This window comes from uncultured Bradyrhizobium sp., from assembly GCF_947648125.1.
Taxonomy (GTDB): Bacteria; Pseudomonadota; Alphaproteobacteria; order Rhizobiales; family Xanthobacteraceae; genus Bradyrhizobium.
Genome location: NZ_CANSMR010000024.1, coordinates 56769 through 109134, shown reverse-complemented (window position 1 = coordinate 109134; position 52366 = coordinate 56769). Strand labels below are relative to the sequence as shown.

General features: G+C 64.9%; 50 protein-coding genes (1 of these 50 running past the window's edge). 27 read left to right on the top strand and 23 right to left on the bottom strand.

What is annotated here, in order from left to right; translation table 11 throughout:
- The 7 genes from Q0030_RS31265 to Q0030_RS31235 form a co-directional block, all read left to right on the top strand.
- A partial coding sequence (locus Q0030_RS31265) for a chromate resistance protein ChrB domain-containing protein (RefSeq protein ID WP_298376058.1) occupies positions 1-591 on the top strand: 591 nt, incomplete at its 5' end.
- A 101-nt stretch (positions 592-692) separates the two neighbouring features.
- Positions 693-1037, top strand: coding sequence for a hypothetical protein (locus Q0030_RS31260; RefSeq protein WP_298376057.1), 345 nt, complete (start codon positions 693-695; stop codon positions 1035-1037).
- Positions 1038-1202: 165 nt separating this feature from the next.
- Entirely contained in the window at positions 1203-1799 is a 597-nt protein-coding gene (locus Q0030_RS31255; RefSeq protein WP_298376068.1) for a Fe-Mn family superoxide dismutase, read from the top strand.
- 42 nt (positions 1800-1841) lie between these two features.
- Positions 1842-3020 (top strand): chromate efflux transporter, encoded by a 1179-nt coding sequence (gene chrA / locus Q0030_RS31250; RefSeq protein ID WP_298376054.1) that lies wholly within the window; start codon positions 1842-1844, stop codon positions 3018-3020.
- 113 nt (positions 3021-3133) lie between these two features.
- Complete coding sequence (locus Q0030_RS31245) at positions 3134-4045, top strand: hypothetical protein (protein WP_298376051.1); 912 nt, start codon at positions 3134-3136, stop codon at positions 4043-4045.
- A 23-nt stretch (positions 4046-4068) separates the two neighbouring features.
- Positions 4069-4863: a hypothetical protein gene (locus tag Q0030_RS31240; protein WP_298376048.1), complete on the top strand. Its 795-nt coding sequence runs from the start codon at positions 4069-4071 to the stop codon at positions 4861-4863.
- A gap of 221 nt (positions 4864-5084) precedes the next feature.
- Positions 5085-5801: a dihydrofolate reductase family protein gene (locus Q0030_RS31235; RefSeq protein ID WP_298376045.1), complete on the top strand. Its 717-nt coding sequence runs from the start codon at positions 5085-5087 to the stop codon at positions 5799-5801.
- Positions 5802-5885: 84 nt separating this feature from the next.
- Here Q0030_RS31235 and Q0030_RS31230 read toward each other — a convergent pair whose 3' ends face one another.
- The gene (locus Q0030_RS31230) at positions 5886-6593 is read right to left on the bottom strand and encodes an outer membrane beta-barrel protein (protein ID WP_298376041.1); all 708 of its coding nucleotides are present in this window, start codon (positions 6591-6593) and stop codon (positions 5886-5888) included.
- A 271-nt stretch (positions 6594-6864) separates the two neighbouring features.
- Entirely contained in the window at positions 6865-7590 is a 726-nt protein-coding gene (locus Q0030_RS31225; RefSeq protein ID WP_298376038.1) for a TetR/AcrR family transcriptional regulator, read from the bottom strand.
- A 223-nt stretch (positions 7591-7813) separates the two neighbouring features.
- On the opposite strand from Q0030_RS31225, the gene Q0030_RS31220 reads away from it, so the two are divergent.
- Both Q0030_RS31220 and Q0030_RS31215 read left to right on the top strand, forming a co-directional pair.
- Entirely contained in the window at positions 7814-9058 is a 1245-nt protein-coding gene (locus Q0030_RS31220) for an HlyD family secretion protein (protein ID WP_298376067.1), read from the top strand.
- 15 nt (positions 9059-9073) lie between these two features.
- Positions 9074-10678 (top strand): DHA2 family efflux MFS transporter permease subunit, encoded by a 1605-nt coding sequence (locus Q0030_RS31215; RefSeq protein WP_298376036.1) that lies wholly within the window; start codon positions 9074-9076, stop codon positions 10676-10678.
- 80 nt (positions 10679-10758) lie between these two features.
- On the opposite strand, the gene Q0030_RS31210 is transcribed toward Q0030_RS31215, so the two are convergent.
- Positions 10759-11658, bottom strand: a complete 900-nt coding sequence (locus tag Q0030_RS31210; protein WP_298376034.1) for a LysR family transcriptional regulator — start codon at positions 11656-11658, stop codon at positions 10759-10761.
- Positions 11659-11738: 80 nt separating this feature from the next.
- On the opposite strand from Q0030_RS31210, the gene Q0030_RS31205 reads away from it, so the two are divergent.
- From Q0030_RS31205 to Q0030_RS31190, 4 genes are read left to right on the top strand one after another with little or no spacing between them, the layout of a single operon-like run.
- A complete protein-coding gene (locus Q0030_RS31205) occupies positions 11739-12335 on the top strand; it encodes a hypothetical protein (protein ID WP_298376032.1) in 597 nt (198 codons plus the stop codon).
- On the top strand, positions 12332-13531 hold the full coding sequence (locus Q0030_RS31200) for an efflux RND transporter periplasmic adaptor subunit (protein ID WP_298376029.1): 1200 nt from the start codon (positions 12332-12334) through the stop codon (positions 13529-13531). Before Q0030_RS31205 ends, Q0030_RS31200 begins: the two co-directional genes overlap by 4 nt.
- Positions 13528-16647: an efflux RND transporter permease subunit gene (locus Q0030_RS31195; protein ID WP_298376026.1), complete on the top strand. Its 3120-nt coding sequence runs from the start codon at positions 13528-13530 to the stop codon at positions 16645-16647. Before Q0030_RS31200 ends, Q0030_RS31195 begins: the two co-directional genes overlap by 4 nt.
- A gap of 59 nt (positions 16648-16706) precedes the next feature.
- Positions 16707-17318, top strand: a complete 612-nt coding sequence (locus Q0030_RS31190) for a hypothetical protein (RefSeq protein WP_298376024.1) — start codon at positions 16707-16709, stop codon at positions 17316-17318.
- Between the two features lie 2 nt (positions 17319-17320).
- On the opposite strand, the gene Q0030_RS31185 is transcribed toward Q0030_RS31190, so the two are convergent.
- From Q0030_RS31185 to coxB, 8 genes are all read right to left on the bottom strand, one after another.
- Complete coding sequence (locus Q0030_RS31185) at positions 17321-18142, bottom strand: SURF1 family cytochrome oxidase biogenesis protein (RefSeq protein ID WP_298376021.1); 822 nt, start codon at positions 18140-18142, stop codon at positions 17321-17323.
- The gene (locus tag Q0030_RS31180; protein ID WP_298376018.1) at positions 18139-18525 is read right to left on the bottom strand and encodes a DUF983 domain-containing protein; all 387 of its coding nucleotides are present in this window, start codon (positions 18523-18525) and stop codon (positions 18139-18141) included. Before Q0030_RS31180 ends, Q0030_RS31185 begins: the two co-directional genes overlap by 4 nt.
- A 63-nt stretch (positions 18526-18588) precedes the next feature.
- Positions 18589-19485, bottom strand: a complete 897-nt coding sequence (locus Q0030_RS31175; RefSeq protein WP_092119134.1) for a cytochrome c oxidase subunit 3 — start codon at positions 19483-19485, stop codon at positions 18589-18591.
- Positions 19486-19592: 107 nt separating this feature from the next.
- Positions 19593-20171, bottom strand: coding sequence for a cytochrome c oxidase assembly protein (locus Q0030_RS31170; RefSeq protein WP_298376065.1), 579 nt, complete (start codon positions 20169-20171; stop codon positions 19593-19595).
- 65 nt (positions 20172-20236) lie between these two features.
- The gene (locus Q0030_RS31165; protein WP_176528844.1) at positions 20237-20401 is read right to left on the bottom strand and encodes a CoxF protein; all 165 of its coding nucleotides are present in this window, start codon (positions 20399-20401) and stop codon (positions 20237-20239) included.
- A 38-nt stretch (positions 20402-20439) separates the two neighbouring features.
- Positions 20440-21378: a heme o synthase gene (locus Q0030_RS31160; protein ID WP_298376014.1), complete on the bottom strand. Its 939-nt coding sequence runs from the start codon at positions 21376-21378 to the stop codon at positions 20440-20442.
- Positions 21379-21440: 62 nt separating this feature from the next.
- A complete protein-coding gene (gene ctaD / locus Q0030_RS31155) occupies positions 21441-23057 on the bottom strand; it encodes a cytochrome c oxidase subunit I (RefSeq protein WP_298376012.1) in 1617 nt (538 codons plus the stop codon).
- Positions 23058-23153: 96 nt separating this feature from the next.
- Complete coding sequence (coxB, locus tag Q0030_RS31150) at positions 23154-23993, bottom strand: cytochrome c oxidase subunit II (protein ID WP_298376010.1); 840 nt, start codon at positions 23991-23993, stop codon at positions 23154-23156.
- A 487-nt stretch (positions 23994-24480) separates the two neighbouring features.
- Here coxB and Q0030_RS31145 point away from each other — a divergent pair, with 487 nt between their 5' ends.
- Entirely contained in the window at positions 24481-25008 is a 528-nt protein-coding gene (locus Q0030_RS31145; protein WP_298376009.1) for an invasion associated locus B family protein, read from the top strand.
- 18 nt (positions 25009-25026) lie between these two features.
- Here Q0030_RS31145 and fxsT read toward each other — a convergent pair whose 3' ends face one another.
- The 4 genes from fxsT to Q0030_RS31125 all read right to left on the bottom strand — a co-directional run bounded on the left by fxsT (position 25027) and on the right by Q0030_RS31125 (position 29387).
- Entirely contained in the window at positions 25027-27633 is a 2607-nt protein-coding gene (gene fxsT / locus Q0030_RS31140) for an FxSxx-COOH system tetratricopeptide repeat protein (protein WP_298376007.1), read from the bottom strand.
- A 209-nt stretch (positions 27634-27842) separates the two neighbouring features.
- The gene (locus tag Q0030_RS31135; RefSeq protein ID WP_298376004.1) at positions 27843-28445 is read right to left on the bottom strand and encodes a TlpA disulfide reductase family protein; all 603 of its coding nucleotides are present in this window, start codon (positions 28443-28445) and stop codon (positions 27843-27845) included.
- Positions 28446-28480: 35 nt separating this feature from the next.
- Positions 28481-28984, bottom strand: coding sequence for a DsrE family protein (locus Q0030_RS31130; protein WP_298376003.1), 504 nt, complete (start codon positions 28982-28984; stop codon positions 28481-28483).
- A 10-nt stretch (positions 28985-28994) separates the two neighbouring features.
- A complete protein-coding gene (locus tag Q0030_RS31125; protein ID WP_298376001.1) occupies positions 28995-29387 on the bottom strand; it encodes a DoxX family protein in 393 nt (130 codons plus the stop codon).
- Positions 29388-29537: 150 nt separating this feature from the next.
- On the opposite strand from Q0030_RS31125, the gene Q0030_RS31120 reads away from it, so the two are divergent.
- The 5 genes from Q0030_RS31120 (at position 29538) to Q0030_RS31100 (ending at position 33507) form a co-directional block, all read left to right on the top strand.
- A complete protein-coding gene (locus tag Q0030_RS31120) occupies positions 29538-30011 on the top strand; it encodes a helix-turn-helix domain-containing protein (RefSeq protein ID WP_298375998.1) in 474 nt (157 codons plus the stop codon).
- Between the two features lie 271 nt (positions 30012-30282).
- The gene (tldD, locus tag Q0030_RS31115; protein ID WP_092119161.1) at positions 30283-31707 is read left to right on the top strand and encodes a metalloprotease TldD; all 1425 of its coding nucleotides are present in this window, start codon (positions 30283-30285) and stop codon (positions 31705-31707) included.
- Positions 31707-32477 (top strand): signal peptidase I, encoded by a 771-nt coding sequence (lepB, locus tag Q0030_RS31110; RefSeq protein WP_298375995.1) that lies wholly within the window; start codon positions 31707-31709, stop codon positions 32475-32477. Before tldD ends, lepB begins: the two co-directional genes overlap by 1 nt.
- Before the next feature lie 10 nt (positions 32478-32487).
- Positions 32488-32829 carry an MmcQ/YjbR family DNA-binding protein gene (locus Q0030_RS31105; RefSeq protein WP_298375992.1) on the top strand — a complete coding sequence of 114 codons (342 nt, stop codon included), beginning with the start codon at positions 32488-32490 and terminating at the stop codon, positions 32827-32829.
- Between the two features lie 111 nt (positions 32830-32940).
- Positions 32941-33507, top strand: a complete 567-nt coding sequence (locus tag Q0030_RS31100; RefSeq protein ID WP_298375989.1) for a nucleotidyltransferase family protein — start codon at positions 32941-32943, stop codon at positions 33505-33507.
- 62 nt (positions 33508-33569) lie between these two features.
- Here Q0030_RS31100 and Q0030_RS31095 read toward each other — a convergent pair whose 3' ends face one another.
- The 3 genes from Q0030_RS31095 to Q0030_RS31085 form a co-directional block, all read right to left on the bottom strand.
- Complete coding sequence (locus Q0030_RS31095; RefSeq protein ID WP_298376063.1) at positions 33570-34094, bottom strand: PAN domain-containing protein; 525 nt, start codon at positions 34092-34094, stop codon at positions 33570-33572.
- Positions 34095-34267: 173 nt separating this feature from the next.
- Entirely contained in the window at positions 34268-35638 is a 1371-nt protein-coding gene (locus Q0030_RS31090; protein ID WP_298375986.1) for a glutamate--cysteine ligase, read from the bottom strand.
- A 93-nt stretch (positions 35639-35731) separates the two neighbouring features.
- Positions 35732-36256 (bottom strand): helix-turn-helix domain-containing protein, encoded by a 525-nt coding sequence (locus Q0030_RS31085; protein WP_298375984.1) that lies wholly within the window; start codon positions 36254-36256, stop codon positions 35732-35734.
- 130 nt (positions 36257-36386) lie between these two features.
- Between Q0030_RS31085 and gstA the strand changes: the two genes are divergently transcribed.
- Complete coding sequence (gene gstA / locus Q0030_RS31080) at positions 36387-37004, top strand: glutathione transferase GstA (protein ID WP_298375982.1); 618 nt, start codon at positions 36387-36389, stop codon at positions 37002-37004.
- Positions 37005-37289: 285 nt separating this feature from the next.
- On the top strand, positions 37290-37541 hold the full coding sequence (locus tag Q0030_RS31075; protein ID WP_298375980.1) for a hypothetical protein: 252 nt from the start codon (positions 37290-37292) through the stop codon (positions 37539-37541).
- Positions 37542-37834: 293 nt separating this feature from the next.
- On the opposite strand, the gene Q0030_RS31070 is transcribed toward Q0030_RS31075, so the two are convergent.
- The 4 genes from Q0030_RS31070 to Q0030_RS31055 form a co-directional block, all read right to left on the bottom strand.
- Positions 37835-40048, bottom strand: coding sequence for a 3-hydroxyacyl-CoA dehydrogenase NAD-binding domain-containing protein (locus tag Q0030_RS31070; RefSeq protein WP_298375978.1), 2214 nt, complete (start codon positions 40046-40048; stop codon positions 37835-37837).
- A 154-nt stretch (positions 40049-40202) separates the two neighbouring features.
- Positions 40203-41411, bottom strand: a complete 1209-nt coding sequence (locus tag Q0030_RS31065; RefSeq protein WP_298375975.1) for an acetyl-CoA C-acetyltransferase — start codon at positions 41409-41411, stop codon at positions 40203-40205.
- A gap of 72 nt (positions 41412-41483) precedes the next feature.
- Positions 41484-43271, bottom strand: coding sequence for an acyl-CoA dehydrogenase C-terminal domain-containing protein (locus Q0030_RS31060; protein ID WP_298375973.1), 1788 nt, complete (start codon positions 43269-43271; stop codon positions 41484-41486).
- A gap of 108 nt (positions 43272-43379) precedes the next feature.
- Positions 43380-43796, bottom strand: a complete 417-nt coding sequence (locus tag Q0030_RS31055; protein WP_298375969.1) for a nuclear transport factor 2 family protein — start codon at positions 43794-43796, stop codon at positions 43380-43382.
- 164 nt (positions 43797-43960) lie between these two features.
- On the opposite strand from Q0030_RS31055, the gene Q0030_RS31050 reads away from it, so the two are divergent.
- The 6 genes from Q0030_RS31050 to Q0030_RS31025 all read left to right on the top strand — a co-directional run bounded on the left by Q0030_RS31050 (position 43961) and on the right by Q0030_RS31025 (position 51379).
- Complete coding sequence (locus tag Q0030_RS31050; RefSeq protein ID WP_176528826.1) at positions 43961-44548, top strand: PadR family transcriptional regulator; 588 nt, start codon at positions 43961-43963, stop codon at positions 44546-44548.
- 278 nt (positions 44549-44826) lie between these two features.
- On the top strand, positions 44827-48378 hold the full coding sequence (locus tag Q0030_RS31045; RefSeq protein WP_298375966.1) for a hypothetical protein: 3552 nt from the start codon (positions 44827-44829) through the stop codon (positions 48376-48378).
- Between the two features lie 125 nt (positions 48379-48503).
- Entirely contained in the window at positions 48504-49349 is an 846-nt protein-coding gene (locus Q0030_RS31040) for a hypothetical protein (protein ID WP_298375964.1), read from the top strand.
- A 3-nt stretch (positions 49350-49352) separates the two neighbouring features.
- Positions 49353-49622 (top strand): hypothetical protein, encoded by a 270-nt coding sequence (locus Q0030_RS31035; protein ID WP_298375961.1) that lies wholly within the window; start codon positions 49353-49355, stop codon positions 49620-49622.
- A gap of 48 nt (positions 49623-49670) precedes the next feature.
- Complete coding sequence (locus Q0030_RS31030) at positions 49671-50600, top strand: sulfite exporter TauE/SafE family protein (RefSeq protein WP_298375958.1); 930 nt, start codon at positions 49671-49673, stop codon at positions 50598-50600.
- Between the two features lie 23 nt (positions 50601-50623).
- Complete coding sequence (locus tag Q0030_RS31025; RefSeq protein ID WP_298376061.1) at positions 50624-51379, top strand: TIGR02186 family protein; 756 nt, start codon at positions 50624-50626, stop codon at positions 51377-51379.
- 99 nt (positions 51380-51478) lie between these two features.
- Here Q0030_RS31025 and Q0030_RS31020 read toward each other — a convergent pair whose 3' ends face one another.
- Positions 51479-52366, bottom strand: partial view of an aspartate aminotransferase family protein gene (locus Q0030_RS31020; protein WP_298375955.1) — the 3' portion only. The gene runs 423 nt beyond the window's last position; 888 of the gene's 1311 nt are visible here — the last part of the coding sequence; the start codon falls outside the window, past its right edge — the gene reads right to left on this strand; the stop codon is at positions 51479-51481.

The following is a 52366-nucleotide window of genomic DNA, read 5'->3' as shown; positions in this document are numbered from 1 at the left end:
ACCGCCGCCTGGCTCCGATGCGGCAACATTGCTGCCGAAGTTCTCGAGGGCGGCCACCTCGCCTGGACGGCCGCGGAGCTTCCGACCGTTCCTGTCGACAGGATTCCGAAACGCGACGGGCGCGGCCGCACCGTCTGGGTGACGCGATCGCGGCCGAAGATCGATCGCATCGCCTGCCCGTGGCTGATCCGCCGCTTTGTCGATCCGGCGGCCGTGTTCCTGTTCGTCGCGTCGGCGGAGGTCGGGGCCGTTGCCGAACGCTTCGACGCCACACCGTTCGATATCGAGAACGTGTTCTGGAGCCATCGCGGCGAGCTCTGCACCTTCGACGTGATGGTCAGCGAGTTCGGCCTGTCGACGCCCGCACTGGAGCGACTCGCGACGATGGTGCGGGCCGCGGATACCGCGCGGCTCGATCTGTCGCCGGAGGCGCCGGGGCTGCTCGCCGCCTCGCTCGGCCTGTCGCGCATGTTCGACGACGACCTCGAACAATTGAGCGCCGGCATGCTGCTCTACGACGCCTTCTATCGCTGGTGCCGCGACGCGACCCGGGAGACGCATAACTGGCCGACCAGCAAGGTGAAGCCATGACATTGCGAGCTTCGTCCTCGCGCGGCCGGCGGGCGTGATCTGAGCTGGCAGCCGCGCATCCGAAGAACCTGGGGCAGCACAACACGGCCAGGAGAACGACCATGCAGAAGCGAAATCTCTCCCTGATTCTAGCGTTCACGATCGCGAGCATCGCCGTGCCCGTCCGTGCCCTGACCTATGACGAGCTGGCCGCAAGACTTCCGGCTGCCGGCGACGCGAATGCAGCTGCGGTCCTAATGCCGGCGGCCCAAACCCTGCGCGGTGTCGTCGATTGTGTCGATGAACGCAACGACACGCTGCTGATACGCCTGGCTGCGGGCAGAACGGAGCCGTTCAGGGTTCAGGACGGCTTGATCTTCAATGCCGTCCGCTTCGGCGATCCCGTCGAAATCTCGGTGCAGACCATCTCGGGATTCCCGACCATCGTCGGGCTCACGAAGGAATAGCCGCGATCTGAAGCAAGAACCGTTCAACATTGGGAGAAGCCGATGACCATCGACACCGGACGCCGGGACTTCATCGCAGCGGTTGGCGTAGCCGCAGCATCTGCAACCGTGCTTGGCGCCAATCGCGCCGCGGCCGAAGCCAACCCGCAGACAGGAGCCAAAGCCATGTCCTATCAGGCAAAGCCGATGCCGTTCGATCCAAAATCGATCAGCGGCATCTCGGAGAAAATACTCGTCAGCCACTACGAGAACAACTACGTCGGCGCCGTGAAGCGGCTCAACGCCATCGGCACGCAGCTTGCCGAACTCGACTTCGCCAAGGCACCGAACTTTGTGATCAACGGCCTGAAGCGCGAGGAGCTGATCGCAGCGAACTCGATGATTCTGCATGAGGTCTATTTCGACGGGCTCGGCGGCACGGGCAAACCGGGCGGCGCGCTCGCCGAGGCGATCGCGCGCGACTTCGGCAGTATGGAGCGCTGGCGGACCGAATTCGCGGCCATGGGCAAGGCGGAAGGCGGCGGTTCGGGTTGGGTGATTCTCGCCTACTCGCCCCGCGACAAGCGGCTCGTCAACCAATGGGCTGCGGACCACACGACGACGCTCGCCGGCGGCCGTCCGGTCCTGGTGCTCGATATGTACGAGCATGCCTATCAGATGGACTTCGGGGCCGCGGCCGCCCGCTATGTCGACATCTACATGGAAGCCATCCGCTGGGACAACGCGGCCAGATTGTATGAGCAATATTCGAAAGAAGTTTGAGGAGACACGCGTGAAATTTCTTTCCAGGGAGATCTTTCGGGAATGACACCAACGCCCGCGCCGCGCAGCCAGTTGGCGGAACTGGCGCGGTATTTCCTGCGCCTCGGCTTTCTCGGCTTCGGCGGCCCGGTCGCGCTTGTCGGGCAGATGGAGCGCGAACTGGTCGACGGCAAGAAATGGCTGACCAAGGCCGAGATGAAGGAAGCGATTGCCATCTGCCAATCGCTTCCGGGGCCGCTGGCGATCCAGGTCGGTATCTATGTGTCCTGGCTTCGCGGCGGTTTCTGGGGCGCCTGGGTCGGTGGATGGTGCTTCATCCTTCCCAACTTCGTCATCGTGGCTTCGCTCGGAGCGCTGTACGTCTACCTTGGCGATCTCCAACCGGTCACCGCGATCTTCTACGGTGTCAGTCCAGCCGTGATCGCGCTCATCCTTCACTCCTGTTACCGGCTTGCCAAGCTCGGCATGGAAGACTGGCTGCAATGGGCGATCGCGGCGGTTTGCCTGGCGGTCACGGTCATCCTCCAGGCCGAGGTCGCCCTGCTGTTCATCGGCGCGGGCATCGTGGGCATTGTTTATTACGGCAATCTGTTCAAACGCTCGCCTGCGATCCTGCCGGGAATTGCCATCGTGCCGGCGGCCGCCGGCCCGATCGCGCCGGTCGCAAGCGCGTCCACACTCTCGAAGCTGTTGCTGTTCTTCCTCAAGGCCGGCTCGCTCACCTTCGGCAGCGGCCTCGTCATCGTGCCGTTCCTCGAGCAAGGGCTCGTGCAGCAATATGGTTGGCTCGATGAGCGGCAATTCCTCATCGCGGTTGCGATCGGCATGATTAGTCCGGGACCAGTGGTGATCACCGCGACTTTTGTCGGCTACCTCGTTGCGGGATTCTGGGGCTCGCTGGTCTCCACCATCGGCATTTTCCTGCCGTCGTTCCTGCTGGTGCTGATCGTTGCCCCGCTGCTGGCACGGCATCGCGGCAACGCCAACGTGCAGGGCTTTGTGAAGGGCGCCTATGCAGCCGCGATCGGCACCATCCTCGGCGCCTGCATCCTGCTCGGCAAGATCGCCATCGGCGACTGGCTGACAGCGCTGATCGGCATGGTCTCGCTGGCCATCCTGTTCCGCTGGAAGGTGAGCAATCCGCTGCTGATCGCGGCGACCGCGGTCGTCGGCCTGATCGCGTATCCGTGGCTGCAGCCGAGCTGGGTGATGGTGCACTAACCGGACGCCGGGAGGACGCTATGATTTGTCCGTTCCTGAGGGTATCAGCCGTTTCGGCGTGCCTCGCCATATGGGCCAGCAGTCCCGCGCCTTCCCGAGCGGCGGATGGCAGCGTGTTGCAATTTGAGGCCAAGATTGCCTTGGGCGATGTGCGCGGACGCATCGACCACATGGCGATCGATACGAAGCGGCTGCGACTGTTCGTGGCCGAACTCGGAAACGATACGGTCAGCATTGTCGATCTGGCAAAAAGAAGCGTGATCAAGAGAATCGCGGGGCTTAGAGAGCCGCAAGGCGTTGGCTACGACCCGTCCAGCGACACGCTATTCGTTGCCAATGCGCGGGACGGGTCGCTCAAGTTCTTCCAGGGAGAAAGTTATGAAGCGACAGGCGGCCTCGACCTTGGAAGCGACGCCGACAATATCCGCATCGATCCGTCAACCAAGCACGTCATCGTCGGTTACGGGGACGGAGGCCTCGCGGTGCTCGACAATGCGACGCGCAAAAAGATCGAAAATATCGCGCTCAAGGCACATCCCGAGAGCTTCCAGATCGATCCCGACGGCGGCCGAATCTTTGTCAATTTGCCCGATACCCACGCGGTCGCCGTGATCGACAGCGCATCCGGAAAGCAGGTGACCAGCTGGCCGATGGACAAGGGCGGCAACTTCGCGATGGCCATCGATCGCGATCACCGCCGGCTTCTCGTCGCCTTCCGTAGCCCGGCCGAGCTCGCCATCTTCTCCATGGCCGACGGCAAGCGAATAGCATCCATCGAAACCTGCGGCGACGTTGACGATCTGTTCACCGACCCGAGCCGCGGCCGGGTCTACGTGAGTTGCGGAGCGGGCTTCATTGACGTGATTGAGGTCACCGGCGCCACCTACCACCGGAGCGGTCGCATCTCCACCGCTCCAGGCGCGCGCACTTCATTCTTCGCGCCGGAGCTGGATCGGCTCTTTGTCGCCGCTCGCGTAACGTCGACCGAACCGGCGGCGATCTGGATATTTCGCCCGCTCCCTTAAGCTCGTGGCCACGAGACATGGGTATGTCTACACCGAGCCAGTGCCTGCAAGGACGTCTCCACCGGTTCCTCTTATCGGGTTGGGTGATCGTACTCGGCTTGACGGCGTGGTCTCCATTTGCGTGGGCGTATCGCCCCTTCGACGGAACCGATGCCGCGGTCGCTGCTCCGGGAGAGGTTGAGGTCGAGCTACAGCCCGCTGGGCGATTGCACGATGCGGGAAGCACGACGCTCGTCGCACCGGCCTTTGTCCTGAACTACGGTCTGAGCAGGGACTGGGAGGCCGTTCTCGAGGGCCAGGGGGAAACACCGCTATCGTCCACCGGCCCGACAAGCCTGACGGCGGCCGGCGCCTTCCTCAAGCATGTCGTCGTGCCCGGAAGCCTGCAGGACAAGGCAGGGCCGAGCGTTGCCACCGAGTTCGGCGTCCTGCTTCCGGACAGCACCGGGACATCAGGCGTCGGCGCGAGCCTGGCTGGCATTGTCTCGCAACGATGGGATTGGGGCACGATCCACTTCAACGCCGAAACCGCGCTTACCCGCGATCATCACGGCGATGTCTTTGTCGGCGCCATTCTGGAAGGGCCGTCGAAATGGACGGTCAGACCGGTCGCGGAATTATTCTACGAGAACGAGTTTGGCAAGGAAGAAACCGTATCGGGCCTGATCGGCCTGATCTGGCAAGTTCGCGAAAATCTAAGCCTCGACGTTGCGTTTCGGCATGGCCTCACGAATCGACGCTCCGTCGACGAGATACGCGCAGGCCTGACCTTTGGCTTCCCGCTTCGCTTTCTCGAAGGGCATGCCGCCGCTCATTGATACGCTGATCACTTCCAGCCCCGGCAAGGAGACCGACCTCAGCGAGATACATGGACTCGCAACAAGCGCGACGTGTTTGCGCGGAGATCATGCTCAAACAGACAAGCAAAACTGAAACACCGCTGCGTTATCGGCGTTGAGAACCTGTCCGCGGCTCTCTAGATCAGGACTTGCCCCACCCGCCCCTGCGGCGCCGTCATCCCCACCGAAGAGTTGAGCCAATGCGACCCCACATCATCTGCCACATGGGCACGTCGATCGACGGCCGGCTTCATCCCAGCCGCTTCACCAAGCCCGCCGCCGACATCCCGGCCGACGCGTTGCGCTCACACTATGAGAGGATCCATGACGGCTTCAATGCCGATGGATGGGTCATCGGCCGCGTCACCATGAACGAGATGGCCAAGGGGACGGAGCGGCAATTCGCCAATGCGCCCAAGCTGCCACGCGAGGCGCATCTCGGCAACCGCGACGGCCGCAAGCTCGCTGTCGGCATCGACCCGTCGGGCCGCGTGCATTTCGGCAAGGACAATGTCGGCGGCGATCACGCCGTCGCGGTGCTCGGCGAACAGGTCTCGGACAGCCATCTCGTCGAGCTGCGCGAGGACGGCGCGTCCTACATCTTTGCAGGCCACAAGGGCGATGATCTGGCGAGCGCGGTGGCGCAGCTCGCAACGCTGTTCGGCGCCAAGACGCTGCTGCTCGAAGGCGGCGGCGGGATCAATGGCGCGTTCCTCAAGCAGGGACTGATCGACGAGTTCAGCACGTTGATCCATCCGGCGGTCGACGGCGTTGCGGGATCGCAGAGCATCGTCGACTATCACGGCCCGGACGGCGACCGCCCCGGCGCCGGGCAGTCGCTCCGGCTCACGCATTGCGAGACGCTGGAAGGCGGCATGGTCTGGCTGCGCCACGCCGTCGAGCGCGCGCCGGGCTGAGCTGACGCTTGAGAGAGGGTTGCATAGCCGCCTCACCTCTCCCGCGTGCGGGAGAGGGAACGCAGCGCTTTGCTCGCGCCGGTGTCAGAACTTGTAGCTCAACGCGGCGCGGGCAACGCTGAACCTGTTCTCGCGGCTGGCATTGTAACGGATCTGGCTCTGCAGCGGATCCGTGCCTTGGAACGTCGCCGTCGTGCCGCTGCTACCGAGATCGACATAGAGATATTCGCCGCGCAGCGTCCAGTTATTGGTGAAGGCATATTCGAGGCCGCCGCCGGCGGTCCAACCGACGCGGACGTCGGAATTGTCGCCAAGCCAGAGCCGCGAGAGGCCTGTGGAGAAGGCCGACGAATTGGCGATGTGGGTCTTCGCTTCACCATAGGCCAGACCGCCTGTCGCGTAGATCAGCAGGCGCTCGGTCGGCACGAAGCCGATGCGACCCCGCACGGTGCCGAACCAGTCGATCTTGCTGGTGTTCGCAATGTTGAAGCTTCCCGTCACGCCGCCAGGGAAAGCGGCGGTGGTGCTTCCACCTCTGGAGGACTTCACGTCGACATAGTTGAAATCGGCTTCCGCGCCGAGGACGACCCTGTCGAGCTGATAATTGTATCCGAGCAGTCCACCAGCGGTCACACCGGCCTGGTTGCTGTTCGAAACGGGCACACGGACGATGTTGCCGGGCGGGACGAGCGAACTGACATTGCTGCTGGTCGCGATATCCCCACCATCATACCAGCCGCCGCCCACATTCACACCGGCGTAGAATCCGGACCAGTTGAACGCGGGAGCCACCAATGGCGGAGCCTTGGTCCAACTGCGCTCCGGCAGGTCAGCGGCTGACGCCGCGTTCGCAAATTGCGTAATCAAAAGCAGGCAAGTCCCAACGATTGCAAAACGACGCACTTCCATTCCCCTTGCGGTTGCTGCAAGCCAGCGATACACGTCTCTGCCATGAGCGGAAGGAATGCGACAGCATGTCTCATTCGAATTTTATTCTTTTCTGCAATCTGTGGCCAAGTTGCAACGGCCCGCGCTCACAACCGGTTGAATGGACCGGCCAGGATCAGTCGGCGCCGAACCGGTAACCACTTCTGCACCCCGCGACGAAGAACGCGACGCCGCGCGCGACGTGCTCGTCGAGCTCGGGATCGAGCGCCTTGAGGTCGACTTCGTACAGAGCCCGAAGCAGCATCGGTACCGCGATGATGTCGAGGAACAGACGCGCCGTGGTCGGCAGGTGCTCCGGCGCGAAGGCGGGCAGCTTGCCGAGCTCGTCGGATTGCGTCAGGTCGCGCAGCAGGTGAACGCCGAGCTCGGTGGCGAGTGCGCGCGCCCTGCGGTTGACGGTGGCGGCGAGATCCGGGAAGCGATGCGCCTCCGCGATGGCAAGCCGCATCAGGCCGATCCGGTCGGCGTCGAGGCCCCAGTGCAGCAGGGTCGAGGCGACGCTGGTGAGACGCTCCTCCACCGTCGCGCCGAGCGGCGCGTCCGCCTTGAACTCCGCGATGCGTGCCAGGATGTCCCGCATCACCACCTCGGTGAACAGCGCCCGCTTGTCGCGGAAGCGCGCATAGATGGTGCGCTTGCCGGAGCGCGCGGCCTCGGCGATCTCGTCGATGCTGGCGCCTTCGAACCCGCGCTCAAGGAACACCTTGCGCGCGGCATCGAGGATGCGCGCATCGACCTCGCCGGCCAATTCCTTCGGCGGCCGGCCGGCGCGCACCTCGGCCGGCCTGGTCGCCGTCCTTGTCTTGGGCGCCCGCGGCATCTTCAGGGTACTGGTGGTCATCAGTCTTCCCCGGGTTCCAGGGGGCCGGTCCGGCCGGCAACATCAGGCAATATAGCCCTATCACATCTAGTTGTAAATAGAACGGTACAGTTCCGTTTCTATTGACGCTGCACTGCCGCGAGACTATTTGTCGCACAGAACGGAACGGTATCGTTCCCTTTTGCGAAGGCCTTGCAGACCTCGCCTGACAGCAGGAGCAGCCATCATGTTCGAAGACACTGTTTTGGAGCGCGACCAGGAAGGGCACGAGAGCAGCGAGGGTCCGCCCTCGGCGCCGGCCGCACACGAGCCCAACGTCACGTCCGAGCGGCCGGAGGTCACCGCGCGGGCTCCCGCGCAGGAGCGCCCCGCAAGCAAGCAGCCGACCCCGCCGGAAACCGTCTCGCCGGAGGTCACGCCACAGCGGCGCGGCTTCCTGCGTCGCCGTCCGGTCGTCTCCGCGATCGGCGCCGTGCTGCTCGCCGCCACGCTCGGCGGCGGCACGCTCTACATGAACTACACCGAGCATTTCGAATCCACCGACGACGCCTTCATCGCGGCGCGGCAGTTCGCGCTGGCGCCAAAAATCTCCGGCTACATCACTGCGGTTCCGGTCACCGACAACCAGCACGTGGCCGCCGGCGACGTGATCGCGCGTATCGACGACCGCGACTATCGCGTCGCGCTGGCGCAGGCCGAGGCGCAGGTCGCGGCGGCGCAGGCCAGCATCCAGAATGTTGATGCCCAGCTCGACGTGCAGCAGGCGCAGATATCAGCCAACCAGGCCCAAGTCGATCAGGCCCAGGCGGCGCTGACCTTCGCGCAGCAACAGGCGACGCGCTACCAGCATCTCGAGCAGACCGGCTACGGCACCGTGCAGAATTCCGAGCAATACACCTCGCAACTGCGTCAGCAGCAGGCCTCGCTCCTGAGCGCGCAGGCGACGCTCAACCTCGCGCAGCGCCAGGTGGAATCGCTGAAGGCGCAGCGCAAGAGCGCGGTCGCAAACCTCGCCCAGGCCGAGGCGCAGCGCGACCAGGCAGAGCTCAATCTGTCCTACACCACCGTCACCGCCGCGCAGCCCGGCCGCGTCGTCAGCCTGTCGGCGGCCGTCGGCCAGTTCGCGCAGGCCGGCACCAACCTCACGATGTTCGTGCCTGACCAGACCTGGGTCACCGCGAACTTCAAGGAGATCCAGCTCGACCAGATGCGTCCGGGCGAGAAGGTGACGCTGAAGATCGATGCCTATCCCGGCCGCACGATCAGGGGCCATGTCGAAAGCGTGCAGCCGGGATCGGGCACCGCGTTCTCGCTGCTGCCTGCGCAGAACGCCACCGGCAACTACGTCAAGATCGTGCAGCGCGTGCCGGTGAAGATCGTGATGGACAATCCGCCGACCGACGTCGCGCTCGGCCCCGGCATGTCCGTCGTCCCGACGGTGCGGATCAATCCTGCGCCGTCCCTGCTCGAGCGTCTTGGAAAGCTCTGATCCGGGGAGGCAGTCATGAGTGCCGCAGCAATCGATGCCAAAAGCCTCCCTACTCCGAGCGTTGCCGTCAATCCCTGGCTGATCGCCATCGTGGTTGCGCTCGCGAGCTTCATGGAAGTGCTCGACACCACCATCGCCAACGTCGCACTGCCCTATATCGCGGGCGGCATGGGCGTGAGCGAGGACGAAGCGTCCTGGGTGGTCACGACCTATCTCGTGTCCAACGCCATCATCCTGACCGCCTCCGGCTTTCTTGCCCGCATGCTCGGCCGCAAGACCTTCTTCCTGATCTGCCTCGGCATCTTCACGGTGAGTTCGGTGCTGTGCGGCTTCGCGCCAAATCTGAACGCGCTGCTGCTGTTCCGCATCCTGCAAGGGCTCGGCGGCGGCGGCATGGTGCCGGTGGCGCAGTCGATCCTCGCCGACGCATTCCCGCCGGCCAAGCGCGGCCAGGCGTTTGCGGTGTTCGGCATCGCCGTGGTGGTGGCGCCGGTGGTCGGGCCGACGCTCGGCGGCTGGCTGTCCGACAATCTGTCCTGGCACTGGTGCTTCCTGATCAACGCCCCGGTCGGCGTGTTCGCGATCGCGCTGATCGCAGCGGTGTTGCAGGAGCCCGCGAAGGCCAAAGGAGCGCAGAAGGCCGCACAGCCGCAGGGCAACACCTTCGACTTCATCGGCTTCGCGCTGGTTGCGACCTTCCTCGGCGCGCTCGAGGTGACGCTCGACCGTGGCCTCGAGGATGACTGGTTCGGTTCGCCCTTCATCATCACCTTTGCGGCGATCAGCGCCGCGGCGTTCGTGCTGATGATCCCGTGGGAGATGACCCGCCGTAGTCCGATGATCGACCTCAGAATGGTCGCGACCCGACAGTTCGGCGCCTGCTTCCTGGTGATGCTGGCGACCGGCGCCATCCTGCTCGCGACCACCCAGTTCCTGCCGCAGCTGGTGCAGCAGGATTTCGGCTATACCGCGACCTGGGCCGGCCTCGTGCTCTCGCCCGGCGGCGTGGTCACCATGGTGATGATGTTCGCGGTCGGCCGGCTCGCCGCCAAGGTGCAGCCGAAATATTTGATCGTCGCCGGCGCACTGGTGATCGCCGCCTCGATGTACAGCATGACCAACGTGTATGCCGATCTCGGCTTCTGGTTCATGGCGCGCTCACGCATGCTGATCGGCGTCGGCCTGCCCTTGATCTTCGTGCCGATCATGGCGGCGTCCTATGACGGCATTCCGCCCGACAAGACCGACCAGGCATCCGCGCTGATCAACGCGGCGCGCAACACCGGCGGCTCGATCGGCGTCTCGATCGTCTCCAACGTGCTGACCCATCGCCAGCAATTCCACCAGAGCCGGCTGGTCGAGCAGGTCACGCCGTCGAGCCCGCAATACCAGGACACGCTGCACCAGGTCACCGACTTCTTCGTCGCCCAGGGCAATTCGCTGGCGCAGGCGCACCAGCAGGCGATCCAGTGGATCGGGCAGCAGGTGCAGACCCAGGCCTCGTTCCTGTCCTACATGGACGCGTTCTGGGTCCTGATGCTGATCGCGCTCTCGGCGATCCCGCTGGCGCTGACCTTGCGCAAGGTCAAGCTCGGCGGCCCCGCCCCCGTCGGCCACTGACAGGGTGCAGAGGTCACCTGCGATACGCCCGCGCCACGGATCGGCGCGGGCGTATCGATTCCCGATCGTCTCCACGAAGATCAAATGCCGCGCGCAGCGGCAATGATCGTATCCCGCAGCCAGCGGTGCGCCGGCAGATCGTCGAAGCGGCGGTGCCAGCTCATGACGCTCTGCAACTTCGATGCATCGAACGGCAGCTCCCGCATCTCGATCGGATAGGCGCGGCGGAATTCGAGCGCGAGCTTGCGCCCGAGGATCGCGACCATGTTCGATTGCACCAGGACCGCGCCGGCGGACAGATACGGCACATCGGAAGCAATGGTACGGCTCGCCTTGCGCGCCCGCAGCCAGGCATCGATGAAATCCAGATCTTCACCGCTGGAGGTGATCACAAGGTGCGGCAGCTCGACCAGCGTCTCGCCGGTCAGCTTCTTGCGCAATGCCGGATGGCCGGCCCGCAGCACCGCGACGAAGCGGTCCTCGATCAACCGGCAGGAGGCAAAGCGCTCGCCCTCCAGCGCGCGGGCGGAGATCGCAAGATCGAGCTCGGCGCGATCGAGCCTGTCGGCGAGATTGAGCGTCCCGCTCGGCACCAGCGTCAGCCGTACCCTCGGCGCCTGCGCGCGCACGGCGGCGATGATCGAGCCGGTCGCGACCACCGCGGCATAATTGTTGACGGCAATGGTGAAGCGCCGTTCCGCCTGCGCCGGATCGAAACGATCCCCCTCGACCGCGAGTTGCAGTTCGTTGAGCGCCTTGCGGACCGGCAGCGCGAGCGCTTCCGCCCGCGGCGTCGGCAGCATGCCGGACGGCGTACGGACGAACAGCTGGTCTTTCAGCGCATGACGCAGCCGGTTCAGCGCGTGACTCACGGCAGGCTGGCTGATGGCAAGCGCGCCGGCCGCGCGCACCACGCTGCGCTCGCGCATGACGGCGTCGAACACCAAGAGGAGATTGAGATCGAGATTGCGCATCCGCATGCAGTCATCATGCATGATATGAATTGATGGATAAAGACAATTCATTTGAATAATATCGGTTCAAAGCCCAGCTTCCGGGCATGTCCGAAAGCCCGCACAGCGCAATCGCAGCCCGGCCCCGTCGTGCCACCACGGGCGTGCTGGTCGGCGTCCTGGTCGCCCCCGATGCCGCGTCCATCGCCATGCCGGAAACCTTCGCGCGCTGGCGCCGGCTTACGCCGCTTGCGACGTGGCTACCGATCGAGCTCCGAGAAGCGAGCTATGCCGGCATCCTGAGCGGCGTCGCGGACGCACTCGATCGTGTCGGCATGATCCCGCGGCAGCTGATCCTGCTCGGCGAGGGATCGATCGCGCGGCGCGTGCTCGATCTGACGCTGCGGGGCGAGCTGCCTTGCGGCGGCATTGTCGCGATCGACGTCGCCTCCGACGCCCTGCCGTTCCACATCGAGCCGACGGTGACCGCGATCCGGCTTGTCGTTCATCGCAACGACGATGCGCCGCAAGGCGATCTGATCGGCGCATTGCGCGCCGCCGATCTCGACGCACGCTTCATCCACCTCGATTTGACCGCCGGCCGCAGCGCGGAAGCAGCTGCGGCGAGCGCAACTGAAACCTTTGTCCTGGAGCTGGTTGCAACGATCGGCCGCCGGACAACCGATGGAGCTGGTGACCGATGAAATCGAAGACCTTCAAGATCGCTTGCGCGGGCCTCGTGGCCGCCGCCGCAATCGGCGCCGGCGCTTACGTCGCGCATCGGCCGGACGGTGCAACGGACCATGCACCGGCAGCGACGCAGTCCGCCGCGGCCACACCCGTCGTTCCGGTGACGGCGGCGAAGGTGCTGCAGCATGACGTGCCGATCGTGCTCGAGGGCCTCGGCACGGTGACGCCGATCAACACCGCCACGATACGTACCCAGGTGCAGGGCACGCTCGACAGCGTCGATTTCGTCGAGGGCAAGCAGGTCAAGCGCGGCGACGTCCTCGCCAAGATCGACCCGCGGGTCTACGAGGCCCAAGTCGACCAGGCCGAGGCCGCGCTGGCGCGCGACGAGGCGAGCCTGAAGAACGCCCGGACCAATTTGGCGCGAACGCAGCCGCTCGCCAATCGCGGCTTTGCGACCCAGCAACTGCTCGACACCCAGGATTCGCAGGTCACGCAGGGCGAAGGCACCGTCGCACTCGACAAGGCGGCGCTGGAAGCCGCGCAGACCCAGCTGAGCTTCGCGACGATCACCGCCCCGTTCGACGGCGTCACCGGCATCCGCCGCATCGATCCCGGCAACATCGTGCACCCGACCGACACCAACGGGCTTGTGGTCCTCACCCAGCTGCAGCCGATCGCGGTGATCTTCACGCTGCCGTCCGGCGAGATCCCGGGCGTGCGGCAGGCGCTGGCATCCGGAGATGCCTCCGTCGACGTCTACGATGCACAGAACAAGCGCAAACTCGACCACGGCAGCCTGATGCTGATCAACAACCAGGTCGACAGCACGAGCGGCACCGTGCAGCTGAAGGCATCCTTTCCCAATGCCGGCAACACGCTGTGGCCCGGCACGTTCGTCAACGTCCATCTGACGATCGCGGTTCGCCACGACGCGCTCACCGTGCCGCTGACGGCGGTGCGCCAGGGACCGGACGGCAGCTTCGCCTATGTGGTCGGCGCGAACAACGTCGTCGGCATCCGCAATGTCACGACCGGCCAATCGCGCGACGGGCAGGTCCTGATCGAGCAGGGCCTTGCGGCCAACGAGACCGTCGTCACCGCGGGTCAGTACCGGCTCAATCCGGGGACGACGGTCGAGATCGTGCCCGATGACAAGAAAGACCAGGTCCAGGACGCAACCACCGCAAGCGCAGGCATGCTGCCATGAACATCTCCGCAGGTTTTATCCGCAGGCCCGTCGCCACCGCCTTCCTGGCCATCGCCATCGTGCTGGTCGGCATGATCGCCTTCGTGCGGCTGCCGGTCTCGGCGCTGCCGACGGTGGATACCCCGACCATCCAGGTCACCGCGCAACTGCCCGGCGCCGATCCGCAGACCATGGCCTCCTCGGTCGCGACGCCGCTGGAGCGGCAATTCGGCCAGATCGCCGGCCTCACCGGCATGAGCTCGAGCAGCGGGCTCGGCAACACCCAGATCACGCTGCAATTCGCACTGAACCGCAGCGTCGATGCGGCCGCGCAGGACGTGCAGACCGCGATCGATGTGGCATCGGGGCAATTGCCCAAGACCATGCCGTCGCCGCCGACCTTCCACAAGGTCAATCCGGCCGACGTGCCGGTGTTGCTGATCGCGCTGATGTCGGACACCGAGCCGTTGACCAAGGTCGACGACTATGCCGACAGCATTTTGGCGCAGAAATTGTCGCAGGTGCCGGGCGTCTCGCTCGTCACCATCGGCGGCATGCAAAAGCCCTCGATCCGGGTGCAGGTCAATCCGGCCAAGCTCGCCGCCGCGGGGCTGGATCTCGAGCAATTGCGCACCACGCTCGGCAACATCACCGTGAACCAGCCCAAGGGCGTGCTTTACGGCAGCCAGCAGGCCTATACGCTCGCCACCAACGACCAGGTGCTGGTCGCGAACAAGTATGATGATCTGATCATCGCCTATCGCAACGGCGCGCCGGTCCGCCTGCGCGATATCGGGCATGCCGTGGTGGCGGCCGAGGACATCACGCTGCATGGCTGGTACAACGACAAGCCCGCCATCATCCTCGCGATCCAGCGCCAGCCCGGCGCCAACGTGATCAGCACGGTGGACGGCATCAAGAAGCTGCTGCCGCAGCTGGTGGCGAGCCTGCCCTCCGACATCAAGGTCGAGATCGCCTCCGACCGCACCCAGACCATCCGCGCCAGCGTCGCCGACGTTCAGCTCACTTTGGTGCTGACCATCGCGCTGGTGGTCGGCGTGATCTTCCTGTTCCTGCGCAATCTGTGGGCGACCATCATCCCCGCGGTTTCGGTCCCGATCTCGCTGATCGGCACCTTCGGTGTGATGTATCTGCTCAACTACAGCCTCGACAATTTGTCGCTGATGGGCCTGTCGATCGCCGTCGGCTTCGTCGTCGACGATGCCATCGTGATGATCGAGAACATCTCGCGGCATATCGAGGAAGGTCTCTCGCCGATGCAGGCCGCCCTGAAGGGCGCCGGCGAAATCGGCTTCACCATCATCTCGATCTCGGTCTCGCTGATCGCGGTGTTCATTCCGCTGCTGCTGATGGGCGGGGTGATCGGCCGCATGTTCCAGGAATTCGCCGTCACGGTGTGCGTTGCCATTGTGGTGTCGGTGATCGTCTCGGTAACCCTGACGCCGATGATGTGCGCCTATCTGCTGTCGCCGCACCAGGGCGCCAATGCCGGCGCGGTGTCGCGCGCGCTGGAACGCGGCTTCGTTGCGATCCAGGCGGCCTACGAGGCCGTGCTTGCCAAAGCGTTGCGCTACAAGGCCACGACCATGTCGGTCATGCTGGCAAGCGTCGTGGTGACCGGCCTGCTGTTCATGGCCATCCCCAAGGGCTTCTTCCCGCAGCAGGACACCGGCATGATCACCGGCATCACCGAGGCCTCGGCGGACATCTCGCCGGCGCAGATGGCGACGCTGCAACGCAGTGTCATCGACGTCATCGCCAGGAATCCCTCGGTCGCCAATGCGACCGGCTATATCGGACCGGGCGGCCCGACCGTGACCGAAAACAACGGCCGCCTGTTCGTGCTGTTGAAGCCGCGCAACGAGCGCAATGCATCCGCCGACCAGGTGATCCGGCAGCTCGACACCGAGTTGCAGAAGATCAAGGGGATGTCGGTGTTCATGCAGGCGACGCAGGACATCAATCTCGCCAGCCGCCTGTCCAAGACGCAGTATCAGTTCACGCTCACCGACGTGAACCAGGACGAACTCAATCTGTGGGCCGGTAAGCTGTACCAGAAGCTGAAGACGTTGCCGGAACTGGCCGACGTCGCCACCGACCAGGCCAACGCCGCGCGTCAGCTCAAGCTGCAGATCGACCGCGACGCGGCCTCCCGCCTCGGCATCGATCCGGCCACAGTGGACAACACGCTCTATGATTCATTCGGCCAGCGTCACGTCGCCCAGCTGTTCACGACGCTTAACACCTATTACGTGATCCTGGAGGTCGATCCGTCGTTCCAGCTCGGCCCCTATGCGCTCAACCGCATCTACGTCCGCTCGTCCGCTGGGACGATGGTGCCCCTGAGCCAGATCGCGAGCATCGATTACGGCACCGCGCCGCTCTCAGTGAACCACCAGAGCCAGTTTCCGTCGGTCACGCTGAGCTTCAACCTGGCGCCGGGCACGGCGGTGGGGACCGCGGTCGCGGCGGTCCAGAAGGCGACCGCCGACCTGCACGTGCCGTCGACCGTGATCACCAGCTTCCAGGGCAATGCGCAGGCGTTCCAGGCCGCGCTAGCGTCGACGCCGATCCTGATCCTCGCCGCGGTGGTCGCGGTCTATCTGATCCTCGGCATGCTTTATGAGAGCACGATCCATCCGATCACGATCCTCTCGACCCTGCCGTCCGCCGGGCTCGGCGCGCTGCTCGCGCTGTGGGCTTTCGGCTTCGGGCTCGACGTGATCGGGCTGGTCGGAATCATCCTGCTGATCGGCATCGTGCAGAAAAACGGCATCATGCTGATCGATTTCGCGCTGGAGGCCGAGCGCCACCAGCATCTCCCTGCCGAGCAGTCGGTCTACATGGCCTGCAAGGCGCGCTTCCGCCCGATCCTGATGACGACGATGTGCGCGATGCTCGGCGGCGTGCCGCTGATGATCGGCACCGGCACCGGATCGGAGCTGCGCCAGCCGCTCGGCTTTGCCATCGTCGGCGGGCTGATCGTCTCCCAGCTGATGACGCTGTTCACGACGCCGGTCGTGTACATCTATCTCGACGGCTTGACCCAATGGATCAAGCGAATGCGCAGCGGCCGTTCGGGTGAGCCTGCGGCACATCCGACATTGTCGACCTGAACGCGGCCGCGGAGACACGCACGGACATGCATTATGCAGAGATGCGAGGGACGAGCGGAGTGCGCGAGGCCGCGTTGCGGTTCTGGGCGATCAGGACCGCTGCCGCAGTGCTGGGCGAAATCGGAGGCCATGCGGTCGCGGGCAAGGGCAGCCACTTCCTGGCCGCGGCCGGCGTGGTGGCGATTGGGGTCCTGTATGCGCGTGCCGGTCGGATCGCCTTCTGGCCGGTGCTGGTCGGCGTCCTGGTCCTCAGCGCGGCATTGGCGCATATGGCGGACCGCTCGCTCGGGATCGGCGATCTTGTCGCCTCGGTTCAGCTGGCGGCGCTGTTCGCGCTCGCCCTGATCGTCTGGGCTCGGGTGGCGGGAACAACGGGATTCCTTTGCGTCGGCTCGGTTCGCGACCAGGCTCCGTTCTGGATCGTGGCGATGCTGGCGCAGGCATTCGCCAGTTCGTTGGCCGACTGGGTGGTGGACCCCGGCCAGACCGGCTCGTCCATCGTGCTGCTGGCCGTCGCAATCGGCCTGCCGGCGGTGGCTGCGGCCCGATGGGCGCGGATCGGGGCTCCCGCGCTGTTCTGGACCGCATTCGTGCTGACCGGAATTCTCGGCGCGCTATGGGGCGACATGCTGATCCGCCTGATCGGAGCCGGCCACGCGCTCTCGAGCTGACCTCAAGTTCCCCTGCGCCGCTGGCCGCGCCACCACAGGCCGAAGGCGATCGTGACCGCGGCGGCCAGCGAGAACCAGGTGATGGCGTACTGCATGTGGTCGTCCTTGAGCCGCACCTTGAGCGGTCCGGGCTTCGGCGTGCCGCTGTCGGGCACCGGCGCCTCGAGGTCGATGTAGAACGGCGCGACCTGTCCCCAGCCGAGCGTCTGCGCCATCGCACGATGATCGCGCACGAACCACAGCCGCTTCGCCGAATCTTCCTTCGGCGTCAGCCGGCCCGGCGGCTCGGGAAAGCGGATGTAGCCGGTCAGCTCAACCGGCGCGCCGGTGACGAGGCGGCCGGCGACGCGATCCTCAAAGGCACGGTCCTGCATCGTGTTCTGGACAAAGCCGGTGTTGATCACGACGGTTTCGCCGCTGGCGAGCTTGGCCGGCAGGAACGCCCAGGTGCCGGGTCCTGCGATGTCGTCGCGCACCGCGGAGCCGGAGCTGAACACCATCGCGTCCGGCAGTTTCGCGTAGGTCGCAGTCAGGGTGACGCGGCGGAATTCATCCTTGGCCGAGGTCACCGCGGGCCACGCCGATGGCGGCGGCAGCGCCTCGGTCGGGGCGGCCAGCCGCGAATCGAGCGCGGCGATCAGCGCATGCTTCTCGACCCTGCGCTGCAATTGCCAGAAGCCGAGGGCGATGAACACCGCGATCAGGATCAGCGTGAAAATGCCGAAGCCGGCCGCGCTCGGCCGTTGAGAGCCTTTTGACGCGTTTTCTTCGCGCGAACCGGTGCCCACTTCACTGGAAAACGCTTTGTTCGTGACGTCATTCATTTCGGGTCGCGATCGATCAATTGGCCTTCGGCGGCCTTGTGATGGAATTGCAGCGCGATCAGAAGCGCCTTCATCGAGCGCAGCGGCAGGATCGTGGTGACCACGATCAACGGCAGCCACAACGCCGCGTGAACCCAGAACGGCGGCTGGTACTTCACCTCGACGATCAGCGCCGCCGCGACCACGATGGCGCCGGCCAGCATGATGATGAAGATCGCCGGCCCGTCGCCGGCATCGATGAAGGCGAAGTCGAGGCCGCAGGACTGGCAGCGCGGCGCCAGCGTCAGGAAGCCGGAATAGAGCTTGCCCTTGCCACAGCGCGGACAGCGGCAGGCGATGCCGCGCAGCGCGCTTTCGGTCACAGTGGGTGGGGTGTCGGTCATCGGTTCTCTTCAAAAGCAAAGGGGGCGGCCATCAGGCCGCCCCCTCTTAGCACGTCAGCGAGATTAGTGTGCACCGTGCGCCATCGACTCGGCGCCGTGACCCCAGACGTAGATGCAGATGAACAGGAACAGCCAGACCACGTCGACGAAGTGCCAGTACCAGGCGGCGAACTCGAAGCCGAGGTGCTGCTTCGGGGTGAAGTGGCCGGCATAGGCGCGGATCAGGCAGACCAGCAGGAAGATGGTGCCGACCAGCACGTGGAAACCATGGAACCCGGTCGCCATGAAGAAGGTCGAGCCGTAGACGTTGCCGCCGAACGAGAACGTCGCATGGGCGTACTCATAGGCCTGCACGCAGGTGAAGCAGGCGCCGAGGATCACGGTGAGGATCAGGCCCTGCTTGAGGCCCTGGCGGTCGTTCTCCAGCAGCGCATGGTGCGCCCAGGTGACGGTGGTGCCCGAGGTCAGGAGCAGCAGCGTGTTGAGCAGCGGCAGATGCCAGGGATCGAAGGTCTCGATGCCATGCGGCGGCCAAGTGCCGGGAACCGAGCAGGCGCCCATCGCCGTGCCGGCGCCGCAGCCGAACACCGCATCGCGGGTGGCGTGTACCGCATCGGCCGGGAACAGCGCCGAGTTGAAGAACGCCCAGAACCAGGCGACGAAGAACATCACTTCGGAGGCGATGAACAGGATCATGCCGTAGCGGTGACTGATCTGCACCACGCGGGTGTGGTCGCCCTTGTACTGGGCTTCCTTGATCACGTCGCCCCACCAGCTCGCCATGGTGTAGAGCACGCCGATGGTGCCGACGCCGAACACGATCGGGGCGGCGGAGAACATGTGGTGCATCCAGCCGATCGCACCGAGCGCCATGATGAAGGCCGAGACCGAGCCGACCACCGGCCACGGGCTCGGGTCGACGAGATGATAGTCGTGATGCTTGACTTGCGCCTCAGCCATTGCCGTCTCTCCATTCGCGTGCCGCAAGGCACGTCTTAATCTTAAAATTCCAATCTCATCAGCATGATCTTCTCGGAAAACCGGTCCCCACTTTTCCGGATCATGCTCTAGCCGCCCTTGCGCTGCTCCGCCTCGCCCGCAGCCACGGGCTTCGGCGCGGCATCGCGCACGGGGAAGAAGGTGTAGGACAAAGTGATGTTCTTCAGCGTGTCGTTCTCGCTGTCCTTGGCCAGCGCGGGATCGACATAGAACACCACGGCCATCTCGCGCTTCTCGCCCGGCGCCATGGTCTGTTCGGTGAAGCAGAAGCAGTTGATCTTCTGGAAATAGGCGCCGACGGTCAGCGGCGCGACGTTGTAGGCGGCTTGTCCGGTCGTGGTGCGCGCCGACTGGTTGGTCACGGTGTAATAGACCGTGACGACCTGGCCGATCTTGACGTCGATCGTGGTCTGCTCGGCCTCGAACTTCCAGGGCAGGCCCGGCGCGACGTTGGAATCGAAACTGACCGCGATGGTGCGCGCGAGCGGCGCATCTGAAGGCACCGAGGTCGCGACCTGGGTGGTGCCGTTGAAGCCGGTGGTGCGGCAGAACCAGTTGTAGAACGGCACGGCCGCGTAGGACGCGCCGACCATCAGCACCACGACGAAGCCGCAGATCGAGGCGACAACGGCATCGCGCGTCAGCATGCGGCGCGTGACCTTGACGCCCTCGCCTTGCGGAGCCTGCTGTGCGGGATGGTTCGCCATCTCACTCACAGCGGCCGCACCAGCACGGCCGGCCCCTTGACGAGGGTGACGGCGAAGAACAGCACGACCATGACGCCGAGCGCGAGCGCAATGGCGATCGAGCGCTGGCGGCGGCTCTTGAGCTGCGCCTCGGTGAGGACGATTCCTTCTGGTTCGCGTTTCTCGTCCATTGGTATCCCATGCGCCCCCATCTTGCCCCCCGGCGTCCCTACCCGATGATGACGGGCAGGATCGCGCGAACGACGACCTCGGCGAGGAGGACGGCAAACAGCGCGAACAGATAAAGGATCGAGAAGGCGAACAGCCGGCGCGTCGCGCGGTTGGCGGCTGTGCCTTCACGACGGCGATAGACCTCGATCGCGAGCCACAGCATGCCGGCGCCCAAAACCAGCGAGGTGACGCCGTAGATTGCGTCGAAATAGCCGAGCGGCCACGGCGCCAGCGCGATCGCGACCAGCACGATGGTGTAGAGCAGGATCTGCAGCCGGGTCGCGTCGGGACCGGCGACCACCGGCAGCATCGGAATGCCGGCGCGCGCGTAGTCGTCGCTGCGGAACAGCGCCAGCGCCCAGAAGTGCGGCGGGGTCCAGAAGAAGATGATCAGGAACAGCAGGATCGGTTCGACCGAGAGCGAGCCGGTCGCGGCCGCCCACGCCACCACCGGCGGCAGCGCCCCGGCAGCGCCGCCGATCACGATGTTCTGCGCGGTCCAGCGCTTCAGCAACATCGTGTAGATCACGGCATAAAAGAAGATGGTGAAGGCAAGCAGCCCGCCCGCCACCCAGTTCACCAGGATGCCGAGCGTCATCACGGAGAAGAAGGCGAGCGTCAGGCCGAAGGCGGCCGCCTCGGCCTGGGTGATGCGGCCGCGCGGGATCGGCCGGTTGGCGGTGCGCGACATCAAGGCGTCGACGTCGCTCTCATAGGCCATGTTGAGCGCGCCGGAGGCACCGGCGCCGACCGCGATGCAGAGGATCGAGGTGAACGCCAGCACCGGATGGACATGCACCGGCGCGATCATCAGCCCAACCAGCGCGGTGAAGATCACCAGCGACATCACGCGCGGCTTCAACAGCGCGATGTAGTCGCCCACTTCGGCCTCGGAAATCCGGGGCAGCTCGATGGCGTTGTGATCGACAACCGACAAGATCAGGTCTCACTTCTCTCAAAAGGCGCGGCGCACCCAGGGTGCGCCGCGTTGTCTTGGACTTACTGCACGCGGGGCAGCACTTCGAACTGGTGGAACGGCGGCGGCGAGGTCAGCGTCCACTCCAGCGTGGTCGCACCCGCACCCCACGGATTGTTCGCAGCCTGCTCCTTGCGGACGAAGGCATCGATCACGCCGTAGATGAAGATCAGCACGCCGACGCCGGAGATGTAGGAGCCCCAGGAGGAGATCAGGTTCCAGCCGGCGAACGCATCCGGATAGTCGACGTAGCGGCGCGGCATGCCCGACAGGCCGAGGAAGTGCTGCGGGAAGAACACCAGGTTGACGCCGACGAAGGTGAACCAGAAGTGCGCCTTGGCGATCCGCTCCGAGTACATGTAGCCGAACATCTTCGGGAACCAGTAGTACCAGCCGGCGAAGATGCCGAACACGGCGCCGAGCGACAGCACGTAGTGGAAGTGCGCCACCACGTAATAGGTGTCCTGCAGCACGCGGTCGACGCCGGCATTGGCCAGCACCACACCGGTGACGCCGCCGACGGTGAACAGGAAGATGAAGCCGATCGCCCAGATCATCGGCGCCTTGAACTCGATCGAGCCGCCCCACATCGTGGCGATCCACGAGAAGATCTTCACGCCGGTCGGCACCGCGATCACCATCGTGGCGGCGACGAAGTAGGCCTGCGTCGCCGACGACATGCCGACGGTGTACATGTGGTGCGCCCACACCACGAAGCCGATGCCGCCGATCGCGACCATGGCGTAGGCCATGCCGAGATAGCCGAACACGGGCTTGCGCGAGAAGGTGGAGACGATCTGGCTGATCATGCCGAAGGCGGGCAGGATCAGGATGTACACTTCGGGGTGGCCGAAGAACCAGAACAGATGCTGGAACAGCACGGGATCGCCGCCGCCGTCGGCCGCAAAGAAGGCGGTTCCGAAATTGCGGTCGGTCAGCAGCATGGTAATCGCACCGGCGAGCACCGGCAGCGACAACAGCAGCAGGAACACGGTGACCAGGATCGACCACACGAACAGCGGCATCTTGTGCAGGGTCATGCCCGGCGCGCGCATGTTGAAGATCGTGGTGATGAAGTTGATGGCACCGAGGATCGACGACGCACCGGCGAGATGCAGCGACAGGATCGCGAAATCGACCGCAGGCCCTGGATGGCCCGAAGTCGACAGCGGCGCGTACATGGTCCAGCCCGCACCGACGCCGTTGGCGCCCGGCTCACCCTCGACGAAGGTGGACAACACGAGCAGCGCGAACGAGGCCGGCAGCAGCCAGAACGAGATGTTGTTCATGCGCGGGAACGCCATGTCGGGCGCGCCGATCATCAGCGGCACCATCCAGTTGCCGAACCCGCCGATCATCGCCGGCATGACCATGAAGAAGATCATGATCAGACCGTGCGAGGTCACGAACACGTTATAAGTGTGCGTTTCGTGGAATATCTGGACGCCCGGGTACATCAACTCGGCACGGATCGCGATCGACATCGCAGCGCCGATGATGCCCGCGATCACCGCAAAGATCAGGTACATCGTACCGATATCCTTGTGGTTCGTGGAGTAGAGATAGCGCCGCCATCCGGTCGGATGGTGGGCGTGATCATCATGGGCGTGATCGTCGTGTGTCGCTGCGCCTGTCGCCATGTTCAAAATCCTGCCTTGCAGTCCCTCTTGGACCTTGCGGTCCCATCGCCCTTATTCCATCCGCGCCGCAAGCCCTGGGGCCTTAACCCTTGGGGCTTACTGCGCCGCCTGACCAGCCGAGGCGTAGGAATTCGCCGGGTTGGTCGCAAACTTCTTCTTCGCCCCTTCAACCCAGGTCGCGAATTCCTGGTCGCTGACGACCCGAACCGCGATCGGCATGAAGGCGTGGTCCTTGCCGCATAGTTCCGAGCACTGGCCGTAGAACACGCCGGTCTTGGTGGCCTTGAACCAGCTTTCGTTGAGGCGGCCCGGGACCGAGTCGATCTTCACGCCGAAGGCCGGCACTGCGAAGGAGTGGATCACGTCGGCGCCGGTGGTCTGGATCCGCACCACCTTGTTGACCGGGACCACCATCTCGTTGTCGACGCCGAGCAGCCGCGGCTGCTTGTCCTTGTCGAGCAGCGAGTCGAACTCGAACTTGCCGTTATCCGGGTAGGCGTAGGACCAATACCACTGCTTGCCGGTGACCTTCACGGTGAGGTCCGGCTTCGGCACGTCGAGCTCCAGGAACAGGAGGCGGAACGACGGCACCGCGATGCCGACCAGGATCAGGACCGGGATCAGCGTCCAGGCCACTTCGATCAGGGTATTGTGGGTGGTCCTGGAGGGGACCGGGTTGGCCTTGGCGTTGAACTTCACCACCACGATGACGAGCAGCGCCAGCACGAACAGGGTGATGACGGTGATCAGCACCAGCAGGAAATTGTGGAACCAGATGATGTTTTCCATCACCGGAGTCGCGGCTTCCTGCAGCGTGTGCTCCCACGGCGCGGGCTGCCCCATTTCGGCGAAGGCCGATCCCGCGGCGACTGACGCCACCCCCGCTACCGCCAACCCCAGCAATTGCCTGCCCAACCGGCCAATCGACATCTTCATGCCGTTCGCGCTCCCTTGCATTATTCCCCAACGCACCCCCGGCATGTGACCGGAGATACAGCACGATCCGCCCTGACAAATGGCCTTCCGGACATACCCGTCTCTGAGTCAAGGTGGGTACGGGAGCCAGATCGCTAGAACGCGTCGAAATCCAGCCTCTCAAACCATAATTCGCAGGCGCTCGCAATGCAGTAGTACGGCCGAAAGCCATGCGCCTGCGATGAAGCTGCCGCTTGCGATTTTTCCCGCAAAATCAAGCGAAAGTCGTCGGAACATCGCCGCGCACTGTTGACAGGGGGATTACCGGATGTACGCACAGACGGGATAGCCCGCAGGAACCTGATTCGCTGCGGGCTGCCCCAATCCGGCGCGGGAATGGCTTCAAGATCGCCTTCAAGGCGCCCTATTGCGGTATCAGTCGACTGATGCGTGCTACCCGGCGGCCTCGACGGCCGGACCGACCGAACAATCAAAGGATCGACCCCGGATGGGCGCTTCGAAAATTCAGGCAGGACGAAAGGCCGGCTGGCTCGGCGGCCTGCTGATTCTGGCCTTTTCTCTCGGCCTGGCCCAGCCGTCGAACGCGCAGGGCGCGGTGCGCTCGGTCCATGGCGACTGGCAGATCCGCTGCGACACCCCACCTGGCGCCCAGGCCGAGCAATGCGCGCTGATCCAGAGCGTGGTAGCCGAAGACCGCTCAAATGCCGGCCTGACCGTGATCGTGCTGAAGACCGCCGATCAGAAGAGCCGCCTGATGCGCGTGGTCGCCCCGCTCGGCGTGCTGCTGCCCTCCGGCCTCGGCCTGAAGCTCGACAACCAGGACGTCGGCCGCGCCGGCTTTGTCAGATGCCTGCCCAATGGCTGCGTCGCCGAGGTCGTGATGGACGACAAGCTGCTCGGCCAGATCAAGAACGCCAAGACCGCGACGTTCATTATTTTCGAGACCCCGGAAGAAGGTATCGGGTTCCCGCTCAGCCTGAACGGCCTGGCGGAGGGGTATGACAAGCTGCCGTGAGGCGATGCAGGCAACCTCTTACAGACCGAACTTGTCCCGCAGACTGCGAGCTTCCGCAGGCCGGCCAATTGCCTCCAATACGACCGCGACATTTTCGGCCGCCTTCTTTGAGTTGGGATGGGTTGGCCCTAACTTTTCCACGAAGATCGCGAGCGCCTGTTCATGATATGGCAGGGCAGCAGCGTGGTCGCCCTCCCTCCGCAGAAGACAGCCGAAATCATTGAGGCTCATTGCAGTGTCGATATGGTCCGAGCCGAGCGTTGCTTGGCGCAGAGCCAGGGCGCGCTCAAGAAGGCTGCGTGCTCGCACAAGATCCCCTTGATCCATGACCACACCACCCAAGTTGGCTAAGTTTGCCGCCAGATAAAGGTGGTCAGGACCAAATCCTTTCTCGCAGATAGCCACCGCGCGTTCAAAATAAGTCAGCGCTATTGTAAGGTTGCCTTGCATCCATTGCGAATAACCAAGCTGGCTAAGCGCAAACGTTGTGTTCGGATCATTGGCATCCTCCCCGAGAATTGCGAGGGAACGCTCCTGCAAACTCTTTGCTGCTACGTGCTCACCTTGAGACGTCAGCGCGCTACTCAAATTGCTTAACGTTATGGCAAGGCGAGTGGGGCCCTCCTCCGGCTTCTTCTCATAGAACAGCGCAGCCCGCTCGTAACATGAGCGAGCCTCTCCGAAACTACCTTGCTGCAGATGCAGACCGCCGAGATTGTTAAGCACAATCCCCTCAAACGGACTTTCGCTATCGAGATCACGCTCATTGATTGCTAATGCGAGCTCAAAATAGCGTCTTGCTTCCGCGAAATCTCCCAACACTGTCTGACGATACAAAGCGAGCTGATTCAGGGTCGTTATCCTTGAAGCTGTAACGATCCTGCGCCAGTACTGTTCTGCAACGTCGACCGGCGCGCTAGTTTCGATGCCAACTAGTGCCGACGCGATGGCATCCAGCCGCCGCGCTCGCGGCCACAATTCCGGCTTCGCAAAGAGGGAGCCGGGCGGATAAACCTCCGCTATTGCTTCGATCAAAAACCATCCGATCCTTTGTCGGAATTCGGGGCTGAAGCGTGCAAGGGTTATTTGACCCACCAACCGGTGCACCGAAATGCAGTCCGTCACGACTGACGGATCACGTTCGTCAAAGATCAATTCCCGATCGAGCAATGCAAAGCCGCGCAGAGCCGCTATGACCCTATCGAGGTCACCCTTCTTGACGACAGATGCGAAGTCTTCCCCTAGTTTCTCATGTCCTTCAGAGAAGAAATACATCGGTATCGGCCGAGGCGAGAGCAGTGCCACAAGAACCATCAAAGAGAAAGCGTGGGGGTGAAGTTCGATGGCTCCCGCGATAGCGAGAGCAAATGTCCTCGCGACAGTCACCCCATAATCGAGTGCAAGGTCTTCGACCTCGCCGAGAAGTGCTACGGGCGTTGATTCAAATTGTGAGTTGTACCCCGCAAATGATGACCCAGTACGTTCGCAGTAGGCGGCGGCCTGCTCGTGCGCGAGCGGCAGACCGCCAAGCGATCGAGAGAGAGCCAAAGCCGCATCGCGTTCTGTCATCCTTTGGGTCCGCACCATCAGAAAATCAGCTCCGACCTCGTCCGACCAGATATCGACTTCCATTGGGGCGGCAACCGCTCCCCAATTCGGTGCATTTGAAGTAATGATGATGTGGGCCGAACCCCCGCGGGGCAGGTATTTCGTGAGCTCTCTTGGGCCGACTGCATTGTCATAGATGAGCAGCATGCATTCGCGTTCACTGCGAAGTTGATCCAGCACCGTGTTGACGGCCTGCTCCTCTTGAGTATCGGCTGCGATCCAGCCAAGGCGTACCCCGAGTCCTGCGATATCTGCACGCATTGTTGCTGGAGTCGCGGCCCTGATCCACCAAGTCGCGCGGTAGCCATCGCGATGGCGTTCGGCATATGCCGCTGCGAGCGTCGTCTTACCGACACCACGCAGACCGTGCAGTGCCGTCACGGCCGCACGACCATCGTCACCATTGAGCGCGATCTCGATTGCACGGAAGTCGTCGTGACGACCGATGAAATGCCGTGGCACGTTGATTGGAATATTGGTGATCACGCTGCGCCGCTCGGCCTTCTGCCCCGGAAAAGGTGCCGACACTTCCGGCTTCAAATCCATCTGAGGTTTTGCCGCACCCGGAAACTTCGTTGGTACTGCGGGCTTGTCAGCCGGCCGCAAGAGATCGATTAACCGCTCCCTCGCCTCGCTTTCATCCACGCCGAAGAGATCGGACCGTTTGACGGACGCAAGAAGGTTAGGAAGTTTGCAGAGCTCGATGCGCACCGGCAGCGCGAAGTTGGGACGATCCGTCTGCGCCGCCCATTGTGCCGACCGGCGCTCCCAGCTCGAATAGGGTTTGCCGAGATAGGTCTCGCTGATTACCAAAAGGGCATGATCGGCCTTGTCACACCGCTCATCCATCCAAGCCGCGATATCGCCGCCGCCTGAGATCTCCCACTCGTGTATCCTTGGTGTGTGACCGAGCTTTTCCAGTTCCTGCCCGATCCAGAATGCCCAATCGCGATCCTGCGACGTATAACTGATGAAAATATCCGCCACGACAACCCTCAAATCGAGGAGCTGGCCCACATTTGCTCGTTGCAACTCCGCCTACAGATTATCTCTAGGGCTCAGTGACACGCAACGGAATATCCCAGCGGCTCACACAACCTCCCGTTCGACGGCGACGACTCGGATCGCCGCATCGTTCGCCGCGGAACGGCACAGGCCTGAGGGCGGCGAGTTATTGCTGAAGCCCCGCCATGCTTCCTCAGCCTCCGTGGGTAAGCGGCCCCGGCTCACCGCCCACCCCCCGCATAATAATCAAACAACCCGCCCGCCTCCGCGGACAGCCAGTCCGCCTCGCCCGTCATATAGCCCTCGACCTGTCCGGTGATGCCGATCAGGAATGAGATCGGCATGCCGTAGAGCGCGAACGGCGTGTCGAGCTCGGCGGCGTCGACGCGGGAGACCAGACCGCCCGGATCGAAGCCGATCGCAAGGTGGCGAAGCTTGAGCTGCTTGACGTAGGGCGCGACCTGCGCGCGGTTGCGATCGGTGCTGATGGCGACGACCGCGAGGTCGCTGCGGCCGCTGGCGGCGAGGCGATCAAGCATCGGCAGCTCTGTGCGGCATGCTGCGCACCAGGTGGCCCAGAAGTTCACCAGCACAAGCTTGCCCTTGAACGCGGTGAGGTCGAGCGCGCCACCGGCGAGCGCGGGGATCGCAACCCGTGGCACCGGGCGGGCGCCTTGAACTAGCGTGAACTGATGCCGGATGGTGCCGAATGGCGGCGGTCCCGACACAGCGCGCGCCCGTGCTGCCGGCGGCGCGAGCGCGACGCCGGCGCCGATCATGCCGGCGACGACGGCGCGGCGGGTGGGCACGCGAACAGGCGTCATATCGGTTTCTCCACTTGCGTTGGTTGCCACATCACTCAGGACCGGATGTAGGACCAGCCGGCCTCCTGCAATTCGATGATGCGTCCGGGCCCGTTCGGCACCAGATCGACATTGTCGAGCAGGACCAGCGTATGTCCCTCGGCGCGCTCCATGCCGAGCTTGGTGGCTTCGCAGACCACGAAGCGGATGTCCGGCGTGAGCCCCCGCACCGCCCGCAACAAATCCTTCACCGGCGAGGTATCGGCGCGCAGCATGTGGACGCCGGCATTGTAGGCGACGACCTCTATCTCGAACGGCTCATCGCGCTCCCGATAATGTTTCGGGAGGTTGAGCGCGGTCGAGATCAGCGCCCGCATCGTGGTCGGGTCGTCGCTGTTGATCGGCAGCACCACATGGTGCACGCGCGGCTCGGGCTTCTTCGCTTCCGGTTTGGAGACCGCCGCGACCGATCCGGTGAGCAGCAATGTCCCAGCGAACGGCACCGCGAAGGCCAGCACGAGCCCCGCGGCCAGCGTCAGGATGCGGCGAGAGACGCGCATCGCGCCAACCTCACGGTGCGCTCGGGACCAAAGCGAACTGGCTGCGCTTGGCGTAGGCGACGATCGCGCTCAGCGCCAGCAGCACCAGGGCGGGCACCGGCGAGCCGCCGATCACGAACAGATGCGTGAACGTGGCGCCGACCATGATGCAGCTCAGCAGCAGGCCCCCGAAGGCTGCGACCGGCGGCACCAGGATCAGGACCGCGCCGAGCAGCTCCAGCGATCCGGTGAGATAGCGGAACCACTGGCCGAGCCCGATATGCTCGAATTCCTCGACCAGCATCGGCACGCCATAGAGCTTGGCGGCGCCCGCGGCGGCAAAGGCAAGCGCAAGCAATCCCCTGACAACCCAGAGGGTGACGGATTTCCAGCGCGACGGCGCGGCGGCAACGGCAACTGACATTGATGACTCCCCAAGTGCTCGAACCAAGTGTTCGAATCGACCGGGCCGCACGGCCACCCGCCCCTTTCGGCAGGCTGGCCTGCGGCTTTCGATGCACTAAATTCGGGAGTAAGATGAAAAGAACAAGTAGGATGCTTTTTGTGAGGTAGTATGAAAAGACTGACTATTGAGCCCGCCGAGCCTCCGGCGGCGTCCGAGCCGTGCAACGGCGACCTGTCGGCGCAATTTCATCGGGCGCTGTCGGTGCTGGCCGGCAAATGGAAGGGCGACATCCTCTGGCAATTGGTCGAGCGCAAGCGCCGGTTCGGCGAATTGCGGCAGGCGATCCCCGGTGTGACCCAGCACATGCTGACCACCCAATTGCGCGATCTCGAGGCCAACGGCCTGGTCAAGCGCACGGTCTATCCCGAGGTGCCGCCGCGGGTTGAGTACGAGATGACGCCGTCGGCCAAGGCGCTCAAACCGGTGTTCGACGAGCTATACCGGTGGGCGCAGGAGCATGGTTTTCCGACCTCGGCACAGGGCGCGGCGGCCGGTGGCGCGCAGCCGAAGCCGGCGCCGCAATCGAGCGATGCCGACGAGCCGGAAAGCCAGCCGCAGAAGGCGGATCGGCACGCGGGCTGATGACGACAAGGTGAGGATCCCGGGGGGCGGCCGTGAACGACCGCATGGCTGCAGGCACTCCCGGTTTGCCGCCCCAACCACTATCTTGAGCGATCGCCGTCCGGGCCTGAACCGGGACCGGCACAGGTTTCCGGGTTGTAAGGTGAGTTTTCCGCTCGTCTCTGCTTCAATTGCCCGAAAGTCCTGCTGCAGGTTCCGCACTGGCAATCAGTAGCGCTTCAGGCAAGGATGACACGGAATCGCCAAGGACTCGCACTGCGTCGGAGTGACCATGACCAATCCCGCCACGACCTCCCTGCTCGACCGCGCCAATCTGGACCGCGATGCCGTCCGCCGCGAGGTGTCCCGCGGACTTGAAGGCGCCGACGACGGCGAGCTGTTCCTGGAGTTCGGGCAGACCGAGGCGCTGGTGTTCGACAATGGCCGGCTGAAGCAGGCGACCTATGACACCTCGCAAGGCTTCGGCCTGCGCGCCGTCAAGGACGACGCGGTCGGCTATGCCCATTCCTCCGACGTCTCGATCCCGGCGCTGATCCGCGCAGCGGACGCGGTAGCGGCGGTGCGCGGCGGGTACGCCGGGACTTTCGCCGCGGCGCCGGCCCACACCAATGTCAGGCTCTATGGCGACGAGAACCCGCTGGATGGCCCGGCGTTCGAGGCCAAAGTAAAACTGCTCGGCGAGATCGACGCCTATGTCAGGGACAAGGACCCGCGGGTGCGGCAGGTCTCGGCCAGCCTCACCGCGACCTGGCAGGTGGTGGAGATTCTGCGGCCCGACGGCGAGAGCTATCGCGACATCCGCCCGCTGGTGCGCGTCAATATCTCCGTGGTTGCCGGCCAGGGCGACCGGCAGGAGAGCGGCAGCAAGGGCTATGGCGGCCGCGAGGGCTATGCGCGCTTCATCGAGACCAAGGCTTGGCGCGATGCCGCCGACGGCGCGCTGCGCGAGGCGCTGGTCAATCTCGAATCAGTGCCGGCGCCCGCCGGCGAGATGGACGTCGTGCTCGGCGCCGGCTGGCCCGGCGTGATGCTGCATGAGGCCGTCGGCCACGGGCTCGAGGGCGACTTCAACCGCAAGCAGACCTCCGCCTTCGCCGGCCTGATGGGCCAGCAGGTCGCGGCCAAGGGCGTCACCGTGGTCGATGACGGCACCATGGCGTCGCGCCGCGGCTCGCTGTCGATCGACGACGAGGGGACCCCGACCAACCGCACCGTGCTGATCGAGGACGGCGTCCTGGTCGGCTACATGCAGGACCGCCAGAATGCCCGCCTGATGGGCATGAAGCCGACCGGCAACGGCCGCCGGCAGAGCTATGCCCATGTGCCGATGCCGCGCATGACCAACACCTACATGCTGTCCGGCGACCGCGACCCGGCCGAGATCATCGCCTCGGTGAAGAACGGCATGTATGCCGCCAATTTCGGCGGCGGCCAGGTCGACATCACCTCCGGCAAATACGTGTTCCAGTGCACCGAGGCCTACAAGATCGAGAACGGCAAGCTCGGCGCGCCTCTGAAGGGCGCCATGCTGATCGGCAATGGACCGACCGATCTCCACAGGATCACCATGATCGGCAATGATCTTGCGCTCGATACGGGAATCGGCACCTGCGGCAAGAACGGCCAGGGTGTACCGGTCGGCGTCGGTCAGCCGACACTGCGGATGGAACGGATTACGGTCGGAGGAACAGGCTAGTGAGCAGCGGAAACGAAGTCGTGGCGGCCAAGCCGACCAGCTGGCGTGGGCAGGCCGTGCAACTGGCCGCGATCGTAGCCGTCGTGTTCCTCGCCAAGGGCGCAATCGCCGAGCCGTTCTACGTGCCGTCGGGCTCGATGGAACCGACGCTGCTGATCGGCGACGCGCTGGTCGCCTCGAAATTCCCCTATGGCTACGGCGCGGCGTCACTGCCGATCCAGATCACGCTGCCGGAGACCGGCCGCGTGTTCGGCGAGACGCCCAAGCGCGGCGACGTCGTCGTATTCCGCTGGCCGGGCGACCGCTCGCAGGCCTGGGTCAAGCGCGTGGTCGGATTGCCCGGCGATCGCATCCAGATGCGGCAGGGCCAGCTCTTCATCAACGATCATCCGGCAGCGCTGAAGCCCGACGGTACCGGCTTCGCCGAAGACGATCGCGGCGGCGGCGAGGATGCGAATCGTTATGTCGAGACCCTGCCGAACGGTGTCAGCCATGCGATCTTCAAGATCCGAGACAATGGAAGGCTCGACAACACGCCCGAGGTGACGGTACCGCCGGGCCAATTGTTCGTGCTCGGCGACAACAGAGACAATTCCGCCGACAGCCGAGTGCCGGTGCGCGACGGCGGCGTTGGCCTCTTGCCGATCGATAATCTGATCGGCCGCGCCGACGCGGTGGTCGGCTCCTGGGACATGGGCATCCGCAGCCAGCCGGTCTGGACCTGGCTCTCCGGCTTCCGCCTCGCGCGCTTCTTCACCTCGGTGCAGTGAGTTCGCCAACGTGACCTTCGACGACGTCAGGACCCTGGTGCTGGCGTGGCCGGAAGTCGAGGACGGCTCTTCCTACGGCACACCGGCGCTGAAGGTGCGCAAGAAGATGCTGGTGCGGCTCAAGGAAGACGGCGACAGCCTGGTGATGCCCGGCGTGCCGCCGGATGAGCGCGACATGCTGGTCGAGAGCCAGCCGAAGATGTTCTACTTCACCGATCACTACCGCGATTATCCGATCGTGCTGATCCGCCTGTCGAAGGCCAGGCGCCAGACCGTCGAACCGCTGCTGCGCCGGCACTGGCGCACGCTGGCATCGAAGAAGGCGGTCAGGGATTTTGACGCGACGGGATAATCGTTTCTCGTCATTGCGAGCGGAGCGAAGCAATCCATCGTGCGGCACATGTGGGACCATGGATTGCTTCGTCGCTTCGCTCCTCGCAATGACGGGGAGAGACGTGGAAGCATGACCCAGGACCAATTCCTCACAGCCGCACTGCGCAACCCGGCCAATCAAGCGATCACAGACGAGCTGCACCGCCTTGCCCTGCCCGATGCCTGGCTGGTGTCCGGCTGCCTGGTGCAGACCGTGTGGAACGTGCTGACGAGCCGACCGCTCGACCACGGCGTCAGCGATTACGACATCTTCTATTTCGATCCGGATACGTCGTGGGAGGCGGAGGACGCCGTGATCCGCGACCTCAAGGCGCGGCTCGGTCATCTCGGGGTTGCGATCGAGGCGCGCAACCAGGCCCGCGTCCATCTCTGGTATCCCGACAAGCACGGCCTGCCCTATCCTGCGCTGTCGCGTTCGACCGACGGCATCGATCGCTTCCTCACCGCGACCACGCAGATCGGCATCCGCCGCAGCACGCGCGGCTACGGCGTCTATGCGCCGAACGGTTTCGAGGATGTCGCCGGCATGATCGTGCGGCCGAACCGGACCGCGAATTTTTCCGCAGTGAACTATGCGAGGAAGGCCGAGCGGTGGAAGGCGCTGTGGCCGGAGGTCACGGTGCTGGCGGCGGAGTAGCCTGTCGTCCCTGCCTAGTGCGCAATTGCGCCCTAGGCAGGGACGACGATGCGTGTGCGGCCCTAGCGCACCACGCCCGAGGTGAACCCCGCCTTGCGGCGCGGCGGCTTGATCTCTTTCTTCAGGAAGCAGTGCGCGTCGCGGCCGGCATAGCCGGGCCGGGCGTAGGTCCAGGCGCGGCACTTGTTGTCGGCGGTGCAGGCGGCCTGGCAGGCCTCGTCGCCGTCGCTGCTCTTCAGTTCGAAATTCTTGTAGTCGCCGCCGAGCCGGTCGATCGAGGTTTCGATGGCGCCGTTGCGCGGTTCGACCACGCCCGCGCCACGCACCCCAGAGACGCAGCAGACGTCCTGCACCCGCGCCGGCACGGTGTTCTTCAGCCAGCACACCGCGCCACTATTGGCGTCGGTCGGATAGTTGAAGCTCCAGGCCCGGCAGCGGCGGTCGCGCTCGCAGGTGAGCGCGCAATCGGCGGGATCGCCTGATGTCACCGGCGCGTTCAGGTAGTCGCCGCCGGGCCGGTCGAAATTGGTCTGCGCCAGTGCCGGGCGTGCGACGAAAGCGGCCGCCAAAACCGCGAACATCACCATCCACGCCCTAAAGAGGCGACTTATCCCCATGAGATTGCTTTCAAATTCGCACCGCCCCGCGCACTCCGCGGGGCGTCATTTGAACGCCATGAACCTGTACGGCTGATGAACGGCGGGTGCGACACCACCGCCGTCCGCGCGCGTTCCGGGCCCGAATTCGGGCCGGGCGGGGATTAGAAGGCGTACTCCTGATAGGCCGGTTCCACCGAGCCTTTCCAGGGGCCGTTGAACTTCTCCAGCATCTCCTCCGCTGGCGAGCGGCCGGTCTCGATGATGTGCTCGAGCGGTTCGAGGAAGCGGCTCTCGTCGCGTCCGAGATGATCGATCCGGCCGCGCCGCCGCAATCCGGCATGCGACAGGATCAGGCATTCCTTGGCGATCTCGAACAGATAGCGGTTCTTGATCCGCGACTTGAAGCCGAAGCGCGGCACGTCGTCGCGCAGCGCCTGCCGCTCCGGCGCGGTCCAGTGCCGGACGATATCCCAGGCGGCATCGAGGCTGTCATTGTCATAGAGCAGCCCGACCCAGAACGCCGGCAGCGCCGGCAGCCGGCCCCACGGCACGCCGTCGGCGCCGCGCATCTCGAGGTAACGCTTCAGCCGCACCTCGGGGAAAATCGTCGACAGATGGTTGGCCCAGTCCGACAAGGTCGGGCGCTCGCCGGGGAGGATCCTGTTCTTGCCGGCGAAGAAATCGCGGAACGACGATCCGGAGACGTCGATATATTCATCGCCGCGCTTGACGAAATACATCGGCACGTCGAGCGCGTAATCGACATAGCGCTCGTAGCCCATGCCGTCCTCGAACGCGAACGGGATCATGCCGCTTCGCGCATTGTCGGTGTCGCGCCAGATCTCGGAGCGGAACGAGAGGAAGCCGTTGGGCTTGCCTTCGGTGAATGGCGAGTTGGCGAACAACGCGGTCGCGATCGGCTGCAGCGCCAGCGACACCCGCAGCTTCTTCACCATGTCGGCTTCGGAGGAGAAGTCGAGATTGGTCTGCACCGTGCAGGTCCGGAACATCATGTCGAGGCCGTATTTGCCGACCTTCGGCATGTAATTTCTCATGATCTTGTAGCGCCCCTTGGGCATCACGGGGATCTGCTCCCGCGACCAGGACGGCGTCATGCCGAGGCCGAGGAAGCCGATGCCGAGCGGGGTTGCGATCTCCCGCACCTGCGCCAGATGCGCCATCAGTTCTGACTGGGTCTGGTGCACGGTCTCGACCGGCGCGCCCGACAATTCGAACTGGCCGCCCGGCTCGAGCGAAATCGCGCCACCGCCGGTGACGTCATAGAGCCCGATGATGTTGCCGCGCTCCATGATCGGCTCCCAGCCGAGCAGGAGCTTCATGCCCTCGAGCAGCGCGCCGATGCCCTTCGCGCCGTCATAGGGCACGGGCTGGTGGCCCTCAAGCGTGAACGGGGTCTTCTCGTGCTCGGTGCCGATCCGGAATTCGGACTCGGGCTTCACGCCGGCTTCAATCCACGCCACGAGTTCGTCGCGCGATTGCAGCGGCGTCATGTCGATCTGGTCACGCGCCATACTAAATCCAACTCAAGGGCGCTTCGATCGAAGGCGCGCGGTGGCAGGGACATCCGTGGGCCGCAACGGCCGCGGATGGTGGAATCAGGAATATCATCGGGCAGGCACGCCGTCTCGCGCCGGCGTGGCCTTGGTATCGTTCTTTGCATCGACCTTGGTGTCACCTTTGGCATCACCGCAGGAGCAGCCGAGACGGTCGAGCAGACCGCACAGCCTGGTCGCGTCGGCATCGGACAATTTCGAGCCGACATGCTTGTCGATCGCCGAGGAATAGGCGCTCCACATCTTCTTCTGGAGCTCGCGACCGGCCTCGGTGATCTCGACGAACTGGCCGCGCTTGTCGATCTTGCATTCGCGCCGGGCGGCAAGCCCTTCGTCGACCAGCTTGTCGATCAGCCGCGAGGTCGAATATTGCGGGATCAGCATCTGCCGCTCGAGCTCGACCGGGCGCAGCTCGCCCGACGGCGCGCGCGACAGTTCGAGCAAGGCGTCATACCAGGCTAGCGGCGGAAAGCCCGCCTTCTTCAAATCCTGCTCGACGCAGTCCAGCACCCGGCTCGGCACCCGCATCAGGCGGATCCAGGCGGCCGTCGCCTCGCTCGATAGCTTGCGTTTCATCGTCTAGCCCATAAGGTCCCGGCACCGACTGTACCGCACTGAATGCATCTGCATCAATCTTGACTATTTCATGCAGGTGCATGTAGGCAATCCCTCTCCGGACGCCAAGAACAAGGGAAGGAATACCCCCATGAAGCTTTATTACTCCCCCGGTGCCTGCTCCCTCTCCCCCCACATCGCCCTGCTCGAGGCCGGCCTGCCCTACGACCTGGTCAAGGTCGATCTGCGCGCCAAGAAGCTCGAAAACGGCGACGATTTCCTGCAAGTGAACCCCAAGGGCCAGGTGCCCGCGCTGGCGCTGGATACCGGCGAGATGGTCACCGAAGGGCCGATCATCATCCAGATGATCGCCGACAGGGTCGCCGACCGGAAGCTGGCACCGGCGAGGGATTCCAACGAGCGCTACAAGCTGCTCGAATGGCTGAACTACATCACGACCGAGCTGCACAAGAATCTCGGCCCGATGTTCTCGCCGGTGCTCGCCGATGATGCCAAGGCCTTCTTCAAGGACCGCGCCATGAGCAAGTTCAAATATGTCGAGAGCCAGCTCGCCGGACGCGACTATCTGATGGGCAACCAGTTCACGGTCGCCGACGGCTACCTCTTCACCATGATCATGTGGGCGAGCGACCGGCTCGGCTTCGATCTCTCCGGCCTGCCGAATGTGATGGCTTACAAGGCCCGCGTCGCGGCGCGCCCGAAGGTGCAGGAAGCGCTGAAGAAGGAAGGCCTGCTGAAGGCTGCCTGAGCCTGGCACACCACAGTTGACAAAGAGCCGGATCGCCGATCCGGCTCTTTTTCTGTGGCCACCAGCCTACTTTCGGCAACCAAAGGTGGAACGTCTCAATTTAACCCGCATTGTACCGATTAATACTAAGTCGGTGTACTTCCGGCTGAGGGCGTAGCTGTCCTTGTTCGTGCGATCCAACTGACCGACTATGACCTGCGGCGCGCCCTCCGCTCCAACTGGTCCAACAATGTGACGATCGCCTTGACGCTTTTGACCAGCACGCTCGTTGGGCTGGCAACCAGTTTGTATTTTCGGGTTTGGACGTTGATGCTGGTGTCGCCGCTGATCGCGGTGCTCGCGGCAATCTTGCTCCAATCGGATGGCTATGCCTTTGCCACCGGCGCCCCGATCGTCGTCGCCTGCCTCGCGTTCAACCAGCTCGCCTATCTCGCCGGCGCCGTGCTCTCGCCGGACAATGACGGCTCAATTGCGGAAGAAGTCGACGGCATTCCACGCGGCCGCCGCGAGCACAAGGTCCACGGCCAGAACGAGTAGCACCAGGCCGAACCAGGAAGGACCCTTGCCGCGCAAGCGCAGCGAGACGGAATGCTTGCCCGCGGCCTCAGCGGCACCTTCCTTGGGCACAGAACGCATTGCAGGACACCCCAACCCTGATCGTCGTCTTCGATCATCCTGGCGATCGACGAGCAAGAGTGATGCCAGCAGCGTGGTGCCAGTGGGGAGCAAGCGTGGCGGGACTTTGACCTGTGCGACCGTCACGCAACAGGATCAAGTCGGATCGATGACCGGCTTGATCCTGCGCGAGTTGGCTCAAAACGTAACGGCGCTTACGCCGCCTGCTTCTTCGGCGGGAAGCGGCCGTAGAAGGTTTCGCCCTTGGCAGCCATCTCCTCGAGCAGCTTCGGCGGCGTGAAGCGCGAGCCGTATTTCTTCTCGAAAGCGTGGCAGAGCGCGACGAAATTCTTGGTGCCCATGAAGTCGATATAGGACAGCGCACCGCCGGTGAACGGCGCGAAGCCGAAGCCGAGGATCGAGCCGACATCGGCCTCGCGCACGTCGGTGATGACGTGATCCTCGACGGTGCGCGCGGCTTCCACCGCCTGCACCACCAGGAAGCGCTGCTTCAATTCCTCGACGCTGAGCGTGTCGGGATCGAGCTGCTTGGGCTGCAGATTCGCGAGCCCGGGCCACAGGCTCTTCTGACCCTTGCCTTTCTCGGGATAGTCGTAGAAGCCCTTGCCGTTCTTGCGGCCGAAGCGGCCCTGCTTCTCGACCATCTCGACCATCAACTTCTTCTGCGCCTGGTCGATCGCGTTGGGGCCGAGGTCGGCCTCGGTCGCCTTGGTGATCTTGAGGCCGAGATCGAGCGCGACCTCGTCCTGTAGCGAGAGCGGCCCGACCGGCATCCCCGCCATCTTGGCGGTGTTCTCGATCATCGCCGGCGGTACGCCTTCGAGCAGCATCTCGTTGCCCTCGGAGATGTAGCGCATCACGCAGCGGTTGGCGAAGAAGCCCCTGCTGTCGTTGACAACGATCGGCGTCTTGCCGATGGCGCGGACATAGTCGAGCGCGGTCGCCAGCGCGACGTCGCCGGTGTTCTTGCCCAGGATGATCTCGACCAACATCATCTTCTCGACCGGCGAGAAGAAGTGGATGCCGATGAACTTGCCCTGGTCCTTGAACTCCTCGGCCAGCGAGTTGATCGGCAGGGTCGAGGTGTTGGAGGCGAAGATCGCGTCCGACTTCAGCAGCGGCTGCGCCTTGGCGTAGGTGTCGGCCTTGACCTTGCGGTCCTCGAACACCGCCTCGATGACGAGGTCGCAATCCCTGATCACGTTGTAGTCCGCAGTCGCCGAGATGCGCGCCAGGATGGCGTCGCCGGCTTCCTGCTTCATCCGGCCCTTCGCGACGAGGCCGTCGACCACGGTCTTGGCGTGGCCCTTGCCCTTGTCGGCGCTCTCCTGGTCGCGATCAACCAGCACGACGTCGATGCCGGCCTGCGCCGAGACATAGCCGACGCTTGCGCCCATGAAGCCGGCACCGATCACGGCGAGCTTCTTGACCTTGGTCGGCGGCACGCCTGCCGGGCGGCGGGCGCCCTTGTTCAGCTCCTGCATCGACAGGAACAGCGACCGGATCATCGCCGCCGCTTCCTTCGAGCGCAGGATCTGCGTGAAGTACCGCGACTCGACCCGCAGCGCGGCGTCGATCGGCAGCTGCAGCCCCTCATAGACGCAGCTCATGATGGCGCGCGCGGCCGGATAATTGTCGTAGGTCTCGCGGCGATAGATCGCGTTGCCGGCCGGGAACATCTGCATGCCCATCTTGGAGAAGACGGGGCCGCCGGGCAGCTTGAAGCCCTTCTCGTCCCATGGCGCGACGGCCTTGCCGCCGCCCTTGATCCAGTCCTTCGCGGCCTTGATCAGGTCAGCTGCGGGCACGACGGCGTGAATCAGATTGAGCGCCTTGGCGCGGGTCAGGTTGACCGCCTCGCCCTTGAGCAGCAATTGCATCGCGTCCTGCGGCGACACCAGGCGCGGCACACGCTGGGTGCCACCGGCGCCGGGGAACAGGCCGACCTTGATCTCGGGCAGGCCGAGGCGAGTCTTGGGGTTCTCGGCCGCGACGCGGTAGTGGCAGGCCAGCGTGATCTCGAAACCGCCGCCGAGCGCGAGGCCGTTGATCGCGGCAACCCATGGCTTGCCCGAGGTCTCGATCGCACGGAACGACTGCGACATCTGGCGGCTCTGCTCGAACAGCATCTGGTTCGCGGCTTCCTCGCCCTTCTCCTTCAGGAGCTGCGCGTAGCTGCGGTTCATGCCCTCGAGCATCGAAAGGTCGGCGCCGGCGCAGAACGCCTCCTTGGCCGAAGTGATCACGACGCCCTTGATCGCTGCATCGCCGGTCGTCTGCTTGATGATCTCGCCGATCTCCTGGGTCGAGACCTCGTCGAACACGTTCATCGAACGGTCAGGGATATCCCAGGTGACCAGCGCAATGCCGTCGGCGTCGACGTCGAACTTGAAATTCTTGTAAGCCATCTTTTGCTCCCTCGGTGCCGGCGGCCGATCTCAGGCGCGGCGGTTGCGTCTCGATCTCGTAGGGTGGGTTCGCGAAGCGTAACCCACCACCTCTCTCGCGGTGACATGGTGGGTTACGCCTTCGGCTAACCCACCCTACGCGCTGCCTGCTCGGCTACACACGCTCGATGATGGTGGCGGTGCCCATGCCGCCGCCGATGCACAGCGTGACCAGCGCCGTTTCCTTGTTGGTGCGCTCGAGCTCGTCGAGCACGGTGCCGAGGATCATCGCGCCGGTCGCCCCTAACGGATGGCCGAGCGCGATCGCGCCGCCATTGACGTTAATCTTGGCGTTGTCGATGTCGAAGGCCTGGATGTAGCGCAGCACCACCGAGGCGAAGGCCTCGTTGAGCTCGAACAGGTCGATGTCCGACTTCTTCATGCCGGACCGCTCGAACAGCTTTTCGGTGACGTCGACCGGGCCGGTCAGCATCATCGCGGGCTCCGAGCCGATATTGGCGAACGCGCGGATCTTCGCCCGCGGCTTCAGGCCGTGCTTGGCGCCCGCCTCCTTGCTGCCGAGCAGCACCGCGCCGGCCCCGTCGACGATGCCGGAGGAATTGCCGGCGTGATGCACGTAATTGACCTTCTCGACCTCGGGATGCGACTGGATCGCCACCGCGTCGAAGCCGGCCATCGCTGCCATCGCCGCGAAGGACGGCTGCAGCTGCGCCAGCGACTGCATCGTCGTGGTCGGGCGCATGTGCTCGTCCTTGGCGAGGATGGTCAGGCCGTTGATGTCCCTGACCGGCACCACCGACTTGTTGAAGCGGCCCTCATCCCACGACTTAGCCGCGCGCTGCTGGCTCTGCACGGCGTAAGCGTCGACATCGTCGCGCGAAAAACCGTATTTGGTCGCGATCAGGTCGGCCGAGATACCCTGCGGCATGAAATAGGCCGGCACCGCCATCGAGGGATCCATCGGCCATGCGCCGCCGGAGGCGCCGATGCCGACGCGGCTCATCGATTCCGCACCGCCGCCGATCACGAGTTCATGCTGGCCACTCATGATCTGGGCTGCGGCGAAATTCACGGCATCGAGGCCGGAGGCGCAGAACCGGCTGATCTGCACGCCCGGCACCTTCTCGCCGAGGCCGGCGTTGAGCGCGGCGAAGCGGGCGATGTCGCTTCCGGCCTCGCCGACCGGATCGACCACACCGAGGATGACGTCGTCGACGCTGTCCTCGGGCAGATTGTTGCGCTCCTTGAGCGACTTCAGCGGCACCGTGGCTAGCGCCAGCGCGGTGACCTCGTGCAGTGCGCCATCGGCCTTGCCGCGGCCGCGTGGGGTACGAACGTGATCGTAGATGTATGCCTCAGGCATGACGCCCTCCTTGATATGAGGATCATAATATATACGGAAGGAAGCGCCGCCGCACGGGTGCGGCGGCAATTTTCAGAACGCTTCCGCGGCCAGTTCCATCGTGGTGGCGCTGCCGCTCTGGATCCGGGCCAGATGCACGGCGGTCTCCGGCAGCAACCTCTCCATGAAGAAGCGCCCGGTCACGAGCTTGGTGTTCAGGTAGGGCGTGGCGCCGGCGGCGGCCTTGTCCTGCGCCACCTTGGCCATCTTGGCCCACATGTAGCCGAGCGCGACGAGGCCGAACAATTTCATGAAATCGGTCGCGGCGGCGCCGGCATTGTCGGGCTTGGTCAGCGCGTTCTGCATCAGCCAGCCGGTGGCCTGTTGCAGATGGCCGAGCGCGGTGGAGAGCGGGGTGATGAACGGCTTCATCGCCTCGTCGCCGCCATGCTCCTTGGCGAAGGCGGTGACCTCACCGAAGAACGCCATCGCGGCCCGGCCGCCGTCGCGCGGCAGCTTACGGCCGACCAGGTCGAGCGCCTGGATGCCGTTGGCGCCCTCATAGATCATCGCGATGCGGGCATCGCGCACGAACTGCTCCATGCCGTGCTCGGCGATGTAGCCGTGGCCGCCGAACATCTGCTGCGCGGAGACCGTGTTGGCGAAGCCGGTGTCGGTCAGAACGCCCTTCAGCACCGGCGTCATCAGGCCCATGTGATCGTCGGCAGCCTGACGATCCTTCGGGTCTTGGGAGCGGTGCGCGACGTCGCTCTTCAGCGCGGTCCACACCACCATGGCGCGCGCCGCCTCGTTGAAGGCGCGGATGGTGAGCAGCGTGCGGCGCACGTCGGGATGCACGATGATCGGATCAGCCGGCTTGTCGGCGGCCTTGACGCCGGTCAGCGAACGGCCCTGCAAACGCTCCCGCGCATAGGCGACTGCGTTCTGATAGGCGACCTCGGACTGCGCGAGACCCTGCACGGCGACGCCGAGGCGGGCCTCGTTCATCATCACGAACATGCCCTGCATGCCCTTGTTCTCTTCGCCGATCAGCCAGCCGGTGGCGTTGTCGTAGTTCATCACACAGGTGGAATTGCCGTGGATGCCCATCTTGTGCTCGATCGAGCCGCAGGTGACGCCGTTGCGCTGGCCGAGCGAGCCGTCGGCATTGACGAGCACCTTCGGAACCACGAACAGCGAGACGCCCTTGATGCCGGCTGGCGCGCCTTCGATGCGCGCCAGCACGAGGTGGATGATGTTGTCGGCAAGATCGTGCTCGCCGGCGGAGATGAATATCTTGGTGCCCGTGATCTTGAAGCTGCCGTCGGCCTGGCGCACCGCCTTGGTACGGAGCAGGCCGAGATCGGTGCCGCACTGCGGCTCGGTCAGGTTCATGGTGCCGGTCCACTCGCCGGCGATCATCTTCGGCACATAGGTCTTCTTCTGCTCGGGGGTGCCGTGCACCAGCAGCGCTGCGGTCGCGCCCATGGTCAGCCCGCCATACATCGAGAACGCCATGTTGGCGGAGATCTGGAATTCGTTGACCGCCTGCGAGAGCGTCACCGGCAGGCCCTGGCCGCCAAATTCGGTCGGCGCCGACAGGCCGAGCCAGCCGCCTTCGGCGACCTGCTTGAAGGCTTCCTTGAAGCCCTTCGGCGTGGTGACGCTGCCGTCGTCATTGCGCTTGCAGCCTTCGAGATCGCCTGTGCGATTGAGCGGCTGCAACACTTCCTCGCTGAGCTTGGCAGCTTCGCCGAGGATCGCCTCGCGCACATCGGCCGACGCATCGGTGAAGCCGGGAAGATTGCCATAACGATCGATCTGGAAGACGTCGTTCAACAGGAAGCTGACGTCTTCGACGGGGGCTTTGTAGGTCGGCATGCTGATCTCCCGGCTGGCTCGCGGTCGCACGCGCGACCGATGCTGCGCAGCTTGTCCTTGGGTTTGTTGGAACGGACCTTATCCGGTTCGGGAGGTCCGCGGCAGGTCCTAGCGAGACTGTGATTGCGACGTTGCGCCGCTCTGCTTCATCAACTCTTCGCCCATCATCCGATGCAGCAGGTTGATCGCCTTGAGCGGGCGCACCATCACCTTGAAATGCGTGATCCGGCCATCACCGTCGAACGTGATGATGTCGACGCCGTTCAGCTTGATGCCGTCGATCTCGTTCTCGAACTCGAGCACCGTGCCGGTGTCGCTCTGCCACTCGCCCAGATATTTGAAGGTCGGGCCGCCGAGCACCTTGGCGGCGCTGGTCAGATACTTGAAGGTGATGTCGCGGCCGCGCTGCGGCGTGTGCACGACCGGGCTTTCGAACACCGCATCGGGATGCAGCAGATCCCACAGCGCGGCGGTGTCGTGGGACTTCATGTAGGCGTACCACTTGTCGAGGCCCGGCTTGCTCATTCGGACGTCTCCTGCGGCAGGGGGTTTAAGAAGCCTGAACATCGGCTGCGCGCGACAAGGCGGCATGCCGATCACCATATGCATATTGACGCATATGCACAGTAACGCATAAAGTCAAGCGAACTTCAGAATGGCTGATACGGGAACTGGGATGGAGGTGGGCGTTGGCACTCGGTGACGCAATCCTCGCCTGCCTCACGGAACGTCCGATGACGGGCTATGAGCTCGCCAAGACGTTCGACGCGTCGATCGGCTTCTTCTGGAAGGCCGACCATCAGCAGATCTACCGCGAGCTCTCCCGGCTGCGCGACAAGGGCCATGTCCAGGGCCGCGAGGTGGTGCAATCCGGCAAGCCGAACAAGCTGGTCTACACCCTGACGGCCGAGGGCCGCGCGGCGCTGAAGCACTGGGCGGCACGGCCGAGCGTTCCGCCCTCGATCAAGGACGACCTTTTGGTCCGGCTCTACGCGCTCGACTGCGTCGACATCGAGCCGCTGCGCACCGACCTGATGGCGCGGCTGGAGCATCACCGCGACCGCTATGAGCGCTACGAGCGCCTGCTCAACAAACGGTTTCCCGACGGCACCGCACCACCGGCCGATGTCGGCAAGATGCTCAGCCTGCGTCTCGGCATGCGGCATGAGCGCATGGTGGTGGAATGGTGCGAGGAGGCGCTCGACGCTCTCTCGGCGATGTCCGGCCGCAGCAATGTGCTGCCGCTCGACGACGGCAAGCGCGAAGGCAACGGCTAGAAACAAATCTCAAGTCATGCCTTGCGCGTGCCGATACGCGACGCGGAATCCGCTTTGCCGGAAAGCGATAGGCATGTCCTGATCCGGCGCAACAGGTTCCCGGATTCCCTAACTTTAAGGCCCGCCGGCCGCATTCCTTAACCCGTTATTTACCGTGACGGGAAAAAGTCAGCAGCTGAAGCAGACGACCAGCGCAGAATTCGATTGTCTCTTAACGGGAATGCGCGGGGAGGCTGCGGGCGCAGGGTGTAGCGCCGGAGTCGGGACCGGACGGAATCATGAATTCGCGCGTATCGTGGAGTGTTGACGGCATCGATCCCTCCGTCCGCGACAGGGCCGAGGCGGCTGCGCGCCGCGCCGGCATGTCACTGAACGACTGGCTCAACACCACCGTCGGCGAGCCGAGCCCGCCGGATTGGCGGATGGCGCCCGAGCAACGGCAACCGATGCCGAGCCGGGAAAGCCGCGAGGTCGCCGATATCCATCAGCGGCTCGACGCGATCACCCGCCAGATCGAACAGATTGCAAAACCATTGTCGCGCGCCGAAGCCGTGCGCGCCGAAGTGCCACGCGGCCAGCCCGCCGTCGCACGGCAGCTGAACGACGCGATTTCGCGCCTCGATGCGCGGCTGTCGCAGATTTCGCGACCGCAGCCGGCGCGCGAGCCGCAACCCCAGCCGATGCGTGAAGCGCAGATGCAGCGGGAGCCGCAGATGCAGGACCGGCAACTGGAGGAAAGGCTGCGCCAGGCGGAAGCAGTCGAGCGCGCCGCAGCCCAGGTCTACCGCCCCTCGCCGCCGCTGAGCCCGGCGTCGTTCGATTCCGCGATCGCGGAAATCACCGCACGCCAGAACGAGCTCGACGGATCAGCAGCACGCCAGATGGCGCCGCGCGTCGCGCCGCCGATGCAGCAATCGGCGCCGCCGATGGCCGCCTACACGCCGCCGCCCCCGCCGGCTGCGCCGGCCGGGCCCGACTTCTCCTCGCTCGAACGGCATTTGCTCAAGATCACGAGCCAGATCGAGGCGCTGCAGCGGCCCGATCATATCGAGCAATCGATCGCGGCCTTCCGCGGCGAGCTTGCCGAAATCCGCCAGGCGATCACCGAGGCGATGCCGCGGCGGGCGATCGAATCGATCGAAAACGAGATCCGCTCGCTGCATCACCGGATCGACGAGATCCGCCAGGACAGCAGCAACGGCCAAGGCCACGACCAAGCCCAGGTCATCACCGGCATCGAACGCGCGCTGTCGGAAATCCGCGAGGCGCTGCGCACGCTGACGCCCGCCGAGCAGCTCACCGGCTACGACGAGGCGATCCGCAATCTCGGCGCCAAGCTCGACATGATCCTGCGCGCCAACGACGATCCGTCGACGGTGCATCAGCTCGAGAGCGCGATCGCGGCGCTGCGCGCCATCGTCTCCAATGTCGCCTCCAACGACGCGCTGCTGCAGCTCTCCGGGGACGTGCATGCGCTGGCCGCCAAAGTCGACCAGCTGTCGCAGATGTCGCGGGCCGAGTCCCACGTCGATGCCTTCGCCGGGATCGAGCAGCGCATTGCCGCATTGGCCTTGACGCTGGAGACCCGCGAGCGGCCGGCCGGCTACGACAACACCGACGCCATCGAGGGCGCCCTGCGCTCGCTGTCGGAGCGGATCGACCGCCTGCAGGTCGGCAATGACAGCTCGTCGGCGTTCACCCATCTCGAGCAGCGCGTCTCGTATCTGCTCGAGCGCCTGGAGTCGGCCGACCAGCGCTCCGGTAATCTCGGCCGGGTCGAGGAAGGGCTGCATGACATCATGCGGCACCTCGAGGCCCAGCACGCCCATCTCGCCTCACTCGCCGACGCCACCCGCAACACCGCCTCGCCGCAGCCGATGATGGACAGCGGCATCGTCGACCTGGTGAAGCGCGAACTGTCCGACATCCGCTTCAGCCAGTCGGAGACCGATCGCCGCACCCAGGATTCGCTGGAGACCGTTCACAACACGCTCGGCCATGTCGTCGATCGGCTGGCGATGATCGAGAACGATCTGCGCACGGTGCGCACCGCGCCGCCGCCGGCCCCCGCGCCGGTCGAACCGCGGATGGAAGCGCCGCGGATGGAGATGCCGCGCGCGGCGATGCCGCAGCCGATCGCGCAGCCCCAACCTGAATCGTACAGGCCTGAATCGTACCGGCCCGAATTGCCCAATCCTGCGCTGGCGCAGGAGCACTTCATGTCCGCGCCGCGCGAATTCCATGCCGCGCAGCCGGTCGAGGCCGCGCCGCCGCCGCTGCCACCGCGCGCGATCAGCGAAATCCTCGAGCCGCATGCCGCCTCCGCACGCGCGATCGCGCCGGAACTGCCGCCGGATCATCCGCTCGAGCCGGGTACGCGCCCCTCGGGCCGCGCGGCGTCGCCGTCCGAGCGGATCGCGGATTCCGAGCGCGCGATCAGCGACCTGCCTGCCGGCAAGAAGGAGCCGGTGTCGACCTCGAGCTTCATCGCCGCCGCGCGCCGCGCCGCGCAGGCCGCCGCCGCACAACCCGTCAACGACAAGGCGGCGCGCGCAGCGAGCAAGGCCGCGGCCAAGGCCAAGGAAAAGGCCGACAAGGCTGCGAAGGCCGCTGCCGTTAAGGGCAGCGCGCCGGCGACCGGCGCACCCGAAGCCCAGCCGTCGACCATCACCTCCAAGATCCGCTCGCTGCTGGTCGGCGCGAGCGTGGTCGTGATCCTGCTCTCGACCGCCAAGATGGCGATGAACCTGCTCGACACCAGCTCCGCGCCGCAGATGCCGGCGATCGAGCACAGCGAGCCAGCCGCGCCGCCCGTGCAGCCGCCCGCCGAGAACTCTGTTTCCCCGGCACCGGCTGCGCCGTCCAGTGCACCCGGGCCGTCAGTGCCCGGGCCGTCGATGACCTCGCCGACCCCGCTCGGCCGCCAGTCCAACAACACGGCCGCGCCGAACACGCTCGACAGCGCGCAGGTGACGATACCATCGGCGCCCGCGCCCGCCGCGGCGTCTGAGCCGGCTGCGGCACCGCTCGCCGCCGCCAGTGATATCACCGGCACGATTCCGACCGCGCCGCCGCTCGGCGGCAAGCTTGCCACGATCCAGATTCCGGGGGGCGAGAAGCTGCCCGACGCGATCGGCGGTCCGGCGCTGCGCACGGCTGCGATCAAGGGCGATGCGGCCGCGGCCTATGAGGTCGGCGTCCGCTTCGCCGAAGGCAAGGGCGTGCCCGCCAATGTCGACGAAGCCGCCAAATGGTATGGCCGCGCGGCACAAGCCGGCGTAGTGCCCGCGATGTTCCGGCTCGGCACCTTCTACGAGAAGGGCCTCAGCGTGAAGCGCGATTTCGATGTCGCACGGCGCTACTACGTGCAGGCCGCCGAGCGCGGCAACGCCAAGGCGATGCATAACCTCGCCGTGCTCGACGCCGATGGCGGCGGCAAGGGCGCCGACTACAAGAGCGCCGCGCAGTGGTTCCGCAAGGCCGCCGATCGCGGCGTCGCGGACAGCCAGGTCAACCTCGGCATCCTCTATGCCCGCGGCATCGGGGTCGAACAGAACCTCGCCGAGTCGTTCAAGTGGTTCAGCCTCGCCGCCGCGCAGGGCGACGCCGACGCCGGCCACAAGCGCGACGATATCGCCAAGCGGCTCGACCCGCAGTCGCTGGCTGCAGCGAAGCTTGCGATCCAGACCTTTACCCCCGAGCCGCAGCCGAGCGATGCGGTCAACGTGCCGGCCCCGACCGGCGGCTGGGACGGCGCGCCCGTGCAGCCCGCGGCGGCGAAGTCCGTCAAGCCACCGTCGAAGCGGACTGCGGCTCTGGCCGCACACTGATATCTCACTTATTTGAAAACAGCTGCGGCGCCTTGACGGCGCCGCCGTCCTAGCCCTCCGCCCTTCCGCCGTGTAGACAGGCGCATATCCCAGCGCCAATGGCGCATGCGTTCCGGAGGGCAGGCTTGTCTGTCGACGATCGTCAGGATGATGGAACGGGCCATCGTTCGTCGCCGACCGGACCCCGCGTCGCGCCGCCGCGCGAGAGGCCGTCGCCGTTTGCCGCGCCTCCCAAGGCTCCGCCTTCTCCTCCGCGCCCGCAAGAGAACGCAGCATCGCCGCCCCGCACCTTCCGGTTCTCGCTCTGGTCCGTGATCATCTTCGTGCTGCTGCTGTCGAGCGTCGCCATTCAGGCCTACCGCGACCTGTCGAGGCCGGGTGCCTGGGACTTCTGGCGCGAGACCTATATCGCGGCGAGCATGAATTCGGCGGTGATTTCAGATGTCGACATCGACGGGTCGGGCCACGGCCGGCGTGCGCTTGCGATCAGCGGCAAGATCGGCTCGGCCAGCGCGAGCTGGTTCCGCGACCGGCTGAGCGAGGCGCGTCTCGCACCTGGTGATGCCGTGCTGCTCTCGTCGCAGGGCGGTGCGCTGAACCAGGCCGCGATCATGGGCGAGGTCATCCGCACCCATGGGCTCGTCACCGCCGTCGCCACATCAGACGCATCGGGCAAGCTCCGCCCGGCCGCCTGCGCCAGCGCCTGTGTGCTGGTCTATGCCGGCGGCCAGACCCGCTACGGCATTGCGGGCTCGCGGCTCGGCGTGCATCGCTTCACGACCAGCACACCGGTCAGCGATCCGCTCGCCGAGGCACAACGCATCCAGGGCATGGTGCTCGGCTACATGACCAAGATGGGCGTCTCCTCCGGGATCGTGGAAGCGATGTCGCAGACCTCGGATATCCGCTGGTTGAGCCCGAAGGAAGCGCTCGCGCTGAACTTGGTCACCAAGCCGGTCGATCGGCCCTAAAGCATGATCCGGAAAAGTGCGGAGCGGTTTTCCGAAAAGATCATGCTCAAACAGGCTGACACCGGCGTCATTAATCTGAATTATCAACCACGTCCGCAGCAGGGCGGCCACGTGCGGCGAAAAATGCCACCCGAGGCGGAATCTTTAGTCCCTCCCCTCGCCGATTTCGGTTATGCAAGAACGTGGCAATCGACCCGCGTTCGCCTGCTTCTTGCGCGCCGACCGGATTCGTTCAGCCGGAGAATGCCCGACCAGAACGACATCACGCCGTGATGCGGCCTTGCGCCCCAGCACGTGGCGAACCGACAAGAAGCGACGCGCGTGCAGCTCTACCTCCCGATCGCCGACATTCCGGTCAATGTCTTCCTCATCCTGGCGATGGGCGCGGCGGTTGGATTCGTCTCCGGCATGTTCGGGATCGGCGGTGGCTTCCTGATGACGCCGCTGCTGATCTTCGTTGGCATCGCGCCCGCGGTCGCGGTTGCCTCGGTTGCGAGCCACATCGCGGCCTCCTCATTCTCCGGCGCGATCTCGTATTGGCGCCGGCGCGCGATCGATCCGCTGCTGGCGGCAGTGCTGCTGGTCGGCGGCACGATCGGCACCGCGCTCGGGGTGTGGACCTTCACCTTCCTGCGCTCGCTCGGCCAGCTCGACCTGATGATCGCGCTGTCCTACGTCATCCTGCTGACCACGGTCGGCGGACTGATGTTCTGGGAAGGCCTGCGCGCGATGCTGCGTTCCCGGCGCGGCGGCCCGGTCACGCTGCGCAAGCCCGGCAGCCATGGCTGGATCCACGGCCTGCCGCTGAAGCTGCGCTTCAAGCGCTCCAAGATCTATCTCTCGGTCATCCCGGTCGTCGTGGTCGGTCTCGTGATCGGCTTCATCGGCGCGGTGATGGGGATCGGCGGCGGCTTCATCCTGGTGCCGCTGATGATCTATGTGCTGCGGGTGCCGACCTCGACCGTGATCGGCACCTCGATGGTGCTCACCCTCGTCACCATGGTGTTCGCGACCATGCTGCACGCGGCGACCAACCATCTGGTCGACGCCGTGCTGGCGCTGATCCTGATGATCGGCGGCGTCACCGGCGCGCAGTTCGGCGCCCGCGCCGGCCAGAAGATCCGCGGCGAGCATCTGCGCCTCTTGCTCGGCCTGCTCGTGCTCGCGGTCGGCATCCGCTTTGCGGTCGAGCTGGTGATCCGGCCGCAGGACCTGTTCAGCATCCGCGAAACCGGCGGAGCCCCGCCATGAGGTGGCGCACGCCGCTTGCGATCATGGGTCTCGTCGCCGCCAGCGTGGCGGCCGCACCCGCGCGCGCCGAGCGGCTGATCGTGTCGGTCTCCAACCACCGCGTCACCGTGACGCCGAATTATTCCGGCGGCGAGCTCGTGCTGTTCGGCTCGGTCGAGAAGGACGACAAGACACCTGCAAACCGAGGCAATTACGATCTCGTCGTCACGGTGTCGGGCCCGCGCGCCGACATGGTGACGCGGCGCAAGGAGCGCAAGTTCGGCATCTGGATCAACACCGACTCGCGACAGTTCCTGCAGGTGCCGGGCTATCTCGCGCTGTTCTCCAATCGTCCGTTCGAGCAGATCGCCTCGCCGGAGGTGCAGCGGCGGCAACAGCTCGGGCTCAACAACGTGCTCTTGATGCAGCGGGTCGGGCCCGACTTTGCCGACGTGGTGCCGAACGATCCTTTCCGCAGCGCCTTCGTCCGACTGCGTTCCGAACACGGGCTGTACCGCGAGGCGACCTCGGCAGTGACGTTCCTGACGCCCACTTTATTTCGCACCGGCATTCCGCTGCCGGCGGAGGTGCCGATCGGCACCTACAATGTCGAGATCAAGCTGTTTTCCGACGGCGCGCTGGTGACCAAGACCGATAGCGCGTTCGAGATCGTCAAGATCGGCTTCGAGCAGTTCGTCGCCACCACCGCGCGCCAGAACGGCCTGGTCTACGGCCTCGTCACCGCGTTCATGGCGCTGATGACCGGGTGGATGGCTTCGATCGTCTTCCGGAAGGATTGATCTAGAGCGTTTTCGAGCGAAGTGGATACCGTTTCGCGTGAAGAAAACGCGTCAAAACAAGAATCTAGAGCCCCGTTCCGATTCAATCGGAACGGGGCTCTAGCCACCATTCCGTTGCAACGCGCTTTCGAACGCGTCGCTCAGGATCGAGAGGCCAAGATCGATCTCGTCGTCGCTGATCGTCAGCGGCGGAGCGATGCGGAAGACGCTGCCCATGCCCGGCAACTGCACGATGTTGGTGCTCAGTCCGAGCTCCAGGCAGCGCTGCGACACAAGCGTTCCGAGCGCTTCGTCAGGCTCCTTGCTGAAGCGGTCGCGCACGATCTCGATGCCTTGCATCAGCCCTCTGCCGCGCACGTCACCGATGCATTCGAACCGGTTCTGAAGCGCGAGGAGCCCATCCCTCAGCCGCGCGCCCGCGATCCTGGCACGCTCGACCAGTCGGTCGCGGAGGATGATCTCGATGACTTTCAGCCCGACCGCGGCCGGCATCGGATCCGACACATGCGTCGTGTAGAACATGAAGCCGCGTTCGTGACAGCGCTCCTCGATCTCGGCCGATGTGACGACCGCGGCCAATGGCAGCCCCGCGCCGAGCGTCTTCGACAGGGTCAGGATATCAGGCACGACACCGTCACGCTCGAAGGCGAACATCGCGCCGGTTCGCCCGAGGCCGGTCTGCGCCTCGTCGACGATCAGCAGCATGCCGCGCGCACGGCACAGCTCCTTCAGCGCGGCGAGATAGCCTTCCGGCAGATCGATCAACCCGCCGGAGCTCAGGATCGGTTCGGCGATCATGCAGGCAAGCGAGCCGGTCGATTGGCGGTCGATGAGATCGAAGGCGTAGGCCAGCTCGGCTCGCCAATCGGCCGCATGGCCGAAGCGGGGGCGATAGAGGTTCGGCGTCGGGATCGCGAACGAGCCGACCGGCGCGGGACCATAGCCCTTGCGGCCGGCCGAATAAGTCGCCCCGGCCGCACCCGACGT

Bases quoted from the DNA above. Each gene is read 5' to 3' on its own strand.
- Q0030_RS31260 (WP_298376057.1), top strand. From the start codon at position 693: ATGCAGAAGCGAAATCTCTCCCTGATTCTAGCGTTCACGATCGCGAGC.
- Q0030_RS31255 (WP_298376068.1), top strand. From the start codon at position 1,203: ATGTCCTATCAGGCAAAGCCGATGCCGTTCGATCCAAAATCGATCAGC.
- chrA (WP_298376054.1), top strand. From the start codon at position 1,842: ATGACACCAACGCCCGCGCCGCGCAGCCAGTTGGCGGAACTGGCGCGG.
- Q0030_RS31240 (WP_298376048.1), top strand. From the start codon at position 4,069: ATGTCTACACCGAGCCAGTGCCTGCAAGGACGTCTCCACCGGTTCCTC.
- Q0030_RS31235 (WP_298376045.1), top strand. From the start codon at position 5,085: ATGCGACCCCACATCATCTGCCACATGGGCACGTCGATCGACGGCCGG.
- Q0030_RS31225 (WP_298376038.1), bottom strand. From the start codon at position 7,590: ATGACCACCAGTACCCTGAAGATGCCGCGGGCGCCCAAGACAAGGACG.
- Q0030_RS31215 (WP_298376036.1), top strand. From the start codon at position 9,074: ATGAGTGCCGCAGCAATCGATGCCAAAAGCCTCCCTACTCCGAGCGTT.
- Q0030_RS31210 (WP_298376034.1), bottom strand. From the start codon at position 11,658: ATGCGGATGCGCAATCTCGATCTCAATCTCCTCTTGGTGTTCGACGCC.
- Q0030_RS31205 (WP_298376032.1), top strand. From the start codon at position 11,739: ATGTCCGAAAGCCCGCACAGCGCAATCGCAGCCCGGCCCCGTCGTGCC.
- Q0030_RS31200 (WP_298376029.1), top strand. From the start codon at position 12,332: ATGAAATCGAAGACCTTCAAGATCGCTTGCGCGGGCCTCGTGGCCGCC.
- Q0030_RS31195 (WP_298376026.1), top strand. From the start codon at position 13,528: ATGAACATCTCCGCAGGTTTTATCCGCAGGCCCGTCGCCACCGCCTTC.
- Q0030_RS31185 (WP_298376021.1), bottom strand. From the start codon at position 18,142: ATGAATGACGTCACGAACAAAGCGTTTTCCAGTGAAGTGGGCACCGGT.
- Q0030_RS31180 (WP_298376018.1), bottom strand. From the start codon at position 18,525: ATGACCGACACCCCACCCACTGTGACCGAAAGCGCGCTGCGCGGCATC.
- Q0030_RS31175 (WP_092119134.1), bottom strand. From the start codon at position 19,485: ATGGCTGAGGCGCAAGTCAAGCATCACGACTATCATCTCGTCGACCCG.
- Q0030_RS31170 (WP_298376065.1), bottom strand. From the start codon at position 20,171: ATGCTGACGCGCGATGCCGTTGTCGCCTCGATCTGCGGCTTCGTCGTG.
- Q0030_RS31165 (WP_176528844.1), bottom strand. From the start codon at position 20,401: ATGGACGAGAAACGCGAACCAGAAGGAATCGTCCTCACCGAGGCGCAG.
- ctaD (WP_298376012.1), bottom strand. From the start codon at position 23,057: ATGGCGACAGGCGCAGCGACACACGACGATCACGCCCATGATGATCAC.
- coxB (WP_298376010.1), bottom strand. From the start codon at position 23,993: ATGAAGATGTCGATTGGCCGGTTGGGCAGGCAATTGCTGGGGTTGGCG.
- Q0030_RS31145 (WP_298376009.1), top strand. From the start codon at position 24,481: ATGGGCGCTTCGAAAATTCAGGCAGGACGAAAGGCCGGCTGGCTCGGC.
- Q0030_RS31135 (WP_298376004.1), bottom strand. From the start codon at position 28,445: ATGACGCCTGTTCGCGTGCCCACCCGCCGCGCCGTCGTCGCCGGCATG.
- Q0030_RS31130 (WP_298376003.1), bottom strand. From the start codon at position 28,984: ATGCGCGTCTCTCGCCGCATCCTGACGCTGGCCGCGGGGCTCGTGCTG.
- Q0030_RS31125 (WP_298376001.1), bottom strand. From the start codon at position 29,387: ATGTCAGTTGCCGTTGCCGCCGCGCCGTCGCGCTGGAAATCCGTCACC.
- Q0030_RS31120 (WP_298375998.1), top strand. From the start codon at position 29,538: ATGAAAAGACTGACTATTGAGCCCGCCGAGCCTCCGGCGGCGTCCGAG.
- tldD (WP_092119161.1), top strand. From the start codon at position 30,283: ATGACCAATCCCGCCACGACCTCCCTGCTCGACCGCGCCAATCTGGAC.
- Q0030_RS31100 (WP_298375989.1), top strand. From the start codon at position 32,941: ATGACCCAGGACCAATTCCTCACAGCCGCACTGCGCAACCCGGCCAAT.
- Q0030_RS31095 (WP_298376063.1), bottom strand. From the start codon at position 34,094: ATGGTGATGTTCGCGGTTTTGGCGGCCGCTTTCGTCGCACGCCCGGCA.
- Q0030_RS31090 (WP_298375986.1), bottom strand. From the start codon at position 35,638: ATGGCGCGTGACCAGATCGACATGACGCCGCTGCAATCGCGCGACGAA.
- Q0030_RS31085 (WP_298375984.1), bottom strand. From the start codon at position 36,256: ATGAAACGCAAGCTATCGAGCGAGGCGACGGCCGCCTGGATCCGCCTG.
- gstA (WP_298375982.1), top strand. From the start codon at position 36,387: ATGAAGCTTTATTACTCCCCCGGTGCCTGCTCCCTCTCCCCCCACATC.
- Q0030_RS31070 (WP_298375978.1), bottom strand. From the start codon at position 40,048: ATGGCTTACAAGAATTTCAAGTTCGACGTCGACGCCGACGGCATTGCG.
- Q0030_RS31065 (WP_298375975.1), bottom strand. From the start codon at position 41,411: ATGCCTGAGGCATACATCTACGATCACGTTCGTACCCCACGCGGCCGC.
- Q0030_RS31060 (WP_298375973.1), bottom strand. From the start codon at position 43,271: ATGCCGACCTACAAAGCCCCCGTCGAAGACGTCAGCTTCCTGTTGAAC.
- Q0030_RS31055 (WP_298375969.1), bottom strand. From the start codon at position 43,796: ATGAGCAAGCCGGGCCTCGACAAGTGGTACGCCTACATGAAGTCCCAC.
- Q0030_RS31045 (WP_298375966.1), top strand. From the start codon at position 44,827: ATGAATTCGCGCGTATCGTGGAGTGTTGACGGCATCGATCCCTCCGTC.
- Q0030_RS31035 (WP_298375961.1), top strand. From the start codon at position 49,353: ATGATCCGGAAAAGTGCGGAGCGGTTTTCCGAAAAGATCATGCTCAAA.
- Q0030_RS31025 (WP_298376061.1), top strand. From the start codon at position 50,624: ATGGGTCTCGTCGCCGCCAGCGTGGCGGCCGCACCCGCGCGCGCCGAG.